Annotated in this window: 54 protein-coding genes, 15 tRNA genes and 1 rRNA gene (1 of these 70 running past the window's edge); 13 read left to right on the top strand and 57 right to left on the bottom strand. The window is 34.2% G+C overall.

The window, feature by feature from the left end:
- The 19 genes from F7O84_RS00470 to F7O84_RS00380 all read right to left on the bottom strand — a co-directional run.
- Nucleotides 1–648, bottom strand: the 5' portion of a protein-coding gene (locus F7O84_RS00470; RefSeq protein WP_151140609.1) for a polysaccharide deacetylase family protein. It extends 42 nt beyond the left edge of the window; only the first 648 of its 690 coding nucleotides appear in the window; its start codon is at nt 646–648; its stop codon lies off the left edge, out of view.
- 71 nt (nt 649–719) lie between these two features.
- Nucleotides 720–893 carry a DUF4250 domain-containing protein gene (locus F7O84_RS00465; protein WP_151140607.1) on the bottom strand — a complete coding sequence of 58 codons (174 nt, stop codon included), beginning with the start codon at nt 891–893 and terminating at the stop codon, nt 720–722.
- A 14-nt stretch (nt 894–907) separates the two neighbouring features.
- Complete coding sequence (clpB, locus tag F7O84_RS00460; protein WP_151140604.1) at nt 908–3,493, bottom strand: ATP-dependent chaperone ClpB; 2,586 nt, start codon at nt 3,491–3,493, stop codon at nt 908–910.
- A 271-nt stretch (nt 3,494–3,764) separates the two neighbouring features.
- Nucleotides 3,765–5,636 (bottom strand): heavy metal translocating P-type ATPase, encoded by a 1,872-nt coding sequence (locus tag F7O84_RS00455; RefSeq protein ID WP_243140773.1) that lies wholly within the window; start codon nt 5,634–5,636, stop codon nt 3,765–3,767.
- A gap of 223 nt (nt 5,637–5,859) precedes the next feature.
- Complete coding sequence (locus F7O84_RS00450) at nt 5,860–6,081, bottom strand: cation transporter (RefSeq protein WP_151140601.1); 222 nt, start codon at nt 6,079–6,081, stop codon at nt 5,860–5,862.
- A gap of 67 nt (nt 6,082–6,148) precedes the next feature.
- Entirely contained in the window at nt 6,149–6,511 is a 363-nt protein-coding gene (locus F7O84_RS00445) for an ArsR/SmtB family transcription factor (protein ID WP_151140598.1), read from the bottom strand.
- A 174-nt stretch (nt 6,512–6,685) separates the two neighbouring features.
- Nucleotides 6,686–7,933, bottom strand: a complete 1,248-nt coding sequence (locus F7O84_RS00440; protein WP_151140595.1) for an Ig-like domain-containing protein — start codon at nt 7,931–7,933, stop codon at nt 6,686–6,688.
- Nucleotides 7,934–8,176: 243 nt separating this feature from the next.
- Nucleotides 8,177–9,337: an iron-containing alcohol dehydrogenase gene (locus tag F7O84_RS00435; protein ID WP_151140592.1), complete on the bottom strand. Its 1,161-nt coding sequence runs from the start codon at nt 9,335–9,337 to the stop codon at nt 8,177–8,179.
- A gap of 75 nt (nt 9,338–9,412) precedes the next feature.
- Entirely contained in the window at nt 9,413–10,396 is a 984-nt protein-coding gene (locus tag F7O84_RS00430; protein ID WP_151140589.1) for a D-isomer specific 2-hydroxyacid dehydrogenase family protein, read from the bottom strand.
- Between the two features lie 26 nt (nt 10,397–10,422).
- A complete protein-coding gene (ytvI, locus tag F7O84_RS00425) occupies nt 10,423–11,544 on the bottom strand; it encodes a sporulation integral membrane protein YtvI (protein ID WP_151140586.1) in 1,122 nt (373 codons plus the stop codon).
- A gap of 42 nt (nt 11,545–11,586) precedes the next feature.
- The gene (gene yihA / locus F7O84_RS00420; protein WP_151140584.1) at nt 11,587–12,180 is read right to left on the bottom strand and encodes a ribosome biogenesis GTP-binding protein YihA/YsxC; all 594 of its coding nucleotides are present in this window, start codon (nt 12,178–12,180) and stop codon (nt 11,587–11,589) included.
- Nucleotides 12,180–14,516 (bottom strand): endopeptidase La, encoded by a 2,337-nt coding sequence (lon, locus tag F7O84_RS00415; protein ID WP_151140582.1) that lies wholly within the window; start codon nt 14,514–14,516, stop codon nt 12,180–12,182. Before lon ends, yihA begins: the two co-directional genes overlap by 1 nt.
- 81 nt (nt 14,517–14,597) lie before the next feature.
- Nucleotides 14,598–15,896, bottom strand: coding sequence for an ATP-dependent Clp protease ATP-binding subunit ClpX (gene clpX, locus F7O84_RS00410; protein WP_151140580.1), 1,299 nt, complete (start codon nt 15,894–15,896; stop codon nt 14,598–14,600).
- Nucleotides 15,897–15,929: 33 nt separating this feature from the next.
- Nucleotides 15,930–16,511, bottom strand: a complete 582-nt coding sequence (gene clpP, locus F7O84_RS00405; protein WP_151140577.1) for an ATP-dependent Clp endopeptidase proteolytic subunit ClpP — start codon at nt 16,509–16,511, stop codon at nt 15,930–15,932.
- A gap of 172 nt (nt 16,512–16,683) precedes the next feature.
- Complete coding sequence (gene tig / locus F7O84_RS00400; protein WP_151140575.1) at nt 16,684–17,973, bottom strand: trigger factor; 1,290 nt, start codon at nt 17,971–17,973, stop codon at nt 16,684–16,686.
- 116 nt (nt 17,974–18,089) lie between these two features.
- Nucleotides 18,090–18,758, bottom strand: a complete 669-nt coding sequence (locus tag F7O84_RS00395) for a DUF3568 family protein (RefSeq protein WP_192451606.1) — start codon at nt 18,756–18,758, stop codon at nt 18,090–18,092.
- The gene (locus F7O84_RS00390; protein ID WP_151140571.1) at nt 18,755–18,958 is read right to left on the bottom strand and encodes a DUF975 family protein; all 204 of its coding nucleotides are present in this window, start codon (nt 18,956–18,958) and stop codon (nt 18,755–18,757) included. The genes F7O84_RS00395 and F7O84_RS00390 overlap by 4 nt, the downstream gene beginning before the upstream one ends.
- A gap of 7 nt (nt 18,959–18,965) precedes the next feature.
- Nucleotides 18,966–19,418, bottom strand: coding sequence for a hypothetical protein (locus F7O84_RS00385; RefSeq protein WP_151140569.1), 453 nt, complete (start codon nt 19,416–19,418; stop codon nt 18,966–18,968).
- Nucleotides 19,419–19,432: 14 nt separating this feature from the next.
- Nucleotides 19,433–19,987 carry a DJ-1 family glyoxalase III gene (locus F7O84_RS00380; protein WP_151140567.1) on the bottom strand — a complete coding sequence of 185 codons (555 nt, stop codon included), beginning with the start codon at nt 19,985–19,987 and terminating at the stop codon, nt 19,433–19,435.
- 242 nt (nt 19,988–20,229) lie between these two features.
- Here F7O84_RS00380 and F7O84_RS00375 point away from each other — a divergent pair, with 242 nt between their 5' ends.
- The 3 genes from F7O84_RS00375 to F7O84_RS00365 all read left to right on the top strand — a co-directional run bounded on the left by F7O84_RS00375 (nt 20,230) and on the right by F7O84_RS00365 (nt 23,532).
- Nucleotides 20,230–20,811 (top strand): TetR-like C-terminal domain-containing protein, encoded by a 582-nt coding sequence (locus F7O84_RS00375; RefSeq protein ID WP_151140565.1) that lies wholly within the window; start codon nt 20,230–20,232, stop codon nt 20,809–20,811.
- A gap of 122 nt (nt 20,812–20,933) precedes the next feature.
- A complete protein-coding gene (locus F7O84_RS00370) occupies nt 20,934–22,709 on the top strand; it encodes an oleate hydratase (RefSeq protein WP_151140563.1) in 1,776 nt (591 codons plus the stop codon).
- An 85-nt stretch (nt 22,710–22,794) separates the two neighbouring features.
- Nucleotides 22,795–23,532, top strand: coding sequence for a gamma-glutamyl-gamma-aminobutyrate hydrolase family protein (locus F7O84_RS00365; protein WP_151140560.1), 738 nt, complete (start codon nt 22,795–22,797; stop codon nt 23,530–23,532).
- A 23-nt stretch (nt 23,533–23,555) separates the two neighbouring features.
- Here F7O84_RS00365 and F7O84_RS00360 read toward each other — a convergent pair whose 3' ends face one another.
- Both F7O84_RS00360 and F7O84_RS00355 read right to left on the bottom strand, forming a co-directional pair.
- A complete protein-coding gene (locus F7O84_RS00360) occupies nt 23,556–24,836 on the bottom strand; it encodes an L-cysteine desulfidase family protein (protein ID WP_151140558.1) in 1,281 nt (426 codons plus the stop codon).
- Between the two features lie 100 nt (nt 24,837–24,936).
- Nucleotides 24,937–26,346: an MATE family efflux transporter gene (locus F7O84_RS00355; protein ID WP_151140556.1), complete on the bottom strand. Its 1,410-nt coding sequence runs from the start codon at nt 26,344–26,346 to the stop codon at nt 24,937–24,939.
- A 191-nt stretch (nt 26,347–26,537) separates the two neighbouring features.
- Between F7O84_RS00355 and F7O84_RS00350 the strand changes: the two genes are divergently transcribed.
- Nucleotides 26,538–27,368, top strand: coding sequence for a helix-turn-helix transcriptional regulator (locus tag F7O84_RS00350; protein WP_151140554.1), 831 nt, complete (start codon nt 26,538–26,540; stop codon nt 27,366–27,368).
- On the opposite strand, the gene F7O84_RS00345 is transcribed toward F7O84_RS00350, so the two are convergent.
- Nucleotides 27,365–28,363 carry an alpha/beta fold hydrolase gene (locus F7O84_RS00345; protein WP_151140552.1) on the bottom strand — a complete coding sequence of 333 codons (999 nt, stop codon included), beginning with the start codon at nt 28,361–28,363 and terminating at the stop codon, nt 27,365–27,367. The two genes, F7O84_RS00350 and F7O84_RS00345, sit on opposite strands and share 4 nt — an antisense overlap.
- Before the next feature lie 211 nt (nt 28,364–28,574).
- On the opposite strand from F7O84_RS00345, the gene F7O84_RS00340 reads away from it, so the two are divergent.
- The 4 genes from F7O84_RS00340 to F7O84_RS00325 all read left to right on the top strand — a co-directional run bounded on the left by F7O84_RS00340 (nt 28,575) and on the right by F7O84_RS00325 (nt 31,782).
- The gene (locus F7O84_RS00340; RefSeq protein ID WP_151140550.1) at nt 28,575–29,030 is read left to right on the top strand and encodes a CYTH domain-containing protein; all 456 of its coding nucleotides are present in this window, start codon (nt 28,575–28,577) and stop codon (nt 29,028–29,030) included.
- 94 nt (nt 29,031–29,124) lie between these two features.
- The gene (locus tag F7O84_RS00335; protein WP_151140548.1) at nt 29,125–30,417 is read left to right on the top strand and encodes an aspartate aminotransferase type Ic; all 1,293 of its coding nucleotides are present in this window, start codon (nt 29,125–29,127) and stop codon (nt 30,415–30,417) included.
- Nucleotides 30,418–30,607: 190 nt separating this feature from the next.
- Nucleotides 30,608–31,075 (top strand): helix-turn-helix domain-containing protein, encoded by a 468-nt coding sequence (locus tag F7O84_RS00330; RefSeq protein WP_151140546.1) that lies wholly within the window; start codon nt 30,608–30,610, stop codon nt 31,073–31,075.
- 128 nt (nt 31,076–31,203) lie between these two features.
- Entirely contained in the window at nt 31,204–31,782 is a 579-nt protein-coding gene (locus tag F7O84_RS00325; protein ID WP_151140545.1) for a biotin transporter BioY, read from the top strand.
- 73 nt (nt 31,783–31,855) lie between these two features.
- Here F7O84_RS00325 and F7O84_RS00320 read toward each other — a convergent pair whose 3' ends face one another.
- The 6 genes from F7O84_RS00320 to F7O84_RS19550 form a co-directional block, all read right to left on the bottom strand.
- Nucleotides 31,856–32,767 (bottom strand): ComEC/Rec2 family competence protein, encoded by a 912-nt coding sequence (locus F7O84_RS00320; protein WP_151140543.1) that lies wholly within the window; start codon nt 32,765–32,767, stop codon nt 31,856–31,858.
- A gap of 19 nt (nt 32,768–32,786) precedes the next feature.
- A complete protein-coding gene (locus F7O84_RS00315; RefSeq protein WP_151140541.1) occupies nt 32,787–33,695 on the bottom strand; it encodes an alpha/beta hydrolase in 909 nt (302 codons plus the stop codon).
- Nucleotides 33,696–33,703: 8 nt separating this feature from the next.
- Complete coding sequence (locus F7O84_RS00310) at nt 33,704–34,372, bottom strand: DUF6320 domain-containing protein (protein ID WP_151140539.1); 669 nt, start codon at nt 34,370–34,372, stop codon at nt 33,704–33,706.
- Nucleotides 34,359–35,642: a hypothetical protein gene (locus F7O84_RS00305; protein WP_151140537.1), complete on the bottom strand. Its 1,284-nt coding sequence runs from the start codon at nt 35,640–35,642 to the stop codon at nt 34,359–34,361. Before F7O84_RS00305 ends, F7O84_RS00310 begins: the two co-directional genes overlap by 14 nt.
- Nucleotides 35,643–35,838: 196 nt before the next feature.
- A complete protein-coding gene (locus F7O84_RS18885) occupies nt 35,839–36,012 on the bottom strand; it encodes a hypothetical protein (protein WP_192451605.1) in 174 nt (57 codons plus the stop codon).
- Nucleotides 35,981–36,211 (bottom strand): helix-turn-helix domain-containing protein, encoded by a 231-nt coding sequence (locus tag F7O84_RS19550; RefSeq protein WP_151140535.1) that lies wholly within the window; start codon nt 36,209–36,211, stop codon nt 35,981–35,983. The genes F7O84_RS18885 and F7O84_RS19550 overlap by 32 nt, the downstream gene beginning before the upstream one ends.
- Before the next feature lie 234 nt (nt 36,212–36,445).
- Between F7O84_RS19550 and F7O84_RS00295 the strand changes: the two genes are divergently transcribed.
- The gene (locus F7O84_RS00295) at nt 36,446–36,793 is read left to right on the top strand and encodes a helix-turn-helix domain-containing protein (protein WP_151140533.1); all 348 of its coding nucleotides are present in this window, start codon (nt 36,446–36,448) and stop codon (nt 36,791–36,793) included.
- Here the strand turns inward: F7O84_RS00295 and F7O84_RS00290 are convergent.
- Nucleotides 36,790–37,683 (bottom strand): helix-turn-helix domain-containing protein, encoded by an 894-nt coding sequence (locus F7O84_RS00290; RefSeq protein ID WP_151140531.1) that lies wholly within the window; start codon nt 37,681–37,683, stop codon nt 36,790–36,792. The genes F7O84_RS00295 and F7O84_RS00290 overlap by 4 nt on opposite strands.
- Nucleotides 37,684–37,911: 228 nt before the next feature.
- Here F7O84_RS00290 and F7O84_RS00285 point away from each other — a divergent pair, with 228 nt between their 5' ends.
- The gene (locus F7O84_RS00285; RefSeq protein WP_151140529.1) at nt 37,912–40,917 is read left to right on the top strand and encodes a glycoside hydrolase family 2 TIM barrel-domain containing protein; all 3,006 of its coding nucleotides are present in this window, start codon (nt 37,912–37,914) and stop codon (nt 40,915–40,917) included.
- A gap of 64 nt (nt 40,918–40,981) precedes the next feature.
- On the opposite strand, the gene F7O84_RS00280 is transcribed toward F7O84_RS00285, so the two are convergent.
- The 18 genes from F7O84_RS00280 to F7O84_RS19085 form a co-directional block, all read right to left on the bottom strand.
- Complete coding sequence (locus F7O84_RS00280; RefSeq protein ID WP_151140527.1) at nt 40,982–41,770, bottom strand: DUF7402 domain-containing protein; 789 nt, start codon at nt 41,768–41,770, stop codon at nt 40,982–40,984.
- 176 nt (nt 41,771–41,946) lie between these two features.
- Nucleotides 41,947–42,960 (bottom strand): glycerophosphodiester phosphodiesterase family protein, encoded by a 1,014-nt coding sequence (locus F7O84_RS00275; RefSeq protein ID WP_151140525.1) that lies wholly within the window; start codon nt 42,958–42,960, stop codon nt 41,947–41,949.
- Nucleotides 42,961–43,160: 200 nt separating this feature from the next.
- Nucleotides 43,161–43,240: transfer RNA gene (locus F7O84_RS00270), tRNA-Leu, on the bottom strand.
- A 23-nt stretch (nt 43,241–43,263) separates the two neighbouring features.
- Nucleotides 43,264–43,336 (bottom strand) — tRNA-Lys (locus F7O84_RS00265).
- A gap of 21 nt (nt 43,337–43,357) precedes the next feature.
- A tRNA-Gln gene (locus F7O84_RS00260) sits at nt 43,358–43,429 on the bottom strand.
- 25 nt (nt 43,430–43,454) lie between these two features.
- Nucleotides 43,455–43,528, bottom strand: a tRNA-His gene (locus tag F7O84_RS00255).
- A gap of 25 nt (nt 43,529–43,553) precedes the next feature.
- Nucleotides 43,554–43,627 (bottom strand) — tRNA-Arg (locus F7O84_RS00250).
- A 53-nt stretch (nt 43,628–43,680) separates the two neighbouring features.
- Nucleotides 43,681–43,751, bottom strand: a tRNA-Gly gene (locus F7O84_RS00245).
- A gap of 23 nt (nt 43,752–43,774) precedes the next feature.
- Nucleotides 43,775–43,849: transfer RNA gene (locus tag F7O84_RS00240), tRNA-Pro, on the bottom strand.
- Between the two features lie 308 nt (nt 43,850–44,157).
- Nucleotides 44,158–45,117: a serine O-acetyltransferase EpsC gene (gene epsC, locus F7O84_RS00235; protein ID WP_151140523.1), complete on the bottom strand. Its 960-nt coding sequence runs from the start codon at nt 45,115–45,117 to the stop codon at nt 44,158–44,160.
- Nucleotides 45,118–45,198: 81 nt separating this feature from the next.
- A complete protein-coding gene (locus F7O84_RS00230) occupies nt 45,199–45,687 on the bottom strand; it encodes a metallophosphoesterase family protein (protein ID WP_151140521.1) in 489 nt (162 codons plus the stop codon).
- Nucleotides 45,688–46,287 (bottom strand): XTP/dITP diphosphatase, encoded by a 600-nt coding sequence (locus F7O84_RS00225; protein WP_151140519.1) that lies wholly within the window; start codon nt 46,285–46,287, stop codon nt 45,688–45,690. It lies immediately after the preceding gene.
- Between the two features lie 7 nt (nt 46,288–46,294).
- Nucleotides 46,295–47,371 (bottom strand): N-acetylmuramoyl-L-alanine amidase family protein, encoded by a 1,077-nt coding sequence (locus F7O84_RS00220; RefSeq protein ID WP_151140517.1) that lies wholly within the window; start codon nt 47,369–47,371, stop codon nt 46,295–46,297.
- Nucleotides 47,372–47,408: 37 nt separating this feature from the next.
- Nucleotides 47,409–49,121, bottom strand: coding sequence for a lectin like domain-containing protein (locus F7O84_RS00215; protein WP_151140515.1), 1,713 nt, complete (start codon nt 49,119–49,121; stop codon nt 47,409–47,411).
- 2 nt (nt 49,122–49,123) lie between these two features.
- Nucleotides 49,124–50,272: a THUMP domain-containing class I SAM-dependent RNA methyltransferase gene (locus F7O84_RS00210; RefSeq protein WP_151140513.1), complete on the bottom strand. Its 1,149-nt coding sequence runs from the start codon at nt 50,270–50,272 to the stop codon at nt 49,124–49,126.
- Between the two features lie 43 nt (nt 50,273–50,315).
- A complete protein-coding gene (gene yfcE / locus F7O84_RS00205; protein WP_151140511.1) occupies nt 50,316–50,858 on the bottom strand; it encodes a phosphodiesterase in 543 nt (180 codons plus the stop codon).
- Between the two features lie 169 nt (nt 50,859–51,027).
- A complete protein-coding gene (locus F7O84_RS00200; RefSeq protein ID WP_151140509.1) occupies nt 51,028–51,330 on the bottom strand; it encodes a rhodanese-like domain-containing protein in 303 nt (100 codons plus the stop codon).
- 191 nt (nt 51,331–51,521) lie between these two features.
- On the bottom strand, nt 51,522–51,716 hold the full coding sequence (locus tag F7O84_RS19085; RefSeq protein ID WP_151140507.1) for a hypothetical protein: 195 nt from the start codon (nt 51,714–51,716) through the stop codon (nt 51,522–51,524).
- Between the two features lie 442 nt (nt 51,717–52,158).
- Between F7O84_RS19085 and F7O84_RS00190 the strand changes: the two genes are divergently transcribed.
- Entirely contained in the window at nt 52,159–52,710 is a 552-nt protein-coding gene (locus F7O84_RS00190) for an ECF transporter S component (protein ID WP_151140505.1), read from the top strand.
- 72 nt (nt 52,711–52,782) lie between these two features.
- On the opposite strand, the gene F7O84_RS00185 is transcribed toward F7O84_RS00190, so the two are convergent.
- Nucleotides 52,783–53,268, bottom strand: coding sequence for a DUF1700 domain-containing protein (locus F7O84_RS00185; protein ID WP_151140503.1), 486 nt, complete (start codon nt 53,266–53,268; stop codon nt 52,783–52,785).
- Nucleotides 53,269–53,591: 323 nt separating this feature from the next.
- Here F7O84_RS00185 and F7O84_RS00180 point away from each other — a divergent pair, with 323 nt between their 5' ends.
- Both F7O84_RS00180 and F7O84_RS00175 read left to right on the top strand, forming a co-directional pair.
- Nucleotides 53,592–54,119 carry an ECF transporter S component gene (locus F7O84_RS00180; RefSeq protein ID WP_151140501.1) on the top strand — a complete coding sequence of 176 codons (528 nt, stop codon included), beginning with the start codon at nt 53,592–53,594 and terminating at the stop codon, nt 54,117–54,119.
- Complete coding sequence (locus F7O84_RS00175) at nt 54,112–55,272, top strand: pyridoxal-phosphate-dependent aminotransferase family protein (RefSeq protein WP_151140499.1); 1,161 nt, start codon at nt 54,112–54,114, stop codon at nt 55,270–55,272. The genes F7O84_RS00180 and F7O84_RS00175 overlap by 8 nt, the downstream gene beginning before the upstream one ends.
- A 141-nt stretch (nt 55,273–55,413) precedes the next feature.
- On the opposite strand, the gene F7O84_RS00170 is transcribed toward F7O84_RS00175, so the two are convergent.
- The 9 genes from F7O84_RS00170 to F7O84_RS00130 form a co-directional block, all read right to left on the bottom strand.
- Nucleotides 55,414–55,487 (bottom strand) — tRNA-Arg (locus F7O84_RS00170).
- A 76-nt stretch (nt 55,488–55,563) separates the two neighbouring features.
- Nucleotides 55,564–55,650: transfer RNA gene (locus F7O84_RS00165), tRNA-Leu, on the bottom strand.
- Nucleotides 55,651–55,736: 86 nt separating this feature from the next.
- Nucleotides 55,737–55,809 (bottom strand) — tRNA-Val (locus tag F7O84_RS00160).
- 27 nt (nt 55,810–55,836) lie between these two features.
- Nucleotides 55,837–55,910, bottom strand: a tRNA-Asp gene (locus F7O84_RS00155).
- Nucleotides 55,911–55,940: 30 nt separating this feature from the next.
- Nucleotides 55,941–56,014, bottom strand: a tRNA-Ile gene (locus F7O84_RS00150).
- A 34-nt stretch (nt 56,015–56,048) separates the two neighbouring features.
- Nucleotides 56,049–56,121: transfer RNA gene (locus F7O84_RS00145), tRNA-Thr, on the bottom strand.
- Between the two features lie 10 nt (nt 56,122–56,131).
- Nucleotides 56,132–56,203 (bottom strand) — tRNA-Glu (locus F7O84_RS00140).
- Between the two features lie 9 nt (nt 56,204–56,212).
- Nucleotides 56,213–56,284 (bottom strand) — tRNA-Asn (locus F7O84_RS00135).
- 84 nt (nt 56,285–56,368) lie between these two features.
- Nucleotides 56,369–57,671, bottom strand: a 23S ribosomal RNA gene (locus tag F7O84_RS00130); the annotation flags it as partial.

Genomic DNA, 57,671 nt, shown 5'->3' with positions numbered 1-57,671 from the left:
ACTTTGTAATTCGTCAATAATTTTTAATGCTGCCTCAACCGACGACTTATAATAATCATGCATTAGTATAATATCTCCATCTTTAATCCTTTTTGTTCCATTCTTTACAATTTTATTTACATTTTCAGTCGTCCAATCCAGTGTATCTACCGTCCAAAATACAGGAATCAAATCGCACTGTAAATTCTTATCCCATTCTCCAAAGGAGGGACGTATAAATTCTGGATATTCACCAGTGATACTATGTACGACCTCATTTGTCATATTAATCTCTTCACATCGCTTTTCTGAACTTAATCTGTTTAATTGTGCATGACTATACGTATGATTCCCAATTAAGTGTCCTTCATCATTAATCTGCTTTATGATATCAGGGTAAAGTTGCGCATTTTTGCCAATTACAAAAAAGGTAACTTTTACATTTCTTTCTTTTAGCCCCTTAAGCAATTGTGGTGTATAAATCGGATGAGGGCCATCATCAAAAGTAAGCGCAATTTTTTTTGAGTTGTTAACGTTACCTGCATCAGATAACTCAATGGATGTCTGGATTCGCGATTGTTCCACTACGAAATTATGTACATTTAATGCAATCAATATCACAAACAATAACAAATCAATGCAAAATAGAATGAGACACTTACCCTTCATATTATAAGCCTTTTCATAAGATATTATATAATCATTATATGTATAATATCTCCAATTAATCACACAAAGCCCTAAACGAACTTGTTTAGGGCTTTGTCATATTCGTAATCAATTGACTTTAACGCTTTCTCTATCTCTACTTGATTCAAATCCATGCTTTTACACATTTCATCAAGACTTGGATAAAAATCTCTTAATTGTGTATTAATATAACTTAATAAAATCATAGGATCTTTGGGTAACATATCATGCCTCTTTCTTATTCTTGTACTCTTGCCGTTAATGTGTCATTTTTCACCTCAATAAGGATTGTATTACCAGCTAAAACCTGATCACTTAAAATAAGCTTGGCAGCTAGAGTTTCCACATGTTTTTGCAAGTATCTTTTAAGAGGTCTAGCTCCATAGACTGGATCATATCCATGTTCCACAATGAATGCCTTTGCTTCCTCTGTAATCTGAATTTCCAGCTCTTTGTCCTCCAGACGCTTGTTAAGATCTGCAACTAAAAGGTTAATAATGGAACCAATATCTTTCTTAGTTAAAGGTTTAAACATGATGATTTCATCCAGTCGATTTAAGAATTCTGGCTTAAAATGCGTTCTTAAATCCTCCATCACCATATTAGCATTTGCTGGAATGATATTGCCTTGTGCATCAATTCCTTCCAATAAATAGCTTGAACCAATGTTAGAGGTCATAATCAAGATCGTGTTTTTAAAGTCAACACATCTTCCTTGTGAATCAGTAATTCTACCGTCATCTAACACTTGTAGCAATACATTAAATACATCTGGATGAGCCTTTTCGATTTCATCAAATAAAACAACCGAATAAGGCTTTCTTCTTACAGCTTCCGTAAGTTGTCCTCCCTCTTCATAACCTACATATCCAGGAGGTGCCCCAATCAAACGAGATACAGAATATTTTTCCATATATTCACTCATATCAATACGAACCATATTTTGTTCATCATCAAACAAAATAGCCGCTAATGATTTTGCTAATTCTGTTTTTCCTACACCAGTAGGACCTAAGAATAAAAATGAGCCAATTGGTTTACTAGGATCTTTAATTCCTGCTTTGGATCGAATAATTGCCTCTGTTACTTTTAGGACTCCTTCTTCTTGCCCAATTACTCTTTTATGCAACTCTTTATCAAGATTTAGCGTTTTACTTCTTTCACTCTCTGTTAGCTTCGTAACTGGTATTCCTGTCCATCTTGATATGATTCTTGCTATTTCTTCCTCTGTAACGCTTTCATGTACAAGTGACAGGTCTGTATTTTTTACTTTATCTTCTTCAATAGCAAGTTGTTGTTCCAATTTTGGAAGTTTGCCATATTGTAACTCTGCTGCTTTGTTTAAATCGTAATTGCGCTGGGCCAATTGAATTTCCTTATTTACTTCCTCAATTTCCTCACGCAACTTTTGCAGCTTTTCTATGGCATTTTTCTCATTATCCCATTTCGCTTTCATATTATTAAATTCATCTTTTAATTCTGCCAATTCTTTCTGAAGAGCCTCTAGTCGATCTTTGCTTAATCGATCCGTTTCTTTTTTTAAAGCAGCTTCTTCAATCTCCATCTGCATGACTCTTCTTGCTAATTCATCAAGTTCAGCTGGCATAGAATCAAGCTCTGTTTTAATAAGAGCGCACGCTTCATCTACAAGATCAATTGCCTTATCTGGTAAAAAACGTTCAGAAATATAACGATGGGATAATATAGCCGCTGATACCAGTGCGGAATCTGCTATCTTTACACCATGAAAGACCTCGTATCTTTCTTTTAATCCTCTAAGTATAGAAATTGTATCTTCTACGGTCGGTTCATCCACTGTAACAGGTTGGAATCTTCTTTCTAATGCTGCATCTTTTTCAATATACATACGATACTCATCTAGCGTGGTAGCTCCAATACAATGCAGTTCACCTCTTGCGAGCATTGGCTTTAGCATATTACCTGCATCCATTGCTCCATCTGTTTTCCCTGCACCCACAATCGTATGAAGCTCATCAATAAATAAGATGATTTGTCCTTCACTTTTCTTTACTTCCTCTAATACAGCTTTTAATCTTTCTTCAAATTCTCCACGATATTTAGCGCCTGCAACGAGTGCCCCCATATCAAGGGCAAACAACTTTTTGTCTTTTAATCCTTCTGGAACGTCACCCCGAACAATTCTTTGTGCTAAACCTTCTACGACTGCTGTCTTTCCTACTCCAGGTTCACCGATTAACACAGGGTTATTTTTTGTTTTTCTTGATAAAATTCGAATTACATTTCGTATTTCACTATCACGTCCAATTACGGGATCAAGCTTTTGCTCTTTTGCACGTTCCACCAAATCATACCCGTATTTATTTAACGTATCATAAGTAGCCTCTGGATTATCTGTGGTTACTCTTTGATTTCCCCTAACAGTAGAAAGTGCTTGTAAAAAACGTTCTCTCGTAATTCCATATTCTTTCATAATTTCTTTTGTGGCTTGATTTGGATACTGCATCAAAGCTAGAAACAAATGCTCAACAGAAATATATTCGTCTCCCATATGCTTTGCTTCGTCCTCTGCGTGAATTAACACTTTATTTAAGTTCTGCCCAATATAAACCTGACCGCCTGAAACTTTTACTCTTTTTTTAATGTAATTTTCCACATTATCAAGAAAATGTTCTTTGTTTATCTCCATTTTCTCAATTAATTTGAGTATTAAGCTATCCTCTTGTATCAATAGACTATATAACAAATGTTCTTGATCTATCTCTTGATTACCATACTCATAGGCAAGCTTTTCGCACGCATTTACAGCTTGCATTGATTTTTGTGTGAATTTGCTTATATTCATAAGCCCACCTCCTCAATAAAATAATTATAACACACAAAGCTCGTTTGTTCTATAACTAATATAACACGTTTTTCGTGAATGTCAATCTATTTTTTACTAGTTTTTCATAAAATATGTACTTGATTTTATCATACATTTCATTTCATATAAAGAAAATCTTAGGTCTATGGAAATCTTGTTCTTTTTTGATTAATTACAACCAAACTAATTGTTCATGAAATAAAAAAGGATATCTTACAACATTATCGTTATAAGATATCCTTTTTCTATATTATTTCTCTATTTTTAAAGCTCTCATTGCGTTGAGTATCGCTATAACAGATACTCCTACATCAGCAAAAATTGCTGCCCACATAGACGCAAAACCAATTGCGGCTAGAACTAATACAAATATTTTTATGCCAATTGCAAAGACAATGTTTTGTTTTACAATGCCCAGTGTCTTTTTTGATAAGCGTATTGCTTTTGCTATCTTAGATGGCTCATCTGTCATGATTACAACATCAGCTGCTTCGATTGCAGCATCAGAACCAAGTCCTCCCATTGCAATGCCAATATCTGCTCTTGCAAGAACTGGTGCATCATTGATTCCATCTCCAACAAATACTAGCTTACCTGAATCGGATTTCTTACTAAAAAGCTCTTCTACTTTATCTACTTTATCACTTGGTAATAATTCTGTATATACTGTATCAATTCCAAGCTCTTTGGCTACTGCTTCACCTGCAAGCTTGCTATCTCCTGTAAGCATTACAATTTGTTTTACCCCTGCCTTCTTAAGAGAGTCAATTGCAAGCTTTGAATCCTCCTTTACCTGATCCGCAATAATAATACAACCTGCATATTCTCCATTGATTGCAATATGCACCATAGTGCCAGCGACTGTCATCTCCTCAAAGTCTAAATTTAACTTTCTCATTAATTTGTTGTTACCAGCATATACTTCATTTCCATCGATAGTCGCCTTTACTCCATGACCTGCTATCTCTTCTACATTTTGCACTTTTGTGCTATCAATTTCTTTTCCGTATGCATTCATTAGTGCCTCTGCAATTGGATGATTGGAATAGCTTTCTACATATGCTGCATACTCAATAAGTTCATCTTCACTATATAACTTGTTGTTTTTAATTTCCTTTACACGAAAGGTTCCTTTTGTAAGAGTTCCTGTCTTATCAAATACTGCAATTTCAGTTTGAGCCAAAGCCTCTAAATAATTACTTCCTTTAATCAATACGCCAAATTTAGATGCTCCACCAATTCCTCCAAAGAAGCTTAGAGGTACAGAAATAACAAGGGCACAAGGGCAAGAAATAACGAGGAATGACAACGCTCTATAGATCCAGGTGGACCATTCACCAAAAATCAACGAAGGAATCACTGCTAACAATGCCGCACTCATTACTACAACTGGAGTGTAATATTTTGCAAACTTTGTTATAAAATTTTCTGCTTCTGCTTTTTTACTGGTCGCATTCTCTACTAAATCTAATATTTTGCTAACCGTAGATTCACCAAATTCTTTCAAAACTTCTGCTTCTACTACACCATTAAGGTTAATACATCCACTGATTAAAGTATCCCCTACTTCTACTTCTCTTGGAACTGATTCACCCGTTAGTGCCTTTGTATCTAATGTAGTACTTCCCTTTAACACTTTACAATCCAATGGTACTTTTTCTCCTGGCTTAATCACGATAATATTGCCTATTTCAGCCTCATCAGGATCGATTTGTCTTATGGTATCACCCTCTTTTAGATTGGCATATTCAGGATATATATCCATAAGCTCGGTAATTGAATTTCTTGACCTTTCCACGGCGTAATTTTGAAAAAACTCTCCAACTTGATAGAACAACATAACCGTTACACCCTCTGCATAGTCACCGATTAGAAATGCTCCAATTGTTGCAATACTCATTAGAAAGTTCTCATCGAATATCTGACCTGACAAGATGTTCTTACCAGCTTTTTTTACAATGTCCCTTCCAATTGCAATATATGCGATTAAAAATATGACTAACTTTATATTGCCATTCACATACATAAATTTAGGAAGCAATATACCTACTAGAAAAACAACTGCCGCTACTAAAATATCTCTTAACTGTCTTTTCATTTTTTTTGTTAAAGTCTTAATCATAGCCTTACCCTCTTTTTTATATTAGTTTGACTTCATATGAATATCTGTTCATATGTTCATGTTATCATTTAGCAGCAGAGATGTCAATTACTATTTTAATATTTTTCATTCATTTTACAATTTTTTATCATTAAATGATATCAGTTTGTTAAATATAAAAGGGCCATCGAACCATAACTGAATTGACAGTCACAATACAATAGCACCTTTTTAATATTGCTGCTTATTTTGCTTTCATTACTACATCTGGTTCGATCTTCTTAACAATTTTAGTTGCTTCTTCAATCGCCTTATCCATCTTGTCTTCATCTGCCTCAAGAACCAGTTTCTTAGTCATAAATGTTACACTCGCTTTATTAACACAATCTAATTCATTAATTCCATTTTCAATTTTTGCAGCACAATTTGCGCAATCCAAATCTTCCAAAATAAATATTTTTTTCATACTTTTTTCCTTCCTTTTGCTTTATTATAATCAAACATCACTATTTGGTTCCACATGATTAAACCACTTACTCATTAATATGCTCCATACCTTGATTTATAATCGTTTTAATATGACTATCTGATAGAGAATAAAATACTGTCTTTCCCTCTCTTCTAAACTTTACAAGCTGCATCTGCTTTAACGTTCTTAATTGATGAGAAATTGCAGATTGTGTCATATTCAATAAATTCGCTATATCACATACACACATTTCAGATTGAAACAATACATATAAAATTTTAATTCTGGTCGTATCACCAAATACCTTAAAAAAATCAGCTAAATCAATTAGCTTTTCTTCTGTTGGCATATGGTCTTGTACTTTTTTTACTACATTCTCATGGATACATATAAACTCACATTGTTCCACTTCGTTTTTCTTTGTCATTTTCTCATCTCCTTTCATATGAATAACTGTTCATACGTTCATTTTATCACTTTTCACTAATTTGTCAATATTATTTATAGAAAATTATTTATTCCGTTTTGGTTAGCATATAAACTGCCCTTCATAAGTTAACTTTAACCTATGAAGGGCAGCATCATATTTTATTCAAATATATTATTTTTTATAATTAGAATTAAAAATATCTAATGTAAATGTATAAGTTGCTCCTGAGCTATTCTTTAATTTTACCGTTACAACTGTTTTATAGTTTCCAACTTGTACTGTACCAATACCAGTAATTTTTTGTTCTGTACCAAAACTTTTTGGAGTTTTATATACCGTATAGGTCTCAGAAGTAATCGTCCAACCTCTGTTCTCATAACTTTGTACTAAAACAGAGTGATCTGTAGTTGAAAATTTAAAATAATTATTTTTCGTATCATTAACAATATTGTCTCCGTCTATTTCAACTGCTTCAAGAGGTTTTACTTTTCCTTTGACATTTAATGTATAGGATATCTTTTTGACAGTTTTATCCTTCTTAGTGACAATACAAGTTATGGTAGTCTTACCTTTTTTCTTTGGTGTAAGTAAACCAATTCCTTCCTCACTGCTACTTTTCTTTACCGTAGCAACCGCTTTGTTACTAGATGTCCAAACTGCTGTTGCACCACTAGGGAAGTTTTTCACTTGGACTTCGTTGTTCTTTGTGTTAAGGAATATGGTATCTGATTTTTTTGCAAACTTAGGTTTTGCCTTTTCACTTGTAGTTTTCTTTAATACCACTGTGTAAACAAAAAACTCATTGTCTTTGTTTCTTGCTGTAAAATATACCTTTGTTTGATACTTACCAATTGGCACCTTACCATTACTTGGTATTTTTTTCACATCTTTTGCACTGGTAGCCGTATTATATACTTGATATTCTTTTGCTACAAGTGACCATCCTTTTTTTACTTTCGAACTTACTTTTATACTAGATTTTTCTGTATTATAAGTAATGAAAGATGTCTTTGATTTATAATTATTTTTTCCATCAATATAAATCTTACTAAATGGACTTGCTTTCTTTACTTTTATCTCACATGTTAACTTATAGGTCTTTGTCAAAGTCTCAACTGTACATGTTACCGTAGAAGTTCCTGTTTTTTTAGGAATTAGTGTGCATTCTACACCGGTTTTAGCATTGGATTTAACCTTAAGCACGGATTTATTGCTTGAATCCCAACTAATGCGTTGAAGCCCTCCTGGTATGCTTTTTACCGTCAACGTATCTTCTGTGTATAAGAACACAGTACCTTTGGACGAATTTAAGTAAGGTTTTGTTGCTGCTACTGCTGTGTTCGTTGAAAAAATGGTGGCTACTAAAACAAATGCCAGTGTTAAAATAGTTAAAATAGTGGATTTTTTTAACAATCTCATAGCTCTTTGCTCCCTTCTCCAGACTATTTTTAGTCTTTCATATGAAAAAGTATAGTATGTTTCTTGGTACTTGTCAAATTATTCCACCCTGTTGCTTGAAAACTAAATTTTTGATAAACCCAGTAAATAAGCCAGTTTGCTCGTTTTCTTTCACTCGGATTTGAAACGTAAGATAATCTTAAATAATTTTATAAAAAAAAGAAAGGATTCATCGTCAAATCCTTTCTTTTTTCTTCTTTCTTCTTATAAACAATCTATTAAGATATTCTTTACATCCTCTGGTGTAAGAGAAACATAGGCGTTTTGTAACCCGCCAAATTTTACAGCTTTCTCAGCCATTAAATCGAATTTAGAACGATCAATTCCAAGTTCTGTTAATGTTGAAGGTATTCCACAACTCTTAAAGAATTCTTCCGTCTTATCGATTGCAAGATTAGCGAGTGCAAACTTATCTTCTGATAGTGGTAGATGCCATACATTCAAAGCATATTCAACAAACTTATCCACCGTATCATCGCTTAGAATATATCTCATCCACCTAGGTGTTACAATAGCAAGTCCAACTCCATGTGTAATGTCATAATAAGCACTTAATTCATGTTCAATTGGATGACAAGTCCAACTACCACTCTTTCCACATCCACATAAGCCATTTAACGCAAGAGAACTTGCCCACATTAAATTAGCTCTTGCTTCATAATTAGTAGGCTCATTGATTGCAATTGGACAGTACTTGATACATGTTTGTAGTAATCCTTCTGAAATTTTATCTTGAACGTATGCGCCCTTTGTCTTTTGAAAATAGTTTTCCAAGATATGAGACATAATATCTGCTGTTCCTGCTGCTGTTTGAATGGCTGGAAGAGTAAACATATATTCTGGATTCAATATGGAGGTTTGAGGAATCATTTTAGTACTTGCTGTTCCTAACTTCTCATTCGTTTCCATATTTGATATTACTGCATTCTTATTCATCTCAGAACCTGTTGCAGCTAACGTTAGTACTGTTACAATTGGTAATACCTCACCGATTAAGGATGGATTCACAACGATATCCCAAGGGTCTCCTTCGTAATAATTTCCTGCCGCAATCACTTTGCTACAGTCAATCGTACTTCCACCACCAACTGCTAAAATTACATCAATCTTGTTTTCCTTACAAAGTTTTACTCCCTTTCTTACACTTTCAATTCTAGGATTCGGCTCAATCTTATCAAGCTCGATTACATTGAAGTCTTTGAGTAATTCCATTACCTTATCATAAATTCCGTTTTTCTTAATGCTTCCTCCTCCGTAAGTTAATAAAACATTTTTTCCGTAAGGCTCTAAACTTCTTGACAAATGTTCAATTTGTCCTGTTCCAAATAGAATTTCGGTATAAGCATTAAATCTAAAATTCTCCATCATAGACTCCTTTCTGTTATGAAATGACTTATTTTATTTCTTAACATCATTATATCTCTTAGAGTTAACTCTATGTCAAGCAACTTCCCAAGGATTTTCTTTTCCTTCTAAAAATAATAGACAACTTCTGATTGAATTTTCAACCATATCACTAACGGCTTGATCGGTATAAAATGCAGTGTGTGGTGTCAAAATGACATTTGGATAACTTTTTAAGAGCAACAGTTCTCTATTGTTAATTATCTTTTCATTATAGTCCTTATAATAAATATGCGTTTCATTTTCAATGACATCCAACGCGGCAGCACCAATCTTACCCTGTTCAATTGCTTCGATTAACGCGTTTGTATCAATAAGTGAACCTCTTGCAGTATTCACAATTACAACTTGATTTTTCATCATTTTAATGGTCTTTTCATTAATTAGATGGTGATTTTCATTCGTTGATGGTGCATGTAAGGTTATGATATCTGACTCACTGATTAGTTGATTAAAAGAAACATATGAAGCCTTTTCTTTAATCTTCTCCGATTCATATAAATCATAAGCTAATATTTTGCATCCAAAGCCACTTAAATGCTCGATTACGCAGCTTCCAATCTTTCCTGTTCCAATGACACCAACTGTAAGCTTTGGTAGCTCTCTTCCTCTTACTCCATCTAATTTAAAATTTTGATAAGCTGCTCGATTCATAATCAATTTAATTTTACGAAGACTCATGAGTATTAACATAATGGCATAGTCTGCTACACTGCTTGGAGAATACGTTGCATTTCCTACTTTGATTCCTAATTCTTTTGCTTTCTCTAAATCAATATGATCGTATCCTATCGTTCTTGTGGATATGAATTTCACTCCTGCCTCTTTAAACGCTTCAAGAATTGGTGCATCAATCTTTGATGTAATTACACTAACGCAATCATAACCTTTTGCAAGCATTGCTGTTTTTACGGTTGGGGTTTTCTCACTGATTCCAAGAGTCACATCATATTGGTTAGAAAACAAATCAAAAAACGCTTCTTCATCGTCTTTTCTATAATTGTATACAAATATTTTCATCGCTCTCACATCCCATCCACTCAATCTTACATTTTTCTAAATTCATTGATGTCTTTTAACACTTCTTTGATAATTCGTATCATATTGTCAAAAATGCCATTTGTATAAAGATTAATAAAAATCATTCCTAGAGGAACCGCAATTATCATTCCAAGAACCCCTTTTATCTTATAGCCAATGTACATAAATATTAATGTTAACAATGGATTTAAGCCAATGCTATCTCCAACAAGCTTAGGTTGAATCAACTGCCTTACCAACTGACTAATGCCGTATATAATCACTAGTCCTACTGCTGTTTTATAATCAGATGATAAAAATTTAATTAAAGCCCAAGGTATCAATGCGGTACCTGTTCCAAAAAAAGGAAGAAAATCCAAAAAGGAAATCAGTAAAGCTAGCAAAATTGCATATTCCACTTTTAATATGCTAAAACCAATTAACAAAATAATAGCCACAACAAACATGATTTTAAATTGAGCTTTAAAATATCCTCCTACTGCGTGTCGAAAATCACTAGCAATTCCTCCCCAATTTTTACGTATGGTGTAAGGGGTATGTTCATCTACAAAAGCAATAATTTTTTCACGGTCTGCGATAAAAAAATAAGCAGATAATATTGTCATTATAATTGAAATTAGTCTGGAGGGAAGATGTTTTGCAAAATTACCAGCAGCTTCAACGGTTGGCTTTCCAAATACACCGATGGTATTTCCAAAATAGGTTGAAAAATTATTTTTAATTTCCAAAAATTGCGACTGAACATTTTGGGGTAAACGTTCAAAGACAACCTGTAAGTTATCCCCTACTTTATTGAATTCATTCGCTGTATTTTCATATATCTCTGGCAAATCATTTAGAACACGAAATACTTCTCCTCCTATTTTTGCGATTGCAAAATATCCTCCAACTGAAATCAATGCAAGCACTGCAATAATAATCAACATGGAGCTATGTTTTCTTACCAATTTGACCCGTTTCTCAAGAAATTTTACCAACGGATTTGCGATTACTGATAAAATCCAGCCAATTACAAAGGGTAAGAAAAACCATAATAATCTTGGAACTACATATACCAATAGGAGTAACGATATAACAAAAAATAAAATATTAACGAAAAGTTTTAAATATTTTGTAGATGCCTTCAAACAATCACCTTCATCCTTAATGCTTATATGTTACAGTTATCTTTATTCGTCTTTTTCTAAATAGCTTTCCACTAACTCTAATATTTCATCCCTACCCTGCTTTGTTTCAGAAGAAAATGGAATAATAATTGCTTCCTTACTAGCATTTAGGCCAAGACGAATCATTTTAATATGCTTTTCAACCTGACTTCTTTTTATTTTGTCTAATTTTGTTGCAATAATGACAGGCTGGTATCCATTATAAAGAATCCACTCATACATATTTTTATCATTTGATGAGGGTTCATGTCTGATATCAATTAAGAGAAAAATGATTTTTAACTGCTTTGAATTTTTTAAATAGCGTTCTATCATTTTTCCCCATTTTTCTTTTATTTCAAGTGATACTTTTGCATAACCATACCCTGGTAAATCAACTAAATAAAACTCTTTGTTTATATTATAAAAATTAATGGTCTGTGTCTTACCAGGCTGTCCTGAAGTTCTAGCTAGTGATTTTCGATTCATAAGAGTATTGATTAATGATGATTTACCCACGTTAGACTTTCCAGCAAAAGCGATTTCAGGCAAGGTATTATCTGGTAACTTACTGGTGATTCCACATACGGTTTCTAATTCTACATTTTTAATTATCATTATACATCCTCTTTCTGTACCAAAGCTTCCTTTAATACTTCTTCCATTTGATCTACGAAAACAATTTTTAAATCCTTCTTAATTTCATCTGGTACTTCATCCATATCTTTTTTATTTTTACCCGGAACAAGTATCGTCTTTATATTTGCATTTTTGGCAGCTATTGTCTTTTCTTTTAATCCACCAATTGGAAGAACTCTTCCACGCAACGTAATTTCACCAGTCATTGCTACGCTTGCTTTTACAGGAATTTTAGTAATCGCGGAAATCATAGCAGTTGCCATCGTAATACCCGCAGATGGTCCATCCTTTGGCACAGCACCTTCTGGAATATGAATGTGAATGTCATTTTCTTTAAAGAAGGTATCCTCTATTTGATATGTCTTACTCATAGAACGTATGTAACTAATTCCAGCTTTTGCAGACTCTTTCATAACATCTCCAAGTTGTCCTGTTAATAAGATTTCACCTTTTCCAGGCATAACATTGACTTCTATTTGAAGCGTATCTCCTCCAACACTTGTCCATGCCAATCCTCGAACAATTCCTATCTCATCCTTTTCATTTGCCATATCATAACGATACTTTTTCTTTCCTAAGAATTTCTCTAAATTTGTTTGCGTAATTTTAATTGATTTTGCATTGTTTTCTAGTATTTGTCTTGCAGTCTTTCTGCATATCTCACCTAATTTACGTTCTAGATTTCTTACTCCAGCTTCCTTGGTATAATATCGAATGATAGATGCAAGTGCTTTATCGCTTATGCTTAGCTGGTTTTGTGATAATCCGTGCTTCAATAGCTGTTTATTCATTAGATGTCCTTTTGCTATATGAAGCTTCTCATTTTCTGTATAGCTACTTACTTCTATTATTTCCATTCGGTCGAGCAAAGGTTTTGGTATGGTTTGTAATGAATTGGCTGTTGCAATAAATAATACATCTGACAAATCAATTGGTAGTTCAATGTAATGATCACGGAACTTATTATTTTGTTCGGAATCTAGTACCTCAAGTAAAGCTGCCGAGGTATCTCCTTTATAATCACTGCTTACCTTATCAATCTCATCCAATAACATCAGTGGATTTTTAACGCCTGCTTGCTTTAGTCCATTTGCTATTCGACCTGGCATTGCACCAACGTAGGTTCTTCTGTGTCCTCTAATCTCTGCTTCATCCCTTACACCACCTAAACTAATGCGAACATATTCTTTACCAAGTGCCCTCGCAACACTTCTTGCGATTGATGTTTTCCCTGTTCCAGGAGGACCTACCAAACAAATGATTGGGCTTTGTCCCATTTGAGTGAGCGTTCTTACCGCCAAAAATTCCAGTATTCTTTCTTTGACCTTTTCAAGTCCGTAATGCTCAACATTCAAAACCTTCTTTGCAAATCTTAAATCTGTGTTATCTTTTGACGCCTTATTCCAAGGCATTTCTAAAAGAGTCTCAATATAGCCTCTAATCACAGCACTTTCTGATGAATTGTAAGAAATACTTTTGAATCTTTTTATTTCTTTTTCAATTTTTTCTTTCACTTCTTTTGATACTTTACGTTTTTTTAATTGTTCTAGAAACTGTTCTGCTTCTGACTCAATATTATCTTCACCAAGTTCTTCTCTTATTAATTTTTGTTGTTCTCGAAGTAAATATTCTCTTTGATTCTTATCTACTTTTTCTTTTATTTTTGTTTGTAGATCTTTTTTTATTTTAAATATTTCAGTTTCATTACTCAAAAGAATGGTTAAAAGCTCATAACGTTCTTCTAAGTTAACAGCAGATAGCATTTTTTGCTTTTGCTCAAAATGAAGCGATAAATTAATAATAATCTGATCCACCAATTTTTGTAAATCATCGTATTCTAAGATTTGTCTTAACATCTCTTTTCCTACTTTAAAATTCTCATTACAATAGGTGGTGAATAATTCTTTTAAGTTTCGAACCATCGCCTCTTGTTCTAGCTGAGAAAGCCTTAATGCCGTGTCCTCTTTCAGTATTGACACCTCTGAAAGAATATATTCTTCTTCCTCAATTATGGCTTCTAACTGGCCACGCCCTTCGCCTTCTACAAGCACTCTTAATATATTATTTGGCAGTTTAATTACCTGTTTCACACTTGCTATACAACCTATTTTATATAAGCCTTCCATGTCTGGTTCATTGTCATCTACATCAATTTGAGTAACAAGAAAGATTCTTTGATCCTCTAACATCGCTTTTTCTACGGCTTTAATTGATCTTTTCCTACTTACGTCAAAATGTATCACCATATCTGGAAGAATTGTCATTCCTCTGAGTGTGACTGTTGGCATCAATTTTATCTGTTTAAAATCATCCATAGTCTTTCTCCTTTGTTTTTTATAACAACATAAGGTGTCCCAAACGAGACACCTTATGTTCGAATCTATTACTTATTTTGCTTATGCACTTTCGTCTCCTGCTTTGGTTAGAATCTTTTGTGCAATCGATTTTTTCTTTGCCTGACCTATTTCTTTACGTTCTATTTCTGGCTCTCCAATTCCTTGTGCGGCTTCTTTTGTAATCATACAAGCCACAATAGATTCATCAGAAGGAATTGTATACATGACATCCATCATTACACTTTCCATAATGGAACGAAGCCCTCTTGCTCCAGTTTTTCTTTCAATGGAACGTTGTGCAATTGCTTCAATTGCTTCATCATCAAAACTAAGCTTTACTCCATCTAATTCAAATAGCTTTTTATACTGCTTTACAATAGAGTTCTTTGGTTCTGTAAGAATACGAACCAAATCCTCTTTTTTAAGCGGATCTAAAGATACATTAACAGGCACACGACCAATGAACTCTGGTATCAATCCAAATTTTACAAAATCCTGCGGCAATACCTGGCGTAATAGCTCTCCAATGTTTTCTTCTCTTTTATTTCTAATTTCTGCATTAAAGCCTATGGATTTTTGATCCATTCTCGATTCAATTATCTTATCAAGACCTTCAAATGCACCGCCACAGATAAATAGAATATTTGTTGTATTAATCTGCAACAACTCCTGATGTGGATGTTTTCTTCCACCCTGCGGAGGAACAGATGCAACTGTGCCTTCTAATATCTTAAGCAATGCCTGCTGAACACCTTCACCCGAAACATCTCTTGTAATAGAAGCATTCTCAGATTTTCTTGTAATCTTATCAATTTCATCAATGTATATAATACCATATTCTGCTCGTTGAATGTCATAATCAGCTGCTTGAATTAATTTTAATAAAATATTCTCAACATCTTCTCCAACATAACCTGCCTCCGTCAATGCTGTTGCATCAGCGATTGCAAATGGTACGTTTATCAATCTGGCAAGGGTTTGAGCTAATAATGTTTTACCAGAACCAGTTGGTCCTAGCATTAATATATTACTCTTTTGAAGTTCTACATCTAAATCTTTTTCTGATGTTATCCTCTTGTAATGATTATAAACTGCAACCGAAAGAACCTTTTTTGCTGCATCCTGTCCTATTACATAGTCATCTAAAAAACTTTTGATTTGCTCTGGTTTCAAAAGATTGATTTCTTCCGCACTTCTTGGTTCTTCTTCATACTCTTCTTCGATAATCTCGGCACAGATGTCAACACATTCATCACAGATATAAGCACCATTTGGGCCTGCTATCAGCTTTCGAACTTGTTCTTGCGTTTTATTACAGAAGGAACATCTTAATTTATCGTCGCCACTTCTTCCAGCCATACTCTCACCTCACTTTAATTTGAATTTTGTAAGCTATCTACTTACAATTACATCATCGATTAAGCCATATGCTTTTGCAGCATCTGCGCTCATCCAATTATCTCTTTCTGTATCTTTTTCAATAATTTCTAATGGCTGCCCTGTATTAGCCGCTAAACAGTCATTTAATTTTTTACGTGTTTTAATAATGTGATCTGCTGCAATCTTAATATCAGTTGCCTGACCTTGCGCACCACCTAGTGGTTGATGAATCATTATTTCAGCATTAGGAAGAGCAAATCTTTTTCCTTTTTTTCCGCCAGCTAATAAGAAAGCTCCCATGCTAGCTGCCATACCAATACATATCGTTGAAACATCACATTTAATATAGTTCATGGTATCATAGATAGCCATTCCTGCTGTAACAGAACCACCAGGGCTGTTAATATATAAATTTATGTCTTTTGACGGATCTTCTGATTCCAAAAATAATAACTGAGCTACAATGAGACTTGCAGTTACTTCATTTACTTCTTCACCTAAAAATATAATTCTATCTTTTAATAATCTAGAATAAATATCGTAAGATCTTTCGCCTCTACTTGTCTGCTCAATGACATATGGTACTAAACTCATACTGATTCCTCCTTCTAAACTAGTCGAATCAAAAATTCTATAGCTATTTATCGTCTCTTCCTTATTTTAACCTACTATAAAGTATCAAGAAAAAAACAATCTGATTTATTTTGCGTGAATAGACTCTTCGGAGACATATACAATATGCCTCCGATTAAAAATACTGTTTTAATTACTTTTCAACTGCAGAATCTACAACAAGCTTAACAGCCTCTTGTACAGCAAGGTCTGCCTTCATCTGCTCTTTTTCGTTATCTCCGATTAATTCTTTTAATTTATCCGCTTCCATCTTATAAGCTGCTGCCATATCTGCAATCTCTTTTTCAATGGCTTCTTCTGTAATCTCAATATTCTCTGCTTTTGCAACTGCTTCTAACACCAATCTGCTTTGAATACGTTTTACAGCTTGTGGATTCATCTGCTCAGAAAGCTTATCATAATCTAAACCTGTAAACTGAAAATATTGTTCGATGGATAATCCTTGTGATGTAATTCTTTGTGCAAAGTCATCTATCATTCTCTTTACTTGGGTCTTAATCATTGCTTCTGGAATTTCCATAGTCGCATTTTCAATAATTTTTTCAATAACTGCATCTTCTTTTGCAGCTTTTGCTTCGTTTGTTTTCTTTTCTTCTAATTTAGCCTTTAAGTCCGCTTTGTATTCAGCAATTGTATCAAATTCTGAAATATCCTTAGCAAAATCATCGTCTGCTTCTGGTAATTCTTTTACTTTGATTTCTTTTACTGTTACTTTAAATACTGCAGGCTTTCCAGCTAATTCAGCTGCCTGATAGTTCTCTGGGAAGGTTACATTTACATCAGTCTCTACTCCGATTTCAGCTCCAATTAAAGCTTCTTCAAATCCTTCTATAAATGAATGAGATCCAATTGTTAGTGAATAATCTTCACCTTTACCACCTTCAAAAGCAACTCCATCAATAAAGCCTTCAAAATCAATTGTTGTAATATCTCCATCTTTTACTTTCTTTCTTCTTGGAGCTTCTACAACTCTTGAATTCTTTTCTCTTTCTTTATCAACTTCTGCATTTACTTCTTCCTCAGTAACTTCAATTGCTACCTTTTCTACTTCGATTCCTTTGTATTCACCTAAAGTAACTTCTGGTTTTAGTGCTACTTCAGCAGTGAAAATAAAACTTTTCCCTTTTTCTATCTGTGTTACATCGATTTCAGGCTGAGAAACGATGTCAAGTTTGCTTTCATCAGCAGCTTTGGCATAAGCTTCTGGAATAATTTCGTTAGCTGCATCTTCATAAAAAATAGCTGCTCCGTACATTTTTTCAATCATCTGTCTAGGAACTTTGCCTTTTCTAAATCCTGGAACATTAAATTTGTTTTTATTTTTCTGATATGCACTCTGAAGAGCTTTTTCGAAATCTTGCGCAGAAGTTTCAATTGTAAGCTTCGCCATATTCTTCTCTAATTTTTCTACTTGTAAACTCATTTTAACAATTTCCTCCTTAAAATATATGCGAAAAGTTTTCTACACTTATCCATACTTACAGTCATTTTAATAGTATAACATAAGCTTTTTCAAATTACTAGTCTTTTTTCCAGTCTCTATTGTTTTAGGATAACACTGTCTATCTTTGTGAATTCTTCTGCCTCCATCGTATATACATTATCCTCTTGTAATACGACATTTACAGTGATCGTTACTGGTTCATCATACTGTATCGTTGGAATATTGTTTTCAAAAATCTGCATGATACCTTTTCCATATTCGGCCGCAAATTCATCATCCGATAATTCAGCAAAATCCCCATTTTCATTTTTTTCATTAAACTCTTCTACGTATTCCTTCCCTTCATTGGAAATACTTTGAAGTATTAACATGGGAGAAATTGCAATATCTACAGTAAAACCTTTATCTGTTTTTTTGGCCTCAGCTACTTCATATTTTGCTCTTTGATAAATTTGTTTACTATACTCAACAAACTTAATTTTCATTTCATCATTTAAAGTAACGGCCGTGTAATTTGCAAGCCCCTCGGCTTTTGTCTGCATTACAGCTTCATAGGCAGTTTTTGCATTTTCCTCTGTATCCTCTGTTAATTTAATATATTTTTCAAATTCTCCTTTATAGCTTGCATCCAAGATTCCTTGTACATATCCTGACGCATCAAACTCACCCTTTGTCAGTAAGCTAATGGTGGAACATCCGTTTAACAAGGTTACCAAAAGAATACTGATTATTAATGTAATTATACTCTTTTTCCTTTTAATCAAAACTCTACTCCCTCTCCAAATCCTTTTAATTCAATATGGTTACTGTAACCAACTGCAATCATTTTCTCTCTTGCCCAACCAATAAAGGAGAGCCCTAAAACAAAATAATTCCATTTTTCTCCCATCATCATCTCTTTACTTAGCTCGAAAGCTCTTTTTGAATCAATGCCTGGATTCTCAGCAAGTATGTATGGAACCATAGCATACTCATAGCTTTTTATAATACCTGGAATGACTAGTAGCAATGACCATAAGAAACATTATTTTAACTATATTCCAAAAGTATCCGCAAGAAAATGCAAATCCAATTTCTCCTACTCCTGTTTTAACATCTCTGCTACACATAAAATATCTGTTTTTTCCTACCAGTAAGGGATTGCCTACCAATAAACTTACAGCAATTGAAATCAATATAACAATAAGTCCAACGGATGCTACAATACCAATCAACCACAACATATCTGGCTGTAATAAGTTCTCTTTAAAGCTTTGAAACGAACTGTATTGGCTATCATACCTTGTTTGTATATTATTATAACCACCGTAACTTCCACCTCCGCCATTAAAAATACCCGAGATAATACAAACCAAAAAGGCTGGCCAATAATATCTTTTTAAATTTTCTTTTGCATTGGCTTTTAACCCTGCTCTATTCCTCATAATAACTCCTCCTTTTATTCACTTTTATAACAGATTGCAGCTTTGAGTTTTAAAGCTGTTTTCTGATTGACTAACTTCTCAATGATTGCCAGTCCAAAGTCTATGGCCGTTCCCATTCCTTTGCTTGTGATGATATTTTCATCTACTACTACATTTTTTTCTTCAATTACTGCGCCTTTTAATCTTTCTTCAAAACCTGGATAACAAATGGCATGTTTTCCTTTCAATATTTCATTATCCCCTAATACAGATGGAGCCGCGCAAATGGCAGAAATATTCTTTTTTTCTTTGGCAAATTGTTTTAAAAGTGTGACTAGTCCTTCGCAAGCCCCAAGATTTTTTGTTCCCGGCATTCCACCAGGCAAAACTAGCATATCATATGTTTCAAAAGAAACTTCTTCAAATAATTTATCTGCTAGAACAACAATCTGATGTGCCCCTGTTACTTCTCTTTTTTTTGTAATTGATATCATATCAATTTCTATTTCTGCTCTTCGAAGTAAATCAACAACGGTTAGTCCTTCTATTTCTTCAAACCCATCTGCTAAAAATATACCAACTTTACTCACTTTTTTCCTCCCAGCTAATTATATGTGTGCTTTACTTTTTTTTATTACAGATACATCATTTCTTTCTATTTCCATGATTTACATATATTTTATCATTATTCTATTATAAAGGAAATATTTTTTATTAACTTTGCCTCTTGCATCATTTTCCTAGTGGTAGTTTTTCATTCTTTCCTATGTTACACTAATTGTATTAAAAATGTTACAGTTAAACCTTAATTCTAGTATAAGGAGGTTATGACATGTCTCAAATCACAAAACGAGCTTTGGAGGAGTCCCTTAAAAAAATGCTTTTAAAGAAGCCACTAAATAAAATAACGATTTCAGATATTACATCGGATTGTGGTATGAATCGAATGACATTTTATTATCATTTTAAGGACATTTATGACTTAGTAGAATGGTCGTGTATTGAAGATGCTGCAAAAGCACTTGATGGTAATAAAACTTACGATACCTGGCAACAGGGATTTCTACAAATTTTTCAAGCTGTACTTGAAAATAAACCATTTATTACAAACGTTTATCATTCCGTAAACCACGAACAAGTGGAAGGCTATCTTTATACCATTACATATAATTTATTGATTGGCGTAGTAGAAGAACAGGCCAAAGGTCTTGACGTGTCTGATTCTGATAAGAGATTCATCGCCAATTTTTATAAATATGCTTTCGTTGGTCTAATGCTTGACTGGATAAAAAAAGATATGCGTGAAGATCCAATAAACATCATTGATCGATTAAGCACGTTAATCAATGGTGATATCAAAAGAGCTTTAATTAAATATAGTAACACTTCTTATCATAATCAAATATTTGATTAAAAAATATACACTTTTTATCTTTTGTTTAAAATTTTATCATGCCACTTTTATTGTATATAGTGAATCTCTTACTGTCTTATTAAAATATAGTTATCACAAACTATTTTTAAGGAGGTATTATTATGTATTATTCCAGTGGAAATTATGAAGCCTTTGCACGCCCCGAAAAACCCAAAGGCGTGGATCGCAAATCAGCTTATCTTATAGGCTCTGGTCTTGCTGCTCTTTCAGCCGCTTGCTTTCTTGTGCGTGACGGACAAATGGATGGAAAAAGGATACATATTCTAGAAAAAGATCCAATCCCTGGTGGAGCATGTGATGGTTATGAATATAGTCATATTGGCTATGTGATGCGTGGAGGTCGAGAAATGGATAATCATTTCGAATGCATGTGGGACCTTTTTCGTTCTATCCCCTCTATTGAAACAGAAGGGATTAGCGTATTGGATGAATATTATTGGCTTAATAAAAAAGATCCAAACTATTCCCTTATGCGTGCGACTATAAATCGTGGAGAAGATGCTCATACCGATGGTAAATTTGAATTGTCTGACAAAGGTGCTATGCAAATCATGAAATTGTTCTTTACACCAGATGAGGCTCTCTATAACAAACGTATTACCGATGTATTTGACGATGAGGTTTTGAATTCTAATTTTTGGCTGTATTGGCGTACCATGTTTGCGTTTGAAAACTGGCATAGCGCTTTAGAAATGAAGCTTTATATTAAACGTTTCGTTCATCATGTAGGAGGCTTGCCTGATTTTAGAGCATTACGATTTACTAAGTATAATCAATATGAATCCTTAATATTGCCAATGATAAAATATCTGGAATCGCATCACGTCCAGTTTCACTACAATACAAAAGTTGAAAATATAGAATTTGATATTGAACCAGACAAAAAAACCGCAAAGCGCATTACTATAATACAAAACGGTACAACAGAATATATTGACCTTACAGAAAATGACTTAATTTTTATTACCAATGGGGGTTGTGTGGAGAATTCCTCTTTAGGTGATCAATTTACTCCTGCCCCATTCAATACAAAGCTAAAACCTGGTGGCGGCTGGGATATGTGGCGAAAGATTGCAGCTTGCGACCCTTCATTTGGAAATCCCGATAAATTCTGCTATGATGCAGAACAAACGAATTGGATGTCTGCAACCGTAACGACCTTAGATGATAAAATACCTCCTTATGTCCAGTCTATATGTAAACGCAATCCATTTGCTGGCACTGTTGTAACTGGTGGTATTGTAACGGTAAAGGACTCTAATTGGCTTCTTAGCTGGACCTTTAATCGTCAACCTCAATTTCGCAATCAGCCAAAAGATCAGTTAGTTGGATGGATTTATGGACTATTTAGTGACAAACCAGGAAATTACATCAAAAAACCAATGCGTGATTGTACTGGAATGGAAATATGTATGGAATGGCTCTATCACCTTGGTGTACCAGAAAATGAAATCGAGGATATGGCAAAAAACAGTGCAAATACAGTTCCTTGTATGATGCCTTATATTACAGCCTTTTTTATGCCACGTGAAGCAGGTGATCGCCCATTCGTCGTACCAAAAGGCAGTGTGAATTTTGCTTTTCTTGGACAGTTTGCTGAGACGGTACGTGATACTATTTTCACGACTGAATATTCTGTTCGAACTGGTATGGAAGCAGTTTACACACTCTTGGATATAGATCGAGGTGTACCAGAAGTGTGGGGTAGTACCTTTGATGTAAGAGATTTGTTAGACGCCACTGTTAAAATAAATGATGGCAAAACACTTTTTGACATGTCTCTTACTTTGAAACAAAAAATGGCATTAAAAGATCTATTAAAGAAAATCGAAGGCACAGATATTGAAAAATTACTAAAGGAATATCACGTAATTTAAACACTAGAGTGTGAGTAAAGCTCACACTCTTTTTTCATTTGCATATGATAGTATTAATTTTAACTTCAACTGGAGGTCTTGTTTTATGAAACCACTGATAGGTATTGCTTCGAATCTAACCGTTGAGTCAAGCTTTCACTTAGAGCAAAATGTGGTGGGATGTCATTATATTGAATCTATTAAAAAATCTGGTGGGTTACCTATCTTGATTCCATTTACGCTAAACCACGCAGATATTTGTACTTATGTTACCTTATGTCAAGGTTTTTTATTTTGTGGCGGCGGAGATATTAATCCTTTGCTCTTTGGTGAAAATCCTCATGCCCTCAATGGTTCGGGCCATGTAGAACTTGATCAATTTCACCTTTTTCTTATGGAAAAAATTCTATCTGCAAACAAACCAGTACTTGGCATATGTCGTGGAATCCAGATATTAAATGTTGCTTGTGGTGGTTCTATCTATCAAGACCTTTCCTTGACTGGTAATTCTACAATCAAGCATATGCAGTCCGAAGCAAAAAGGCACTTTGTAACTCATAAAGTAACCTTTATAGAGGGTACAATTCTACAAGAACTATTTGGTCATGAAGTTTATACAAATAGTTATCATCATCAAGCAGTAAACAAATTAGGGGACAACTTAATAGCATCAGGATTTACAGATGATGGGATTATCGAAGCACTAGAGATGCTTTCTCATCCCTTTCAAGTTGGTGTACAATGGCATCCTGAAAACTTTATTCAAGTTGGCAACGCAATGCTTCCTCTCTTTGAGCGATTGGTGGATACCGCAATGCAAAGAGTAGTCTTTGAAGGTGCGTAAAACTCACCTTCAAAGACTACTCTTTAACAGGATTCTAGCATTATTTTGATGATCTCTTTATCTGTCTCACTCATTCCATTTCTTGCTAGTTTTCCAACATTTGTAATTGTATTTTCGACACCCTTTTTTACAATTCCATCTCCATCTACAAATTCCTGACCTTCTTTATACATATAATATCCTAGTATACCAACATCTACAGAAGCCGATATTTTTGCGGCACAAGAGGCTTTTGCCCCATCGCATATAATTCCTGATGCAATCGCAAGCGCATTGACTACCGTATGAGCAATCTCTTCATATCCTCCACCATATAGATAGGCAATGGCCGCGCCACTTCCGCAACCCGCACTCACTGCACCACAATAAGCAGATAATCTTCCAATCCCTGTTTTTAAATGTATCGTAGTTAAATTTGAGATAATAAGCGCTCGATATTTTGTCTCTTCTGATACCTTTAATTCATCCGCATACTCAATGACTGGTATAGAAGCGGTAATCCCTTGATTTCCGCTTCCAGAATTAATGACAACAGGAAGCTCACAGCCATTCATTCTGGCATCGGACCCAGCGGCAGCTTTTGCTTTTGCACGAACTTTCACATCTTGGCTACCATAGGTTTTAAGAAGTACTTTTCCTATGTTCGCTCCATAGCTACCTTTTAGTCCTTCCTCTGCAATTGCCGTATTATACAGAATTTGTTGTTCTAATATTTCCTTGACTTTAGGTATGGATACCTCATTTGCAAAGGCAACGATATCCTTTATATTTAATAATGATCGATCTGTTTGGGGCAAAGACTTTTTCGCCTGAACCTTCTTACTTAAAACAACCTCATTATTTTTCTTTATTTCAACTACATTGGTATGATAATCTAAAATACGAACTTTTACACAATCTTCACTTGCATATACCGTGAGTATAATGTCAAAAATATATGGAGAATTGGCATATTCTACTTGAATGATATTACGATTTAGGTATTTTTTAATTTCTTCTATCTGTTCACTGGATACACTTTCAATTACCTCAAGTTCTTTCTTGGCATCTCCAGCTATAATTCCTGCGCAAACAGAAGCTTCTATCCCTCTTAATCCTCCTGTATGAGGTACCACCACACTTTTTACATTCTTGATGATATTTCCGCTTACTTCAATCTTTATTTTCTGCGGAATTTCTCCTAAGGTTTCTCTTGCTATTGCTGCTGCATATGCGATTGCAATGGGTTCTGTACACCCCATTGCAGGAATTAGTTCTTCTTTTAATATATTGATATAAGCATTGTATCTTTCTTTCGTAATCATATTACTGCTCCTATGGTGCTACATCTAATTTTCTGATTTTAAAAGAATACAATAGAATCAAAGTACTGTCAAGCTAGCCCCTATGTTACTTATATGTTACTTAAAAGAAGGTAATTTGATATTCTCTACATATTTTTTTGATTACGATGACTGCAACTATACAAGAAAATAAAGTCACCAGCACATTACTTACCATCATGACCACTCCAACACTTTCACTTCCAAGAGAGGTAAACATCTGCAATCCCCACAAAATCGGAATACGAAACACAAATACACGGCAAAAATTAATGAGCAGGGTGCATTTTGTATAACCAAAACCTAACATCAACGAAATCACTGCTGCATTGATTCCTAAAGGAATACAGCCGCCTAAGGATTCGAAACGATAAATAGTATAAATCAATTCCTTAAATTGGTAATCCACTCCATTTACTGAATTTGAAAACACATCACTAATTTGATTCAGATAAAGTCTTGTTAATATAAAACCTAAGATACCAACTATAATATTAATCACCAAGACTTTCTTAAAGGCATCCAACGATCTTTTTGGCTTTGCTGCTCCTAAGTTCTGACTAATAATCGCTGCTGCTCCTTCTTGAAACCCATTTTGTGGATTCGTTGTTAAGCCCCCTATGCTATTTGAAATACCAAGTGCACCAACGGTTAACGAGCCATATATTCCACTCATAGAATTAATAATTACTTTTCCAAAGTTAAATGCTACCTTTTCTACAATAACTGGGAAAGATAAAGAAAGCATAGGTTTTGTAATTTCTTTTTTAAACGACATGTACTCAAAAGATAATCCAAATGCGTTATTTTTTTTATTCAAAGAAATCATTCCTGCAATCAATAAAACGGATTGAGAGATGATTGTTGCCATGGCAATCATCGTAATCCCCCATTGTAGGACGTAGACAAATAATGCAGTTAGCGACAATTTGACTCCAATCACCACTATATTTAAGGTTAATATTCGTTTTGAATTTCCTCTTGCACGTTCCACGCATATATATACATTATTAAAGAAGGTTATTACTAGTCCAATTAGTTCAATTGCAAAGTATTTACTGCCGATTGTAATTAACTCTTCTGGTGTGTTTGCCAATCTTAGAAGGGGAACCGTAAAAGGTAGCACAAAAACCAATAAACTAACTCCAAGTATTGCACATAGAGCAAATAAACTATTCACTCTTTTTTTTACCAATTCATAGTTTCCTTCTCCATATGCCTGACTTATCTTTAAACTTCCTCCTACTGCAAGCCCACCACCAATTGCAGCAAGCATCATATTAATCTGGGACAAATACGCCACTGCTGAAACAGAGGTGGCACTGATATGTGATGCCATCATGGAATCTAATATTTTAAATAACTGAATTAATTCCTGATAAAGTGCTAATGGAAATCCTACTTGTAATATAACCATCCACATATTTCCGTTTAAAGAAAAATCGCGGAAGCTTTCATCTTTTTTTGATATAATTACTTCTGTCTTAGACATGATACACTCCTTAGTTTCTATATGATGTAAAAATAAATTACTCTTATTTTTCTTATGTATAGACATTGTAAAACAAATTTCATGTATTCTCTACTAATTTTAATGGTATCTTTAAAGATATTACTGATAATTTGTCATTTTTATGTTAATATGATATAACCATAAACATTTCACTTAGAAAGGATTGGAACATGTTAAAAGATAAGAAATTGGATTTTATTGCGGACAGACGAAAAAGGGAACAATATTTTAAGATGCAACACTCCCATTTTCATCCTTACTATGAAATCTATTATTTATATTCTGGAAAACGAAGAATTTTTGTCAACGATACCTTATATACTTTAAATCGTGGCGATATGGTTTTGATTAACAAAAATGTATTACATCGTACCACCTTTATTTCTGACGAGACACATGAGCGATTTGCTATTAATTTTTCAGATAAATATCTCAATTCTTTATATGAGGAGTATTCTAAGGAAGATATACTTGCTTGTTTTACACACCCTTTTTTAACCATACAATATAACCGACGTGATTATATTGAAGATATTTTTAAAAAGTTAATTTATGAATCGAATCAACTAGATGATTTCTCGGAGCACTTAATCCAAAGTTACTTGCAAGAATTAATTATATTTTTATTGCGTTATCAAAAAAACGAGGCGCAATCTCAGATCCCCCTAAACTTAACCGATGAGGTCATTCAAAAGACAGCAAAATACATCCGAAGTAATTACAATCAACCAATCACTTTAGAAATAGCCGCTCAGTATGCCAATATGAGTACAACTTATTTTTCAAAAAAATTTAAAGCTGTCACGGGGTTTGGTTTTAAAGAATATTTGTGTAAAATTCGTCTAACAGAAGCCTCCAAACTTCTTCTTGAGACAAATGAATCCATTACGGATATTGCATTCTCCTGTGGTTTTTCTGACAGCAACTATTTTGGAGATGTATTCAAAAAAATGAAGGGGATATCTCCCCTCCAATATCGAAAAACCAATGAACTTGTTTAATGAATAAAGTCAAATATTTTATTTAAATAAGGTGTAATAATCTCACTTGTTGCCATAAATATCTCATGCTTACTTTCTGGTACAAAAACAAAACGTGCGTGTTTTACACCTTTTACAAAACGATACAAGCCACGTGCTTTTACAACCGTATCTTTTTCTGCTTGAAACACAATGACTGGAATTCTGATTCTTGCTAAATTTGCTGGTTTTAGTAGCTTTCTAGTAGCTAACACCGATTGTTTAAACCAAGAATAAGATGCACAATAATTTTGATACTCTTTATTCCTTAATCGCTTATTAAAAAAATAATCATAACGCACTTTTGATATTGCGCAACTATCTTCGAATCGTTCCTTTTCATTAAAGGTAGAATGTACAAAAAGATAATCCGTTTTATGACCAGTTAGTATTTTAAAATTAGCCATAATTCGCCCCATCCAGGTTGGAACATTTCCTGAGTCAATTTCAAACATAGGGGAAGAAAAGATTGCTCGATTAAAATCACTTGGATATTTTTCTAAGTAAGTTGCTCCAATTGCTCCTCCCATTGAGTGCGCATATAAAATAATTGGTATTTTTTTACTACTTGGTTCAACAATTATTTTCATAAACATTCTTAAATCTTCCACATAATCCGTAAATTTTTCCACGTGTGTTACTGAGTAGTCTTCTACCATTCGATACGATTTACCATGACCTTGATGATCCAAAACAAACACACTACAATTTTCTCTATAAAAGTAATAAATCATTTCTTTATATTTTTCTGCATTTTCTGTAAATCCATGACATATCACTATGCTGTTTTTTGCCTTGGGATTTATGTATTTTTCATAATAAATATTCTTATCAGTAGTCCTAGCAAAATACCCATGCTTTTTAATTTGATTTAATAAAGGCTCTACTCCTTCTAGCATTTTCTCATTATATTCATCTTCTGGAATACTTTTTACTTTAAAAGTCTGTTTGTCTTTGTGTAACTTTTCCCTTTTCATGTCTATACCTCTTTCTACATTTATTCCCTCTTCATTTAATTTCCCTTTAAGATAGTTATACTACGATATTAGTTATATTTAAACAATTATTTCTATACAATATTTTACAAATTTTACTGATACATTTTGTGAATCACTTTACAAAGCCTGCTTCTTATACTATGATAATTCCAGTCTTAAAAACATATGTGTGTGATGAAAAGGAGTCAATATGGAAATAGAACGAAAATTTTTAATTAAATATCTTCCTGATAACTTAGAAAAATATGCTTGTATTGCAATTGAACAAGCCTATTTGTCAACTGATCCAGTTGTCCGAGTACGAAAATCAAACGATAACTATACATTAACATACAAATCAAAAGGATTTTTATCTAGAGAAGAGTACAATATGCCTCTCACAAAAGATTCCTACTATCATTTAAGAGAAAAAGCCGATGGTAATATTATAAGTAAAAAAAGATACCTCATTCCATACGATTCGAACCTTACCATTGAGTTGGATCTCTTTTTAGAACCCTTTGAAACATTAATGCTAGCAGAAGTAGAATTTGATTCCGAGGAACAAGCAAAAGCCTTCATACCTCCCGATTGGTTTGAAAAAGATGTAACATTTTCCAAGGAATATCATAACAGTTATTTAAGTAGTAAGATATTTAACGTATAATCATGCAATATTCGTTTATTTTTACGCTTGACACACTGACTCGAATAAAATAGAATTAAGAAAGTTTAAATCGTTATTAACTTAGGAGGCTATTATGAAATCGTTAAAACAAATGGGGAAAGATGAGTTGTTACGGCTTAAGGCAGAGCTGGAAGCAAAATTTGAAGATGCAAAAGAAAAAGGACTAAAACTTGATATGTCAAGAGGAAAACCTTCAATCCCCCAACTTGATATGGCAATGGGTATGATGGATGTGATAAACAGTCAGAGTAATCTTTACACCGAAGATGGTATGGATTGTAGAAATTATGGAATATCAGATGGCATTTTTGAAGCAAAAAAACTGATGGCAGATATTATGGAAGTATCACCTGACCATGTCGTAGTATGTGGTAATTCAAGTTTAAGTATCATGTATGAAACCATTTCTCGTTCCATGACGCATGGTGTTCTTGGTCATACTCCATGGGCTAAATTGGACAAAGTAAAATTTTTATGCCCAGTTCCAGGTTATGATAGACATTTTGCAATTACAGAGTTATTTGGTATTGAAATGCTTCCTATCCCTATGACAGAGAATGGTCCAGATATGGAGATGGTAGAGCAATTAGTCGCATCTGACGAGAGTATAAAAGGCATTTGGTGTATTCCCAAATACTCAAACCCACAGGGTATTTCTTATTCCGATGAGACGGTTCGTCGTTTTGCTAAGCTTAAGCCTGCTGCAAAAGACTTTCGAATCTTTTGGGATAATGCTTATGCAATTCACCATTTGTATGATAACGATCAGGCCTCCTTGCTTGAAATATTAAGCGAATGTGAAAAAGCTGGTAATCCTGATATGGTCTATGAATTTTCATCTACCTCTAAAGTCAGCTTTGCTGGAGGCGGTATATCGGCTGTTGCCTCTTCCTTCGCTAACCTAAGTGAAATGAAAAAATTTCTTTCGATACAAACCATTGGATACGATAAAATAAATCAATTAAGACATGTAAGGTATTTTAAAAATATTGATGGTATAAAAGAGCATATGAAGAAGCATGCTGCGATTTTAAGACCTAAATTCGAAGTAGTACTTCAGGTATTGCAGGATGAATTAAGTGGTCTTGAGATTGGTAGCTGGCTAGAGCCAAAAGGTGGATATTTCATATCGTTTGAAGCGTTAGAAGGATGTGCCAAAGCTATAGTTGCCAAATGTAAAGAAGCTGGTGTTGTTATGACAGATGCAGGTGCTACCTATCCGTATGGAAAAGATCCATATGATTCAAATATTCGTATTGCACCTTCCTTCCCAACTCCTGATGAAATGCATCAAGCTGCATTGATTTTCACACTTTGCGTAAAACTAATAAGTGTTAATAAATTATTAGAACAGCAATCGTATTAGAGTGTATTTTATAGCCCTTCATGGATGTTATCCTTAGCAAAAAGCAACGAAACCTTGCAACGTTTCGTTGCTTTTTATAGTGAAGTCATTTACGATTCAATCTGTTTCCTTTAGAGTAATTAATGGTAAAAATTGCTATAATCATGATATGTATTGTACTAGTTTAAAATGAAGGAAAGGATTAATACATATGTCACTCTCATTATTACCGCTTAAGCTAATCGAATTACGCAAAAAGCATAACTATACACAAGAATATGTAAGTTCTTATATCCATATTTCTCGTGGAGGATACTCACAATATGAAACAGGTAAACGAGTCCCAAGCAGTGAGAGCTTGTTAAAGCTAGCAGAACTATATAATATTAGTATTAATCAATTAATTAATCCTCACATTATTTCAGTATCTGATAATTTTCTTTCTGATTCATCTGCTGCATATCCTGCCACTAATTCAATTGACGTTTATAAGTTAAAGGATCTGGGCATTTTATTGCTAAACAGTTCTCCTCCCCTAGATATCCAATCCATTACCCAAAACGATATTAATTTCTTAAGCAATTACAAAAAGCTAAGTCCACAAGATCAAGAAGACATAAGACTCTTTGTATCTTGTAAATATAAAAATCAAGTGAAAAGAAACAAAAAAGAGAATTGAAGTTTGATAAAAATCCAATATTGCATATTGGATTTTTATCCTATTGTTAACCTGTATTTTTTTTAGGTTGACAATTAGGTTTTATTTTTTTATAATCTTGGTATGTATCTGAAAGGAGATTATAAATTATGAATGAAAAAACCAATGCCAATTCATCTGTTATGTTTAAAGGTTCCATTTATCAAATGGCTCTTATAGGGATTATGACTGCAGTTACTTGTATATTAGGGCCACTTTCAATTCCTATTCCCTTTAGTCCTGTTCCTATTTCATTTACGAATCTTGTGATTTATATAACTGCTTTTATATTAGGATGGAAAAAAGGTACACTTAGTTATTTAATTTATTTATTATTAGGACTTGTTGGACTTCCAATCTTTAGTAATTTCTCAGGAGGACCTGGTAAACTTTTGGGCCCAACAGGTGGGTATTTAATTGGATTTATATTAATGGCTTTTATTAGCGGACTCTTTATCGAACGTTTCTATGGTAAGATAAATATGTACATACTGGGGCTAGTTCTTGCTAGCGCTGCTAATTATTTGTTAGGAACTACCTGGCTTTCCTATCAACTTGATATAACTTTTTATCAAGCACTGACCATTGGGGTACTCCCTTATCTAATCGCAGATGCAATTAAAATTGCGATTGCAATTATTATCGGTCCTATGATTCGTCACCGCCTGTTACAAGCCAATCTATTGTAGCAAGAGCCAAATGTTTACAACGAAATCTTTCATTTTCAATAAAACAAGGCATGAGCAAAGCTCACACCTTGTTTTATTTTTCTGTAATCCATTGAATCTTATTCCCATCTGAAATAGCTATAATGGTACCATTCTTATCATTTCTTAGTACGATTACTCCCATCTGCTCAAGCTTATGTAACGTCTCTTTATGAGGATGACCATAGCTGTTATTCTCTCCGCATTGAATAATAGCATATTCAGGTGATATTGCTTTTAGAAACGCATCCGTAGTTGCCGTATTGCTTCCATGATGACTTACTTTATAAACTTGCGCAGATAGATCTATTCCACTTTGTAACATTTCTTTTTCTGAAAATTTTTGGGCATCTCCACACATAATAAAACGATTGTTTCCATTCATAAGCTTAACTCCAATGGATGCATCGTTTAAGTTGTTTTCATCCATTTCTTTGTTTGGTGCAATCACTACAAATTTTGCTTTTCCAATTTCATATTCCTCTCCCACACTTGGAATCGTTATACCTAAATCGTTCTCATTCATTGCATTTAATACATCTTCAAAAGTCTTTGTCGTATGAGTAACATCTGGCATAAGAACTGTTTCAACTGTAAAATTATTAATTACGTCATCCATTCCACCAATGTGGTCTTCATGAGGATGTGTTGCTATTACATATTTTAATTTGCTAATCCCTTGCTCTTTTAGATATTTTACGAGATAAGTTCCATCTTCGTTATTTCCTGCATCTACTAACATGGCTTCATCGTCTGACAGAATCAATATGCTATCCGCCTGTCCTACATCAATAAAATGAACTTGCATACTAGCAACTGCAAAAGAATCATTAGCCAATGAATTGTTATTTGTATTTTCAATATTTTCTTTACTCCAGATTGTACTAGCAATTATAATAATGCTTATTATAATACTGGATAATAATTTATTTTGTTTCTTTTTTCTCGTTCTGTTATTCCTTTTCACGTCATTTTCCTAACTTAATTTATATCGTTTTGAAGAATTGTCGGATCTCTTTCCATGCCAATCTTGATTCAGGAATTAAATTCATAGACATTTGAAATACATGAAACATTCCTTCATAGACTCTTAATCTAACTTTCCCGCCCTCTTCTTTTATCTTTCTTGCAACCTCTAACGTATCGCTTAAAAGCATTTCACTACTTCCAACTTGCATTAAGATTGGAGGAAATTCATAAAACTCACCAAAAACAGGTGATAGATATGGATGCCTTGGATCATGCTCTCCTATATAAGCACTATTAAAAATCATGCTGTCCTTTGTATTTCCAAATAAGGGATCCAACTTATATTGGCTTGTATAGGACTCTCCTTCACAAGTTAAATCAGCCCAAGCAGACATGGTGATGATTCCCTTTGGCAGTGGCTTGTTATTATCTCTTAGATATAAAGAAAGTGCTAAGGCAAGTCCACCTCCAGCAGAATCACCAACTACTATAATTTGCTCTGCCATATACCCTTTTTCAAGTAGCCATTCATAAGCACGGATTGCATCTTCTAAAGCTGCTGGATAAGTATATTCAGGTGCTACTCGGTAATCAATTGTAAGAACATTTGCTCCTTTTGCTGCCTTAGAATACATCACCGCAAAATTTCTATAAATATTTTTCATTGGCCCAATGTATCCTCCACCATGCAACTGCAACACAACTCGTTTGTTATCTGCGTCTTCTGGGCAAAGATACTCCATGTCAAAATGCTCCATGCTTATTTTTTCTACCAAGAAGCCCTTGGGACATTTCCAAGCTGGCTCGATTGGATTTTTACGATATTCCCCACTTTTAATTTTCTTTCCTACAACATGCATGGATGTAATATCTGCCACTAGGTTTTTAAGAATTTTACCTTGTATGCTTTGTACTGTTTTATTCATCTTAACTCCTAGATATGAAATCTTCTAATTAATTCCGTTTTTGCTTTTTTATCTCCAAACACAACCGTTCCGATGAATATAACAAGTGTAATCGCTGCTGTCACATAGCATAAAATCGGATTTGTTATAATACGGAAAAAATATAGCACCATTAAAATCATGCTAAAAATCACTAGTGTTATCTGAAATAAAATATAACTTTGCCAATTCATAAAATTAACAATCATTAAAATAACAATTGCAAAATACGCCACTAAAATAATGGAGGGAATCACATAATTGATTGACCATCCCTGGTAACCGATTACCATATCTATCAATAGGCATAACGCCATTCCTCCAATTGTCTGTACTAAGATTTTCCCCGCAGGATTGGTATTGTTTTGAATCGAATAGCGGACTGTGATCCAAAAATATGCAATTGCTCCGCCACAAATAAAAGACCACCATACGCCGTTATAGGTCGCTAGATTTATAGTAAACAAACCAGCACCCAGAATAATGGATACAAAAACAAAAATGCGAATTAATAATTTAAATTTTTGATTATTAAATTCTACCTGTGGATACATGGGTTCCTTTTTATCTGATGTTATTTGCTCTAATCCATGTTGGCATAAAGGACAAACACTAATATTCTCCAGTATTTCCACCTTACATTCATTACATCTCTTCATTATAAACACCATTACTTTCTATCATAACTTTAATATCTTGTCTTGCCAGATTACGAAAAAATGCCTTTGCCAAATTCATATCTGACAAAACAGATGAAAAGGTGAATACCAATTCCTCTCCAAAAGAACAAACACTACACTTTAAATCCTGTTTTTTGGATACGGATAAAACAACGTGAAACTGCTCAATGTATTTCTCAAACTCCTCTAGTACACTGATACTACCCAAATTCGTTACTGTTGTTGTAAATGCTTTTGACGAATTATGATAAATCATTTTTATAGCTAAATTTTTAATAAACAAAGGAATGGCTCGAACATATAAATTTTTCTCATTGGAAACATTATATGAAATCAAGCTTTCTAAATGTTCTTTTGTCATCTGTGACTTAAGATTCTCTGATACTCTTGTTAATATGTCATCAAAGGTATAATCTTCTTTATCTGCCTCAAATTCTGCCAACAATACCGCAAAAAAATTCTTTGTAGTCGTAGACTCGAAAATCTTTCTTAAGTTAACTGGTACATTAATGCAAATTGGTTCTTTGCAAATCTGCTTGTTTAAATATTCTGTATAGATACTCCAAATCAAATTTGCAACCAAATATTGATTGATACTTACATTATTTATTTTACATACACGCTTTAAATCGGGAATGTTAATATAACCATGTACAACTCCCATTACGGTGGGAGGTAAAAACTTTCCTTTTAACTGATATGCCCTTTTTGTTTTATAGCCCTTGGCATCACATTTTTTGTAATATTTCAAATAACTATCTTCAATATTAAGAGAGCATTCTCTACTTGGTTTCGCTTCTACACATTCTTTCATTTTGTCATCGAATAGACGCAAATACTGGTAGGTTAATTCCTTTAGAAACGTAACCGCTCCCATTCCATCTGTTAGAACATGAAACACCTCTAAATTAATCCTTTTTTGATAATAAGATACACGAAATAAAAATTTATTATTCGTATAAGGATCGATAAATCGACAAGGATAATTGCTTTCTTGCTCCACAATTGCTCTATTCCGATTTGTTTCAAAGTAATACCAAAATATCCCTCTTCTAAGTCTCACATTAAATACATCAAACCAAGGAAGAACAAGGTCCAGTGCTTCTTGCAAAAGATTTGGATCAATCATTTCCTTTAATGTGACCGATATTCTAAATACGTTACTAAGATTTTCACTAGCTATCACTGGAAAAATCTTAGCTGTGTTATCTAATTTATGCCATTTTGTTTCTTTCAGACTTTTTTTCATTGTGTCCTATGCCTAAGCCTATATCAAAGCTTCCTTCCTATTGCAAAATAAAATTTACTTCTATGATCGCAGAATTTATTATTAGTATCATAATACTTTTAGACTAATTATACAATAAATTTTATTTTACAAGAACAAAAAGTTCGGTTACAAACTTTCCAATAATACAAAAAAAGCTGTGGTTAAACACAACTTTTTACACATTTATATTATGTTCCAGATATGATACGATGGCTATCATTTCTTTCGTGATGTCAGGTAATTCTTCCGGTAAGCAGTCCCTTGAAACCTCTGCTAATTGTTCTAATTGGTGCCTTAGAATTTCTCGATCTGTCATATTACCTAATTCTTTTTGAATGATTTCTTCCATTCTTCTCCCCCTTTTCCTGTACTAATTCCTCCAAAGATATATCCAGATATGCCGCAATTTTAATGAGTTTATCGACTCTTGGAATACTCCTTCTATGTTTCCAGTCGCTTAAACAAGATTGTGCTATTCCAGTATCTTTGGCAACTCGATAAGAGGTAATACCCCTCTCTCTAATGATTCTTTCGAAATTCTCATACAAGCGTATCCCCTCATTTCGTAATAACCTTTAAAGTCCACTTGAAAATACTTCGGTTTTTTGATATACTTCATATACTAAAACAGTTTTTATTTTGCATCGTTTTATCTTTAACCCCTTATTATTACTGTTAATATATGAAGTATACTTACAATATACATCATAATTCATAATTAGTCAACATTGTTTATTTATGTTTTTTGAAGTATTTTGTTGTTTTGTGAAAGGTGAATAAAAATGTATGAAATTTTTGAACAATTGTTAGTCAAAAATAACGTATCGACTTATAAAGTATCAAAGGAAACAGGAATTGCTCAATCTGTTTTTAGCTCTTGGAAAAATGGCATTAGTAATCCTAAGCAAGATAAGCTTCAAAAGATTGCAGATTATTTTAACGTTACTGTTGATTACTTAATGGGTATTGAAAGAGATCAAAATATTGATTACTATTTAAATGATGAAACAAGAAAAATAGCACAGGAAATATTTGATACTCCTGAATTAAAAACTTTACTTGATTTAAGCAAGACTTTGTCTCCTGAAAAATTAAAAGCATTGACTCAATTTTTGAAAGAATTTTGTTAACTTTTAAATCCTTTCCGATTGGACTCATGTTCAATGAGTAGCAAGGGATTTGACTCCTTTCGATAGTTAGTAGGTGATACTCCCCATGTTTTTTTGAATAACCTGCTAAAGTACAAGGGATTCTCATAACCAGTTAACCTTGCTACTTCTGAAATTTGAAACATAGAATTCATTAACAAATCCTTTGCAATTGTCATACGAATGTTAATAATATATTGCCTAGGTGATACTCCCACATAGTGGGCAAAGGTATCAATAAATCGATAATAATTAAGTCCTCTTTCTTTTGTGAATTCTTTAATCGTGAAATCACTTTCTGGAGCCAAATGAAATAAACGAATCGCTTCTTCCACTTCTTTATTATAGCTTTCAAAAACCGTGTTTTCCCTAATCTGATTTCGTCCCATTTTAATAAATAATTCCTGTATTAAAAATTGCAATTGTTCCTCAAAAAAAGGCTGCTTTAATTGCAATTCAGAAATCATATTATCAAAGATACGCACATAGCTGTTATCCGTACCAACGTAATAAATTTTGCCTTCTAAAAATCCAGTTTTCGCTAAGAATTCGTTTTCCTCTTTGCATGAAAAATGCACCCAGTAGATATCTGGATTATCCTTTAAAAAATAATAATAATATTGTTCCTCTTGCGGACGATATAAAACACAATTTCCTTTCTCCAGTATGTGCATCTTTCCTTCCAAACGAAATCTTGCTTTTCCATCTGCAATATACAAAAGCTGATAATTATTTGCTCCATTTGGGCGCTCTGTTTTAAAGCTTTCTTTATGAATTAAACGATATCTACCACTACAATGTACAAAAAATTCTTTATCAGAGACTGATTTCTCTCCTGATTGCCAATCATAATACCCTACTACTGTCTGCATCTTTTCATTCCCTTCTATTTTTTATCATCATAAAATAAGAAAATACTTTTGTCAAAGCTTTTTGAAAACTTTGTGCATATGTAAATAAATTTTATGTATGGAATATTTATTTTATTTTTGATATATTCTACTAAGAATAAGCAATTAAACTCATTGTTAAGTACCAATTGTAACCTACTTTGATATCTTTTTATGTAAACTTTATGCTTATTAAGAAAGGAGATTCTCATGTTACTTCAAGAATTAAAGTTACCAAAATATTATGAAGATCCAGCCACGCTCCATGTAGGGTGTGAGGAAAATCGTAGTTACTATATTCCTTTTGCGCCGACTGATCAACAAGAAAGTTCGAGGCTTATGATGTTAAATGGCAACTGGGACTTTCGCTTCTATGAGACGCCGCTAGAGATTGAAGATTTTACCAAAAATGACTATTCCTTTGAATCGTTTCATTCTATCCCGGTACCTAGTTGTATCCAAATGTATGGTTATGACCATCATCAATATACAAATGTAAATTTTCCATTTGCATATGACCCTCCTTATGTACCACAGGAAAATCCAACTTGTGTCTATCACAGAACTTTTGAATTAGAGAGAAGGGATTTATCTTATCATCAATACTTGAACTTTGAAGGAGTCGACTCTTGTTTTTATGTTTATATCAACCAAAAATTTGTAGGATACAGTCAAGTCTCTCACTCTACAAGTGAATTTGATATTACTTCTTTCGTAACAGAAGGAAAGAACGACCTTACCATTGTTGTCTTAAAATGGTGTGATGGTAGTTACTTAGAAGATCAAGATAAGTTTCGTATGACTGGAATTTTTAGAGACGTATATTTGATTCATCGTCCTGCCAATCACATCAGAGATTTCTTTGTAAAGACAATCCTATCAAAAGATTATACGAAAGCCGATTTAACCATTGATTTTCATTATACAGGCAATCAGATACCAACCACTTGTATCTTATCTGACGCAAACGGTGTTCTTGTAGCAAAGGGTATGGTTGAAAATGATTTTCTTTCTATTCCAGTTGAAAATCCAATTCTTTGGGATGCAGAAACACCTTACCTTTATAACTTAACCATTGAAACACCTGAGGAAAAAATTCAACAACAAGTAGGTTTTCGTTGCATTGAAATAAAAGACGATATCATTTATATCAATGGTGTTAAGGTAAAATTCAAGGGTGTAAACCGTCATGACAGCGATCCTGTTACTGGCTACACCATTAGTAAGGAGCAAGCATTAAAAGACTTAACATTGATGAAAGAAGCGAATATTAACGCCATTCGAACCAGCCATTATCCTAATGCACCTTGGTTTGTTCAGCTTTGCAATGAATATGGTTTTTATGTGGTTTCAGAAAGCGATTTGGAAGCACATGGTGCAACTAAGTTCTATGGCGGAAGCTCTTTTGATACTTATGGCGATTTGGTGCAAAAAGAAATGTTTGCCAATGCTATACTTGATCGCAACGAAAGAAATGTAATACGTGATAAAAATAATCCGTGTATTATTATGTGGTCTATGGGAAATGAAGCTGGCTATAGTAAAGCCTTTGAAGACACTGGTCGATTCATCAAACAATATGACCCAACGAGATTACTTCATTATGAAGGCAGCATTCACGAAACAGGTGGTCATAAAAATGATACTTCCATGCTTGATGTCTATAGTACAATGTATGAATCTCCTGCTAGCATTGAAAATTATTTAGCAAATCATAAAAAGCCATATATGCTTTGTGAATTTATTCATTCCATGGGAAATGGCCCTGGTGATATTGAGGACTATTTTGAATGCATCTATCGTCATGATCGTTTTGTAGGTGGATTTGTTTGGGAATGGTGTGATCATGCAATTTATCGTGGTATCACAACCGATGGAAAAAAAATCTTCCACTATGGTGGTGATTCAGGTGAATTTCCTCATGATGGCAATTTTTGTGTTGATGGTATGGTCGCTCCAGACCGTGTACCACATCCAGCTCTTGCTGAATACAAGAATGTAATTCGTCCAGTAAGAGCATCACTGATTGATGTGAAAACTGGCATCATAGAACTTGAAAACAAGTTAGACTTTACAAACTTAAAAGACTATATCTCAGTTACAGCTGAACTTCTTTTAGATGGTGTAGTAGTTGAATCTTTTGATTTCGGAAGTATTGATTTGGCACCTCATAAAAAGACTACTGTGAAGTTACCAATAAAAGATGAATATCTAGCAAGTAATAAAAGCCTAAGTGTTAAACTCCTTTATACACAGTCCGTTGAAAAAGCACTAACTAAAGTTGGGCATTGTGTTGGATTTGACCAACTTATCTTAAAGGAAAGTGAACCTAACTTTATACACGCAAAGCAAGAAAATGCTTCTCCTATTGAGTTTTTAGAAAATGCTACCAAGATAGTTATTAAGGGTTCGAATTTTACTTATGTATATAATAAGTTAAGCGCTAACTTTGATTCCATTGTGATTGATCATTGTAACATGATTCAAAAGCCTCTTACTTATAATATTTGGCGAGCACCAATTGATAATGATAGAAATATTCGTAAGGAATGGAAAAAAGCTGGATATGATAGAGCCCTTACACGCGTTTATGAAACATCTGTTTCAAAGCTTGAAAATGTGGTAATCATTCAGAGTCGTTTGGCAATAAATGCAATTCAAATTCAGCATATTCTAGACTTAAATGTACGCTGGTATATTGGATGTAATGGTACTATTACTTTAGAAATGGACGGAAAACGAAATACTGAATTACCTTTCCTTCCTAGACTTGGTATTCGTTTATTCCTTCCTAAGGATTACAAAAATGTTGAATACTTGGGTTACGGGCCAAATGAAAGTTATATGGATAAGCACCGCTCCTCTTGGTTTGGTAGATTTCAATCAAAGGTTGAGGATATGTATGTTGATTATATTAAGCCACAAGAACATGCAAGCCACTTTAATTGTGAAGAAGTGGTATTAACATCTGCAATAGGAAAATCCATTCATGCAAGCGCTTCTGTTCCATTTTCTTTTAACGCAAGCCGTTATACGCAGGAAGAATTAGAAAATAAGGCTCACAATTACGAACTGGAACAATCAGACTCTACCGTCTTATGTCTTGATTATAAAATGAGTGGCGTAGGCTCCAATTCCTGTGGCCCTGTATTACTTGAAAAATATCAACTAAAGGAAGAAGAAATATCTTTCCAATTGACGTTACAGTTTAAATAAAGTAAGTAATAAAATAAATCAATAAAAAGACGTTTCTTTCGCAAAGAAACGTCCTTTTTATATATTATTTTTCATATCCATATACTTCTATTTGCGTAAGAGCTGGAAATGGTGATTCTTCAGGTGACTGAATCAGTTCACTTAATTCAATCCACTCAATCTCCTTTGATTCGAAACTAAATTCATGAGCTTCACTGCTTTTTTTCATATCGACCTTTAAATTACTGCCATCCGAAAAAGTAAAGGTAGCTTTCTCCCACCAATTATCATGTGGAAAATCAGCTCTTGTATACAGCGCAATCGTATCAACAATTACCTTTCTCCCAAATTCTATTTTAATCGCAGCATCCTTACGTCTATTAATCCCCCAAGACTGATACGGCCACTCTCCATGACTTGAATTCACCGTAATTCCATCAATGGCATTTTTTGCGGCAAAAACAACCTCATTTCGTGTCTCCACATTAGCGGACGCATGCGGATAGCAATTGACTTCGCCATGTTGATCGTTTACATTAATAGCTAGATTTCGATATGTTTTTCGTTCATATTCTTTGGCTACTTTTGCACTTAATAAATGTAATTCTCCACAAAATACTTTTGGAGATAAGTTAATTCTTCGTTCTGCAAATGGTATCTTATATTCAACATTATTCGTTATGTAGACCATTGATTTACCTAATGCATCGTCTAACTGTAGCCAGATATTTATATGTTTTTCGGAAGATTCAAGAACAATTTTATCCCCTTCTTTATACTCTCTAGTGCATACTAGATTTACTTCGTTTTCTCCCCGATTTACAGCGATTGTATTTCCATTTACGTCTAAAACTTTCAAGCATAATGTTGCCATAGTATCCTCCTAATAAATTTGAGTGATTGTTGTTTGTTCTGATTATTCGTTAAATAAATCCACTCTATCATTATGGAATATCTATAGAAAATTAGGAATGTAATTTTTTAAGAATTTACTGTAATTTATTTAGATTTCCTATTCTTCTGCCACATATGCTTACATTTGTTCTTTCGTTATTTCAAAATTCCATCGCTAACAACTCCATCAATGCCGTATTTTACTACTCTATCAAATCGTTTCTTTGAGTACACATCCCATACATATAGCGTCATTTTGTTTCGTTTTATTGCGTTAGCTATTTCAAGATTTAATGCTTTTGAAGATATATTAATTCCAGTTAACTTATTTTTCTTTGCAAAGCTTACAACTTTTTTTGCATCTCGTGATGCAACAATCATTAATTTTGTTTTTTTATTGATAGCTTTAATTTTTAATAAAATATTCGTATTGCTACTACACAGGATTGCTTGTTTACTAAATCCAGACTTCTTTATTACTTTTAGTAGCTTAGAGGTATCCTTTACTTGTTTTATATGAATCAAAGGCGTTAGATTACGTTTTTTACATACCTTTAAGGCTTCTTCAAGGGATGGTACTTTTACACTTTTATACCATTTGTCATAACCATTTCCTCCATCTATATGAAAGGATTTTATTTGCTCATAGGTAAGTTCACTGATTTCCCCTGTTCCATTTGTTGTTCTATCGACACTACTATCATGCATAACAATGAATTTACCATCCGCAGTTTCTGAAATGTCAAACTCAACTATCTCAAACTCATAAGAAGCAGCTAATTCTATTGCTTCCAACGTATTTTCTGGAGCTAACGAGGACATTCCTCTATGAGCAATCATCTTAATCTTATGCTCCTTTGACTTATGTATCATAGTACTATCTGAATATGTATCTTTGACTCTAATAATGAATTTATAAGTCTTCTTCTTTGTTTTAGCTTTAATCGTTGCCTTTCCAATTTGATTTGCTGTAATGTTTCCTTTGCTATCGACTGATATAATATTTGTATTTGAAGAGCTCCATTGAATTTTTTTCTTTGTTTTAACTGTAAGCTTTTCTGTCTCCCCTAAGCGAATCGTCTTATATGTAGAGGCAGCTTCAACTGACAAATAATTCATGGATAATGACATTATAATAATTGCTATTATTAATGTTATTTTTTTATACATAAGAGTTCCTTCCTTTATGTTTTTAGCTTAGAGTATAAATATAATTTTGTTTATATAAATTATTATAGTCTAACCTGCCTTCTTTTATTTTAATTTTAACTTACATAGTCTTACTTTTTTATGTAGTTGACTTTTTTATCAATATCCGTTTTAAAAAAAGAGCCTCAAAACCTTTTTCAAAGTCTTGAAACTCTTGATACTGCGGATGACAGGAATCGAACCTGCACGGTCTCCCACTAGATCCTAAGTCTAGCGCGTCTGCCAGTTCCGCCACATCCGCATATGTTATCAGTTGATAACAACTGAGACATCGGGGATTCGAACCCCGGACAACTTGATTAAAAGTCAAGTGCTCTACCAACTGAGCTAATATCCCATATTTTAATTTGATATTAAACTGGGCTAGCTGGATTTGAACCAGCGAATGCAGGAATCAAAATCCTGTGCCTTACCGCTTGGCGATAGCCCACTATTTGTTTTTTCCTAGAAAACAGGGTGGATACAGGGATTCGAACCCTGGGCCTCCAGAGCCACAATCTGGCGCGCTAACCACCTGCGCTATACCCACCATATGCCATTTTGGCGTAAAAAAATGTGCTTGAAGGGATTCGAACCCCCGACCCACGGCTTAGAAGGCCGTTGCTCTATCCAACTGAGCTACAAACACAGGTTAAAATAGTTTGCATGATACATCTTGTCCATAAATCTTGCGTATCATAAAGCGGGTGATGGGAATCGAACCCACGTATCTAGCTTGGAAGGCTAGTGTTCTACCATTGAACTACACCCGCATGTTTTATATTTAATTGATAAGTCGGGGTGACAGGATTCGAACCTGCGACCCCCTGGTCCCAAACCAGGTGCTCTAGCCAAGCTGAGCCACACCCCGCTTTTTTCTTTTGCGTCACTGCTTTCCTGTGACGCAAGATATATTATATATGAGGAACGCTATAATGTCAACACATTTTTAAAACTTTTTTTATTTTTTTATAAATCCAGTATTTATGCGGGTTTCAGCGATTTTTTCTTCCTCATTTTTCTCTTTTTTGAAAAGTTTTTTATTTAATTCGAAAAATTTTTATAGTTTTAACAATTAAAAAAATTATTCTAATTCGACTTTTTTCTTCAAAAAACAATATGAAATTTAATAATTAGGTGGCGACTTTTTTCAATCACCACCTTATCTTTACCAGAGAATTATATAATATAATCTAAAAATCCATTTTGTTCTAATTCTTTTACTTCAAATGTTGTATCTCTATTCGTCTTAAATTGAAGTTCGGGATTCTTTGTACTTACCTTTGTCATGCAAGGTACTGAGCTCGTTACAAACGCATTGCTGCCTATAACAACTTCCTGTCCAATCATTGTATTCCCCCCAAGTATTGAGGCTCCTGAATATATTGTAACACCGTCTTCAATTGTAGGATGCCTTTTTTGCCCTTTTAAATTCTGACCACCCTTCGTAGATACTGCACCAAGAGTAACACCTTGATAGATTTTTACATGTTCACCAATTTTTGTGGTCTCTCCGATTACGATTCCCGTTCCATGATCTATAAAGAAGTACTTTCCAATGGTGGCACCTGGATGAATATCGATTCCTGTAATACTATGTGCATGCTCTGTCATTATTCTAGGAATAAGTGGTACATCAAGAATATATAATTCATGTGCAATACGATTAATCATAATAGCAAAAATACCAGGATATGAAAATATAATCTCATCTTTGCTGTAAGCCGCTGGATCACCTTCATATGCCGCCTCTACGTCCGTTTCTAGGCATTCTCGAATCGCAGGTATCTTCTTCATAAAGGCTATCGTAATCTCCTCTGATGCCTTATCAACAGTCTCCTTTGCTGCTTCAGCAAATATCGGACGATAACGAAGCGCAAAGCTAATTTGTTTATTAAGTTGATACGTTACATCTTCAATTACAGCTCCAAGCTGATATTCCTTATGATAGCTTTTTAATACTTTATTATTAAAATACCTTGGAAAAATTATATATTGTAAATTCTTAATGATATGAATTATCTCATCCTTATTTGGTTGATTAAATGTATCTCCCTTATTTATTGCTCCAGGTTTTTTGTAATCATCCATAATTAATTGTACGATATTTTTAACTTCCTGCTCGATAGAATTACTCAATTTTACCTCCACCTTATCACGTTAATGCTAACTATGATTCTTCCATATACTTTTTACGTACTTAAAAATATCTATTACTCTTTAGCACTTTTTATACTCATTGATTGTAAAATGAGCCTCACCTTTATCATCTATTTCCATAATCGCATATGTTGACATCCTACCATCTTGTCGTGGATATGACAAACTACCAGGATTAAGTGCTATGATCTTATCTTCGATTTCTAACAATGGTCTATGCGTATGACCAAACATAACAATATCAAATTGTCTGCTAATTGCTTCTTTTTTAATATTTTCAGTACCAACTGTTACATAATAAAAATGCCCATGTGTTAATAAAACACGGTATTTACCTATCTGAAGCTCAATCTCTTTGTCCAAGCCTGAAAAAAAATCATTATTTCCAGCAACCATTGCTACAGGACATTTTGCCTCTAACTTTATTTCATCCTCGCTACCTTCCGCATCTCCTAAGTGTATCAGCAAATCAATCGAACCAATTTTTTTCATTAAATCAAATAAATTTCTATTCTGTCGATGAGTATCACTTACAATTAAAACCTTCATCTATCTTTCCTCTTTTCTAAGTAACTCCTTCATTGCTTTTAATGCTTTCCCTCTATGGCTTAACTCGTTTTTCTTCTCCATGCTAAGTTCGGCAGTTGTACAATGATACTCTGGTAAATAAAAGATAGGATCATACCCAAAACCGTTCTCTCCTTCAATCTTATCTCCAATGATTCCTTCTATGGTTCCTCTGGTGGTAAATACTTTCCCACTTGGTAAAACTGCTGCAATGGCACATACAAATCTTGCCGTACGCTTCTCTTTTGGAACCCCTTGAAGTAATTCTAATATTTTATTGTTTTTTATGGTATATGAAGTATTTTCCCCCATATAACGTGCTGAATAAATACCTGGTTCTTTGTTTAAATAATCTACTTCCAGCCCCGAATCATCTGCCAAAACAATACAATCCACCAATTCCTTAATGGCATTTACTTTAATTAATGCATTTTCTTCAAAGGTTGTCCCATTTTCTTCAATGTCAATAGCAATACCAGCCTCCTTTAGGGATAATACCTCCATCCCTAAATCTGCTAATATCTCTCTAACTTCTTTCATTTTTCCTTCGTTATTTGTCGCAAATATAATTCTTTGATCCATATGCTATTTACTCCTTAGCTCCACTTCCATTATCTCTTTCATCATAAGCCCTTTTTATTGCATTAAAAATTCCTAATGCAGCCTTTTCCTGATAGTTTTCACTACTTAATTTTGCTGCCTCTGCTTTATTGGTAATAAAACCAACCTCTACTAATGCCACTGGAACGTTTGAACTTCTAATAATATAAATTTCACTACCTTTTACGATACCTCTGTCTCTTGAACCTAATTCTTTCACTACTTCCTCTTGGCATATCTGTGCCAATTGTTTACTGCCAAAACTGGATTCCTCTTCTGTTTCATTATACAATACTTCTGTTCCAATCGAACTTGAAGCTTTCGTATCGCCATTATTATGTACACTGATAAAAAAATCAGCTTTTACGTTGTTTGCAAGATTTGCCCTAGCAGCAAAACTTGGATTACTATCATCAATTCTTGTATAATACGCTTTTATATCAGAGGCATCTAGTAATTCCTTTAATTTTAAAACCATATCCAAATTGATTTCTTTTTCTAATATATTAAAGTGTACGGTACCAGCTGCTTTACTTCCATGTCCGGCATCAATTACAACAATTTTGTCATACATACTCTTAGGCTCTACAAAGCTCATATTCAAGCTATTGTCAACAAACTCAACATTATACTCATAAACACTATCTAAAACTAATTCGACTTGTGCCATACCATCTATTGAGCCATAAACAATATCGCTGATATGATCACTACTTCCAACCAGTTGATTTTTTTGAAAGAAATTCTCATCAATGTTATCAATTGAAATTTTTATTGTCTGGTCTATATAGCTGTTCTCAATATTAATATCATCTTTTGTAACTTCACTTGGCAATGGAATCTTTAGGTAACTTTTTACACCTTGGGAAGTATCCCCGGCGTTTGTTTCATCATAATAATTTATCGTATCGGTCTGTTCTTCTACTTCAGCAACTGGTTCTTGTTCAACAATAGTTGGAACAACTACTATCTGATTCGGTAACTGAAATAAAATAATGGAAACTCCAATGGCAAATAGCGTACTTCCAATAGCTGTTTTTCTTATCAGTCTCTCTTCTAGTGTCATTACATTATAAAACTCCTCTCTTTTGTTTCTTTCTATTTTAATTCACATCTTTTGTATATACCTTGAGACATAAATTGCAGCTTTGTGTCTCCTCTACATTGTCCCAACTCTTTCCTCGATTGCTAATATATCCCTCTCCATCACTAAGGTCAACATCTTGTGTTGATTCATCCGCCTTATACTCAATTGCGGCAGGATGTATTGAGTTTGGTGTAGTGATATACACCATAACTGCGAATTTCTCATTCGCCTTCACCTTTTCAGGTACATCAAAATTAACTGTATAAAATCCTGCGTTATCAAACTTACCTTTTTTTATTAGTTTTCGATTACTTACATCCAGTGAATCAGCATTTACAAAGTTCTTAATAAAATACAATTCATATTCGGTATTTTCTCCCGTAGCATAAAATCCTGCTGCACTAATCTCTTCTTCTCCTTTGGTTGTATATGCATTGGCAAAATACACACTATCTCTGCCATAGCCAAGCTGTCCCACCCAACCACATAAATCAGCTTGGTAAATATTATCATAATTATTTACGTCTTCTACTACAGAATAAACAACATTATGGACGCCTATATTGGTATCATAATAAGAAATATAAAATACCCCATTATCTCCAAAACTTTCTCCCCAACTATTCTGGCAGATAAATGCACCGTTTCCTTCTAAGTCCATATTGAAATTTTCCTTTGGATAATTATCATCCCAACCAATTATAACAACATCATGATTTGGTCTTTCTTCTCCTTTATAACAATAAGCATAATTCCTTCTATTATAAAATACGGACTTACTATTTGGACTAGTTAAGGATAAATACAAGGAAGATTGAACTCCTCCGTACTTATACACAGCTTCTTTTATCTTCTCATAATTTTTTTCTGGGATAATCTGTACCTCTTGTACATGTTTTACTGCTGTTAAGGTATCATCTGATATACCGTCGCCGTAAGGATCATCTTCCTCATTTACGGGTCCTTGCCAACTCGTTAAATAAGCGGTTGCCATGGTATATTCGCCACCATCATTAGGAGAAGTACTAAAGCTATTTTGCAATGTCATGTGATCAGGTGCAAACTCCAATCTTTCTTCTGGTAATAGAGCACTCTCGATTGCAGATAAAGATGCAAATGCCCAACAAGTCCCAAATCTCCCTTGATTTTTAACCTTACTGTTTCGAAATACATCTCTAAGATCATAAAAATACGGTACAATACGTGTATCGGCTGAATTATTCATGGCTAAAATACGATTATTGGCAACATCCCATTGAAAATTATAATTCAGCTCTTTTGCAACAAGCTCTAAAGGAACAAAGATATCGTCCTCCTCTGCATACAACGGTGATTCTAGTTCTATCTCATTGTCATTTATGTATGCTACCTTCGAATTTAAAACCATTTCTATTTTTGTATTATACTTTTCTAATACCAATCGATCTTTATCATAGAAATTAACCGCACAATCAAAGTTGTTTCTCAACTTTTTATAGGATATCATAAGATTTAAATTTTCATCCATGAAAATTTCTCCTTGATTGATATCAGCCTCTACACCATCTATTAACAATGTAATTTTTTTATCGTTTACACTTTGGGATATATAAGGATTCCAAACACTTTTTTCATATGAAACGTGCTCACTCTTTTCCACTACGTTATCTTTCGGTATAATATCAATTTTTACATTACACAAACCTATGATTATTACAGCAAAAACTATATACTTAATCGAATATTTCAAGATTATCTCCCACTTTTTTTCGGTTTTGGTCCTAGGAATTGATAATAATAAGTTTTTATCATTCCATTATAAAGCTTGCGATTTTTATCCGCCTTTCTCCCGATGTATTTTTCTGCTTCATCATAGCTTGTAATCAAATAAGTAGACCATGAATCTAATCGTTTCATAGCTTCTCCAATTTCATGATATAAAAGAGGTAAATCTTTTTTATCCTCTAATCTTTCCCCATAAGGTGGGTTTGAAATAACAAATCCAAATTTTTTCGGATGATTTAAGTCCTTAACTTCTCTTCGCTGGAAATGTATCAATTGATCTACACCTGCTAACTTTGCATTTTCTCTTGCACTCTTAACAACACTTGGATCAATATCGTATCCTTGAATATCCATGTCAACATCTAGATTGATTAAATCATTTGCTTCATTTACCGCCTCATACCACTCTTTTTTATCAATCAGATTTGTCCAATTTTCTGCCAAAAAGGAGCGATTCATTCCTGGTGCAATATTAGCTCCGATCATAGCTGCCTCAATAGGAAAGGTTCCACTTCCACAAAATGGGTCTACTAATATTCTATCTTTTTTCCATGGTGTCAGCATGATTAGTGCAGCCGCTAAGGTCTCTGATATAGGTGCAATCGCGGAATTAAGTCTATACCCTCTCTTATGAAGGGAATCTCCTGTTGTATCAATTGCCACTGTTACTTCATCTTTTATAATAAAAACGCGGATTGGATAGGCACATCCATCTTCATCAAACCATGAAACACTATATTTTAGTTTCATACGTTCTACCATGGCTTTTTTCACAATGGATTGAATGTCTGAAGTACTAAAAAGCTTACTTTTTACACTCGAAGCTTTTGTCACCCAGAACTTTCCATCCACTGGAATAAACTCTTCCCAAGGTATTGCCTTAACATTTTGAAACAGCTCTTCAAAAGAATACGCCTTAAATTTAGCAACCTGTAACAATACACGCTCTGCACTGCGTAAAAATATATTAGCTCTACAAATTGCTTCTGCATCTCCTTCAAATGTAATTCTTCCATCCTCTACCAAGCTGATTTCATAGCCTAGATCAATGATTTCTCTTTTTAAAACCGATTCTAAGCCAAAGTGGCAAGGTACAACAAGTTGATATTTCTTCATAATATTTGTATTTCTCCGTTTCGTTCTTTTTGTAATCCTTTTATTACAGGTTTATTTTTTTAATTATCTCATGATTAAAACTCTTAATAAGAAATTCATCTTGTTCCATTATACCATAAGTCTGTACATTATTTTCTTTTGGTAAAGAAACTGAGCCAGGATTTAATACTATTTTGTTATCCATCATATCTGCCATTAAAACATGCGTATGCCCTTGAATTAAAATTTCTCCGTCTTTCATAGGTGGCAAATTCTCTGTATTATATTTATGACCATGTGTAGCATAAATCATTCTACCATTACAATATAATATGGCGTAATCTGCTAAGATTGGAAATTCTAATACCATTTGGTCTACTTGCGCATCACAATTTCCTCTTACCGCACATATCTCCTCCTTTATCGAATTTAACATCGTAATCACCTTCTTAGGTGCATAATCTTTAGGTAAATCATTTCTTGGACCATGGTAAAGTAAATCGCCTAAAAGAATAAGTTTATCAGCTTTCTCTTTTTGATATGCTTCTATCATTTTCTCACAATAGAATGCAGATCCATGTATATCAGATGCAAACATTAGTTTCAATTGTATATCCTCCAATACTTTATTCGTTTCAATCTTTTGTATCTTTCCATTATGTGAAATCCTTAAATCATATAACAATTCAACATAATCCGTAATTCAAGTTAATAAAAATGATTACTCTATTCTATACTATCTCCCACAAAATATACTGTCAATAAGTTTATTTGTATTAAACAAGTTTTTTTCCACGATATGATTTCATTCCACCAATTACACTTATAATTCGATATCCTAAAACACTTAATTTTTTAGCAGCCATCAAACTTAATCCTCCTCTGTCACAATACATAATAATAATCTTATCATATGGCAATGAAACAGCATTATGTTCAATATCATCATAATCCATATGAATTGCACCTTCAATATGTCCTTTTTCGTAATCTTTTTTTTCTCTTAAATCTACGATTAAATAACTACTATTATTAACATATTGATCCAAATCTTTGGCTGAAATAGTTTCAAATTTCATTTTTACAGTTCCCTTGCTTTTACATTTATTATATTCCATACACTTATGTTTGTTTCTTAAATGTTAATGAAAATTATTTTACAATCCTATTTCAGTCATAAATCAATTCCCATTTTAGGTTGTTATCGCATGAAAAGAAGCAATGGCACTTAAACCATTGCTTCTTTTATGAATCTAACCATTAGACACTATTAGTTCATTTTATTGCTTGAACTTTTTGAAGTAGTTTTTGAGGACTCCTTATTTTTTGTGGATGTTGAGTCAGTAGATGAATCCTTACAATTATTTGCATTATTTGCGTTTCTTGATGTGTTATCACTTGCGTTTTTAGAGCTGGATGATTTTTTACTCGTAGTGTGTGTGTTTGTAGTATTAGATTTTGCCATGTCGAGTTCCTCCTATCATAAATATTTTATCTACAAGTCTTATTATCCCAATAACTATATTTATTATTCACAAAAGAACCCTGCAAAAAACTCTCTTTATTAACATAACTTACATAAAATAGTTTTTTTGATTTTTTTATTGCTTTTTTTGACAAATTATAATATAATTACATTGTAAAAAGAATTTACCCTTCAAAGAATTTTTTTTACATTATATAACCCCTTATTAATTATTTATACTCCCCTCATTAAAGGCTTGGTAGCTCCCCTACCAAGCCTTTGATCTTTGTTTTTTTATTTATTTCTACATATAAATATTAAAACTGGTATTGTAAGTTTTTATAAAACTGGCTATTTTAAAGATACCAAGTGTTATGTATAATTACTTAAACTTATAAGTAATTCAATTTAACGTAACTTTTTTTATATATGGAGGAATAAAATGAATGATAAAACAAAGAAGTTAGTAATAGGCGCGCTGCTATGTGCCTTTACTACGGTTGCAACTATGGTAATCAAGTTTCCTACTCCTACTTTTGGATATATTCACTTAGGTGATGGACTTGTTTTATTATGTGGAATTGTCTTGGGACCGATTGGTGGTGCCTTGTCGGCAGGTATTGGATCTATGTTTGCTGATATATTCGCTGGCTATGCATCCTTTGCACCAGCCACTTTAATTATTAAGGCATTAACTGCTGCACTTGCTGGATTTATATTTCATAAAGCAAATGGTGCACTTACAAAAAAAACAATTTTATCGGGTATACCTAGTGAGCTTTTAATGGTATTTGGCTATTTTATATATGAAGTATTCCTTACCTTGCTAGCTGCTCAAAGTAACTCTGCTTCCCTATTCGCTTCAGCTATTTCTGCTTCAGCGGTTGGTATCCCTTTTAATCTTATGCAAGGCATTGCAGGCATTATCATAACACTTGCATTGTTACCAATTCTTACAAAAATACATGACATACGAGAATGGATTTTTAAATAATAAAAAAACATACGGGGTTATTCCTGTATGTTTTAACATTTCTATATCCTCTAATTATACTACATTAATCACTTATCTGCGGTTCCCTGTAAAATAAGACACCAGCAAAAATATTACCACCACTGGAAAAATAATTGGAAGTATGGCCACTGCGATTTGTCCTACCAAACACAAAACAACAATTAATAAAATGATTAAAATCATTTTTCCATACCATGAATTAATTTTAAACTTTCCGTATCTAAGATCCCAACCTTCATGCTCATCATAAGATGCATGAAAACCTCTTTGATTTGTCTTATCTTGCATCTCATCTTCCATTTCATTGCTATAGGTATATGTTCTTGTAGATTTTGTCACACTACTTGTCTCAATAATGGTCTTAGCAATCAGACGTGGTTCTCCTAACAACTGTAGAATGTCTATTTCTTTTTTTCCTTTTCGAATTTCATCATCGATATAATTGTTATAGTACAAAAGATTCTCATCTATGACATCTTGCGATACCTCGCCATCTAAAGTTACTTGTAATATATTTAAAAACTCATATTTACTCATTGTTTCCTCCTAAATAAATATTAGAAAGCATAACTTATTTATTGCTTATTTATTCCTTTTTATCTTTGAATTCTGTTTTATTATATACTATTAAGGAGAAAAATACTATACTTTCACAATTAATTCATGATTACAAAATTTGAAATCACTTTTTTCTCTTAACATTTAGAACTTTAATTGATGATTCATAAAATGGATTCACCCATAGCAATCTGGCATGGTCACTTTTATTTAATCTGGCTCTTTTAAATATACCACTTTTCTTATATCATTCGAATTAATAAAAAACATAAATTTAATTTGATTAAGAAAGGATATCGTAAATGAGTAAAACAAAAACTATGACAACTATGCAATCCAATTTATCTACACTGGCATTAAACGGAATGTTTATTGCTCTAACACTACTTTCTACTGCCTATATAAATGTCAAGCTTCCTATTGCCTCAAATGGTGGCCTCATTCACTTAGGAAATATTCCTTTGTTTGTCTGTGCATTATTATTCGGAAAACGAAGTGGCGCTATCGTTGGAGCTTGTGGAATGGGATTATTTGACTTAATATCTGGGTGGGCTATATGGGCTCCCTTTACCTTTATCATTGTGGGAGCAATGGGTTATATTATTGGGTTTATTACCGAAAAGAAAAAAGGTATTTTTTATCAACTTATCGCACTTGTATTTGCTTGCCTGATAAAAGTGATTGGTTATTATGTGGCTGAGGTAATACTATACCATAATATCTATTCTCCGCTTACTTCCATTCCCGGGAATATAATTCAAGTCACTCTTGCTGCTATTATTGTTCTTCCAATACTAAATACACTGAAACGAGGTATTCAAAATGATTAAACTTATGACTCCTGGTCCTACTCAAGTAAGAGAAAACGTACGTTTATCAAGAAGTATGGAAACAACCAATCCAGATTTAGATGTAGATTTTTATAATGATTACCATGCACTCTGCAAACAAATAGGTGATATGTTACACACAAAGAACCTTGTTTACATCATGAGTGGTGAAGGAATTCTAGGGCTTGAGGCTTCCTGTGCCTCAATAACGGAACCAGGCGATAAGGTGTTGGTTCTTGATAATGGAATCTTTGGTAAAGGTTTTGGCGACTTTGTATCTATTTACGGAGGTATTCCAGTCTATTATAGCGACTCCTATGAGCATGAAATTAATGTTGAGCGTCTGGCTTCATTTTTAGAGAGTCATCATGATTTTAAATATGCAACACTTGTTCACTGTGATACACCTAGTGGAGTTCTAAATGAAATAGATAAGATTTGCCCTTTACTACATAACTATGGAATTATGACTGTCGTTGATGCCGTCTCATCTATGTTTGGTGAACCAATTGATGTTGACAAAAGCAAAATTGATATCCTCTGCGGTGCATCTCAAAAAGTCATATCTGCTCCTCCTGGATTGACATTTCTCACCGTGAGTAAATCTACTTTACATTGTATGGAAAACAGGACAACACCAATTGCATCATTTTATGCAAATATTTTAAATTTTAAAGATTATTATAAGAAAAAATGGTTTCCTTATACTATGCCTATCAGTGATATCTATGGTTTACAAACTGCAATTGAGAATATTAAGAAAGATAAAAAAATTTACCAAAGACATAAAAAAATTGCAAGTTGTGTTAGAAATGCTGTGATTTCATCCGGGTTAGAACTTTATATAAAAAGCGGTTATTCAAGTACTGTAACAGTCATAAAAGTACCTGATGTACTAAATTGTTGTGATATTTTGACTATACTTAAGGAAAAGTATCATATACTGATAGCCGGAGGCTTTGATATTCTTGAGAATAAAGTGATTCGTATCGGACACATGGGAGAGAATTGTAATATAGATGATGTAGCAGAAACATTAGATGCATTATCAAGAACATTTGAACTATTACATTATCCTTTAGAAAAAAATTTAAAAACTTCTTTTATCACATCACTTGAATCTTACGAAGAAAGTTACGTAGATACTCTTTAGCCTTACTCTTTAATCTAAGTTTGCAAAGCAAAAACTTCCATGTCCACGCACCTACAATCCCCTGGAGGTTGTTATCTAATTGGAAAGTTCTTAAAGTTACCTATACAAAAAACCCATACACTTTGTGTATGGGTTTTACTACGTGCGATAGAAGATTCGAACTCCCGACCTTCTGGTCCGTAGCCAGACGCTCTATCCAGCTGAGCTAATCGCACTTATACTAAATATGTCCTATGATACATATTGTATCAGTAAGATACAAAAGCAATAGAACGTTACTCTATTGCTTACTGCCGGCAACCGGAATCGAACCGGTACGGGAGTATAAGTCCCGCAGGATTTTAAGTCCTGTGCGTCTGCCAGTTCCGCCACGCCGGCATAACCATCTTATACTTAAACTAAAGTATTTTGGTTACTTATTATCTAAAATAAAACTTCAAATATTTTACTCTTATAATAAGTAATGGGACCAACAGGGCTCGAACCTGTGACCCTCTGCTTGTAAGGCAGATGCTCTCCCAGCTGAGCTATGATCCCATGGGTAAAACAATTTTTAATTATCAACGACCCAAATGGGACTCGAACCCACGACCTCCGCCGTGACAGGGCGGCGCTCTAACCAACTGAGCCATTGGGCCTTAAAACAATTACAATATTTCTTAAAATAATGGACCTTCGGGGACTCGAACCCAGGACCGATCGGTTATGAGCCGATTGCTCTAACCAACTGAGCTAAAGGTCCAAACTCTCTAATACTATTATTATTCTATTAGGGAAGCCGACAATCGGACTCGAACCGATAACCTGCTGATTACAAATCAGCTGCTCTGCCAATTGAGCCATGTCGGCACAAACAATATGACTCCAAGGGGATTTGAACCCCTGTTACCGCCGTGAAAGGGCGGTGTCTTAACCGCTTGACCATGGAGCCTAAGCTAAACTCCCTGAGTAGGGCTCGAACCTACAACACCACGGTTAACAGCCGTGTGCTCTACCATTGAGCTATCAAGGATTAAAGGTTATACCTTCAAAACTGCACATGAAATTCGAATAATGTATGACGACTCTCTTAGCAAGCTCTCACCTGCTAAGCTCTTTGGTCATGCCCTCGACCGATTAGTAACAGTCAGCTACATGCATTACTGCACTTCTACCTCTGTCCTATCTACCTTGTAGTCTTCAAGGGGTCTTACTAGCCTGCGCTATGGGATATCTCATCTTGAGGGGGGCTTCACGCTTAGATGCCTTCAGCGTTTATCCCTTCCGAACTTGGCTACTCTGCCATGCCTTTGGTAGACAACAGATACACCAGCGGTTCGTCCAACCCGGTCCTCTCGTACTAAGGTCAGCTCCTCTCAAATATCCTGCGCCCGTGCCGGATAGGGACCGAACTGTCTCACGACGTTCTGAACCCAGCTCGCGTACCGCTTTAATGGGCGAACAGCCCAACCCTTGGGACCTACTTCAGCCCCAGGATGCGATGAGCCGACATCGAGGTGCCAAACCACTCCGTCGATGTGAACTCTTGGGAGTGATAAGCCTGTTATCCCCAGGGTAGCTTTTATCCGTTGAGCGATGGCAATCCCACTTTATACCACCGGATCACTAAGTCCTAGTTTCCTACCTGCTCCACCCGTCGGTGTCACAGTCAAGCTCCCTTATGCCTTTGCACTCTGCGAATGGTTTCCAACCATTCTGAGGGAACCTTTGAGCGCCTCCGATACTCTTTCGGAGGCGACCGCCCCAGTCAAACTCCCCGCCTGACATTGTCCTCCCACCAGTTTATGGTGGCTAGTTAGAAATCCAATACTGCAAGGGCGGTATCCCAACAACGACTCTGGTATGACTGGCGTCATACCTTCCTAGTCTCCCGCCTATCCTGTACATGCAGTACCGAATCCCAGTATCAAACTGGAGTAAAGCTCCATGGGGTCTTTCCGTCCTGGCACGGGTAACCAGCATCTTCACTGGTACTTCAATTTCACCGGGTGCATTGTCGAGACAGTGCCCAAATCATTACGCCTTTCGTGCGGGTCGGAACTTACCCGACAAGGAATTTCGCTACCTTAGGACCGTTATAGTTACGGCCGCCGTTTACTGGGGCTTAAGTTCAAAGCTTCGCTTGCGCTAACCTCTCCCCTTAACCTTCCAGCACCGGGCAGGCGTCAGCCCATATACCTCACCTTTCGGTTTTGCATAGACCTGTGTTTTTGCTAAACAGTTGCTTGGGCCAATTCTCTGCGGCCTGGCTTTCACCAGGCACCCCTTCTCCCGAAGTTACGGGGTCATTTTGCCGAGTTCCTTAACAATGCTTCTCCCGTCGGCCTTAGGATTCTCTCCTCATCCACCTGTGTCGGTTTACGGTACGGGTACAATAAAAACAATAGCGGCTTTTCTTG

Source organism: Candidatus Galacturonatibacter soehngenii (assembly GCF_008830185.1).
GTDB classification, from domain to species: Bacteria; Bacillota; Clostridia; order Lachnospirales; family Lachnospiraceae; genus Lachnotalea; species Lachnotalea soehngenii.
This window is presented reverse-complemented; position numbering and strand designations above follow the sequence as displayed.

Coding starts and splice junctions, on each gene's coding strand:
- F7O84_RS00465 (WP_151140607.1), bottom strand. CDS start 893: ATGTTACCCAAAGATCCTATGATTTTATTAAGTTATATTAATACACAA.
- clpB (WP_151140604.1), bottom strand. CDS start 3,493: ATGAATATAAGCAAATTCACACAAAAATCAATGCAAGCTGTAAATGCG.
- F7O84_RS00455 (WP_243140773.1), bottom strand. CDS start 5,636: ATGATTAAGACTTTAACAAAAAAAATGAAAAGACAGTTAAGAGATATT.
- F7O84_RS00450 (WP_151140601.1), bottom strand. CDS start 6,081: ATGAAAAAAATATTTATTTTGGAAGATTTGGATTGCGCAAATTGTGCT.
- F7O84_RS00445 (WP_151140598.1), bottom strand. CDS start 6,511: ATGACAAAGAAAAACGAAGTGGAACAATGTGAGTTTATATGTATCCAT.
- F7O84_RS00440 (WP_151140595.1), bottom strand. CDS start 7,933: ATGAGATTGTTAAAAAAATCCACTATTTTAACTATTTTAACACTGGCA.
- F7O84_RS00435 (WP_151140592.1), bottom strand. CDS start 9,337: ATGGAGAATTTTAGATTTAATGCTTATACCGAAATTCTATTTGGAACA.
- F7O84_RS00430 (WP_151140589.1), bottom strand. CDS start 10,396: ATGAAAATATTTGTATACAATTATAGAAAAGACGATGAAGAAGCGTTT.
- yihA (WP_151140584.1), bottom strand. CDS start 12,180: ATGATAATTAAAAATGTAGAATTAGAAACCGTATGTGGAATCACCAGT.
- lon (WP_151140582.1), bottom strand. CDS start 14,516: ATGGATGATTTTAAACAGATAAAATTGATGCCAACAGTCACACTCAGA.
- clpX (WP_151140580.1), bottom strand. CDS start 15,896: ATGGCTGGAAGAAGTGGCGACGATAAATTAAGATGTTCCTTCTGTAAT.
- clpP (WP_151140577.1), bottom strand. CDS start 16,511: ATGAGTTTAGTACCATATGTCATTGAGCAGACAAGTAGAGGCGAAAGA.
- tig (WP_151140575.1), bottom strand. CDS start 17,973: ATGAGTTTACAAGTAGAAAAATTAGAGAAGAATATGGCGAAGCTTACA.
- F7O84_RS00390 (WP_151140571.1), bottom strand. CDS start 18,958: ATGGTTCCATACATACTTGCTGAGAATCCAGGCATTGATTCAAAAAGA.
- F7O84_RS00385 (WP_151140569.1), bottom strand. CDS start 19,418: ATGAGGAATAGAGCAGGGTTAAAAGCCAATGCAAAAGAAAATTTAAAA.
- F7O84_RS00375 (WP_151140565.1), top strand. CDS start 20,230: ATGTCTCAAATCACAAAACGAGCTTTGGAGGAGTCCCTTAAAAAAATG.
- F7O84_RS00370 (WP_151140563.1), top strand. CDS start 20,934: ATGTATTATTCCAGTGGAAATTATGAAGCCTTTGCACGCCCCGAAAAA.
- F7O84_RS00365 (WP_151140560.1), top strand. CDS start 22,795: ATGAAACCACTGATAGGTATTGCTTCGAATCTAACCGTTGAGTCAAGC.
- F7O84_RS00360 (WP_151140558.1), bottom strand. CDS start 24,836: ATGATTACGAAAGAAAGATACAATGCTTATATCAATATATTAAAAGAA.
- F7O84_RS00355 (WP_151140556.1), bottom strand. CDS start 26,346: ATGTCTAAGACAGAAGTAATTATATCAAAAAAAGATGAAAGCTTCCGC.
- F7O84_RS00350 (WP_151140554.1), top strand. CDS start 26,538: ATGTTAAAAGATAAGAAATTGGATTTTATTGCGGACAGACGAAAAAGG.
- F7O84_RS00345 (WP_151140552.1), bottom strand. CDS start 28,363: ATGAAAAGGGAAAAGTTACACAAAGACAAACAGACTTTTAAAGTAAAA.
- F7O84_RS00340 (WP_151140550.1), top strand. CDS start 28,575: ATGGAAATAGAACGAAAATTTTTAATTAAATATCTTCCTGATAACTTA.
- F7O84_RS00335 (WP_151140548.1), top strand. CDS start 29,125: ATGAAATCGTTAAAACAAATGGGGAAAGATGAGTTGTTACGGCTTAAG.
- F7O84_RS00330 (WP_151140546.1), top strand. CDS start 30,608: ATGTCACTCTCATTATTACCGCTTAAGCTAATCGAATTACGCAAAAAG.
- F7O84_RS00325 (WP_151140545.1), top strand. CDS start 31,204: ATGAATGAAAAAACCAATGCCAATTCATCTGTTATGTTTAAAGGTTCC.
- F7O84_RS00315 (WP_151140541.1), bottom strand. CDS start 33,695: ATGAATAAAACAGTACAAAGCATACAAGGTAAAATTCTTAAAAACCTA.
- F7O84_RS00310 (WP_151140539.1), bottom strand. CDS start 34,372: ATGAAGAGATGTAATGAATGTAAGGTGGAAATACTGGAGAATATTAGT.
- F7O84_RS00305 (WP_151140537.1), bottom strand. CDS start 35,642: ATGAAAAAAAGTCTGAAAGAAACAAAATGGCATAAATTAGATAACACA.
- F7O84_RS18885 (WP_192451605.1), bottom strand. CDS start 36,012: ATGGAAGAAATCATTCAAAAAGAATTAGGTAATATGACAGATCGAGAA.
- F7O84_RS00295 (WP_151140533.1), top strand. CDS start 36,446: ATGTATGAAATTTTTGAACAATTGTTAGTCAAAAATAACGTATCGACT.
- F7O84_RS00290 (WP_151140531.1), bottom strand. CDS start 37,683: ATGCAGACAGTAGTAGGGTATTATGATTGGCAATCAGGAGAGAAATCA.
- F7O84_RS00285 (WP_151140529.1), top strand. CDS start 37,912: ATGTTACTTCAAGAATTAAAGTTACCAAAATATTATGAAGATCCAGCC.
- F7O84_RS00280 (WP_151140527.1), bottom strand. CDS start 41,770: ATGGCAACATTATGCTTGAAAGTTTTAGACGTAAATGGAAATACAATC.
- F7O84_RS00275 (WP_151140525.1), bottom strand. CDS start 42,960: ATGTATAAAAAAATAACATTAATAATAGCAATTATTATAATGTCATTA.
- F7O84_RS00230 (WP_151140521.1), bottom strand. CDS start 45,687: ATGAAGGTTTTAATTGTAAGTGATACTCATCGACAGAATAGAAATTTA.
- F7O84_RS00225 (WP_151140519.1), bottom strand. CDS start 46,287: ATGGATCAAAGAATTATATTTGCGACAAATAACGAAGGAAAAATGAAA.
- F7O84_RS00220 (WP_151140517.1), bottom strand. CDS start 47,371: ATGACACTAGAAGAGAGACTGATAAGAAAAACAGCTATTGGAAGTACG.
- F7O84_RS00210 (WP_151140513.1), bottom strand. CDS start 50,272: ATGAAGAAATATCAACTTGTTGTACCTTGCCACTTTGGCTTAGAATCG.
- F7O84_RS00200 (WP_151140509.1), bottom strand. CDS start 51,330: ATGAAATTTGAAACTATTTCAGCCAAAGATTTGGATCAATATGTTAAT.
- F7O84_RS19085 (WP_151140507.1), bottom strand. CDS start 51,716: ATGGCAAAATCTAATACTACAAACACACACACTACGAGTAAAAAATCA.
- F7O84_RS00190 (WP_151140505.1), top strand. CDS start 52,159: ATGAATGATAAAACAAAGAAGTTAGTAATAGGCGCGCTGCTATGTGCC.
- F7O84_RS00185 (WP_151140503.1), bottom strand. CDS start 53,268: ATGAGTAAATATGAGTTTTTAAATATATTACAAGTAACTTTAGATGGC.
- F7O84_RS00180 (WP_151140501.1), top strand. CDS start 53,592: ATGAGTAAAACAAAAACTATGACAACTATGCAATCCAATTTATCTACA.
- F7O84_RS00175 (WP_151140499.1), top strand. CDS start 54,112: ATGATTAAACTTATGACTCCTGGTCCTACTCAAGTAAGAGAAAACGTA.